Raw genomic sequence first — 54592 nt, 5'->3', positions numbered from 1 at the left:
GAACCTTCAGGCGCGGTAGTCAGCGCTGAGTTGGTGCGCCCTCAGCCGGTGTGAGCGTCCGCACGGCCGCGATCACAGCCGTGTGCGTCTTGTCCGACCCCAGAACGTGGAAGTGTCCGAACGTGGGGATCTCGACGTTCGTCGCCCCCTCGAGCGCACTGCCGTCCGGGATGTGCGGATCGAACGGCGCGAAGATCGACACGATGCGGCCGTTCACCGAGCGCTCGCGCCCCAGTGAGACGATGGTCTGATCGTCGGGCAGAAACGCCCGGATGCTGGGGATCACGAACATCCGAGCCAGGGGCGACCCGCCGAAGGGCGTCGCGATAGCGACCATGCCGAGAAGTCCGAGTGGGGGTCCCCCTGCGGGAGCGGATGCTTCAGCCGCAGCCTTCGCCGGGTCTCCGCCGGTGGCGGCTTCGGCCGCGGCAGCAGTAGCTGCGCCAGAAGCGACGAGAAGGTGTTTGCCGATGAGGCCGCCCTTGCTGTGCGCGACGATCATGCGACCGGCCTCCGGTGCCGGGCGGGACGCGAGAGTGCGGCCCAAACGCTCGGCCGTCGCCGAGACGCTCCGGCGGTTGGTGCCCAGCCCATGCACGATGCTCACCCGATAGCCGACGCGCGCGAGCGCGTCGCCCAGCGGGCGCAAGAAGGTCCAGTGTTCGTAGACGCCGGGGAGCAGCACGATCTCGGGCAGGTCGGTCGAACCGCGACGCCAGCGCGCGGGCACGGGTTTGGTGCGCCCCACAGGCCACGGCGGGGCGAAGACGGCGAGCTGGCGCTTCGCGGCGTAGAAGTAGTCCGCAGCCCACCACTGAAGTCGCTGAATGAGTCCGAATCGGCGCGGCCGGGGCGCAGCATCCGCCATCATCGCGGGCTGAGTCACGTCACCGTGAGCGCGTCGGTGGAGGTCATGAGCCGAGTATCGCAGGATGGTGCGCCGTTGGGCGAAAACCTAGAGAGGGTCGATGCCTTCCAGCCCTTCGATGTCACCGATCGGCGCCGCCGTGAGCAGGGGCTCGATTTCGAGCGTTCGGTCGATGATCTCGCGCAGCAGCCCACCGGCCGTGGTGGCGCTTTGTAGAGCGAACCTATCGAACTCGCCGAGCGGGGCAATCTCGGCGAGCTGCCACATGGCCTCGTGGTGGTCATCCGACAGTTCGACATCGGCATCCCACCGCGTCGTCCCGTACTCCGTCGCCCGCGCGAGCACACGCCGGACGATGCGTTCTGCCTCGGTGCGCAGGGGCAGCAGATCGTCGTTCCACTCGAGTCCTTCGAGTCGGGTGATTGACGCCTGCGGGTACGGGTCGTCGTCGTCCCATTCATCGACAGTGAAGCGGTCGCCGCCGACCGTGACGATCTGCAGGTCTTCCGCGCCCGCCGTGACTTCGACCAGTCGCGCCATCGTGCCTCGGGCGCTGCGCTGATCGCCGCCGCCGGCCTCGCGTCCGCGTTCGATCAGCACGACACCGAACTGCGGGTCATCCTCTTCGAGCAGTCGGCCGATCATCGTCAGGTACCGCGGCTCGAAGATGCGCAACAGCAGGGGTGTATGCGGAAACAGCACGGCGCTCAGCGGGAACATCGGGACGGTGTCCATGCCGCCAGTCAATCAGGCCGTCGACCGGTATGGGCCGTTCGGGCGGCACTTGTGGCCGCCTGGCCTGCTGTCAGGCGACAACCACTTCGCCCGAACCGTCATTCGGGCAAGATCGCGGGTTGGGCCGAGGCATCCAACGTCCCGCGCACGCCGACGATGATCGATTCGACCACCGAGGCCGCGAGTGCGTCGATGACGGGCTCGGGCTGCCACCGCACCGGACCATTCACGGCGATGTCAGAGAATCCGTGCACCGTCGACCAACACGCGAACTCGGCGAGCGGCCTGCGCGCGGGGTCGAGTGCACCGGTCTCGACCATTTCGTCGAGCACCTTCATCAGCAGCTCGAAGGGCGCGACGATGTCGCCGTCCAGGGTGACGACTCCATCGGTGGCCTGCGTGTCCTGGGTGAAGAAGGCCGTCGCGAACCAGCCGGGTTCGGCGCGCGCGAAGGCAATGTAGGCAAGTCCTACGCGGCGAAGCTTTTCGATGGATGCCGCGCCCGAGTCGAGTTCGGAGGGTGTGGCTGCGACCCGCTCGGCGATAGCTGTGGCGAGAGCGAGTTGGGCCTGAGCAGCGACGGCATGCACCAAGCCGTCACGGCCCTCGAAGTGGCGGTAGGCGGCGTTCGGCGATACGCCGACGGCGCGGGTGACCTCGCGCAGGCTGACCGCTGCGGGTCCGCCCGAACGGGCCTGCGCGAGACCCTCGCCGATGAGGGCTTGTCGGAGGTCGCCGTGATGATAGGTGCGCGGGGACGAGGTCATTGCGTCATTACCATTGCCTCACACTGACCGAGTGTGTACGGTGTGAACATTGATGTTCACGGTGTCTACATCTACCGTAGTGGCTGAGTCCGCATAAGCCCGCAGTACCCGCTGACACCGCACGAATCGTTCGAAGGACTTCCATGAGCCAGCCGCCGCACCCGGCGACCGCCGACGCACCGCGCCACGCACCCGGCCCGAGCACTGTGCGTGCGTTCTACCAGGTGCTCGTCAATACGGCTGTTGCGAACGTGACGTCGAGCTATCTGTGGTGGGGACTGACCTTCTGGGCGTACCTCGAGACCCGTTCGGTGATGGCCACTGCCATCATCGGCGGTTCGTACATGCTGTTGGTCGCCCTCCTCGGTGTCGTCTTCGGCGTGATCGTCGATCGCACGAAGAAGAAGGCCGTGATGGTGCTCTCGAGCAGCGTCACACTGATCGCCTACCTCCTCGCGGGAGCGCTCTACCTCTCGTTCCCCGAGGATGTGCTGGTCGACTGGGGTGGGCCCTGGTTCTGGGTGTTCGCCGGTGTGATTCTCATCGGCGGCGTCGTCGAGAACATGCGCAATATCGCTCTATCGACCACGGTCACCCTGCTCGTGCCCGCAGATCGTCGCGACAAGGCAAACGGTCTGGTGGGTGCTGTGCACGGCATCGCCTTCATGGTGACCAGCGTGTTCTCGGGGCTGTCGATCGGCTTGCTCGGGATGGGGTGGACGGTGGTCATCGCGATCGCCGCGACCGCGGTCGCCCTGGTGCATCTGCTGTTCGTTCCGATCCCCGAGCCCGAGATCGCCCACCTCGAGGGAGGTGCGCCCCAGGCAGGGTTCCGAGGCGTGATTCCGGCAGTTGTGATCGTGCCCGGACTGCTCGCGCTCATTCTCTTCTCGACGTTCAACAACCTCGTCGGCGGCGTTTTCATGGCGCTGATGGACCCCTACGGTCTCACCCTGTTCTCGGTCGAGATGTGGGGAATCATCCTGGGCATCACCAGCTTCGGCTTCATCATCGGGGGTGCCCTCGTGGCGAAGTTCGGACTGGGCAAGAATCCGGTGCGGACCATGCTGCTGGTGAACATCGGCGTCGCGGTGCTCGGAATGACCTTCGCCCTCCGCGAATGGTGGTGGCTCTACGCCCTCGGCATTTTGGTGTTCATGTGTCTCATGCCGATCGCCGAAGCGGCCGAGCAGACGATCGTGCAACGCGTCGTACCGTTCGAGAAGCAGGGGCGAGTGTTCGGGTTCGCCGCGAGCATTGAATCAGTGGCAGCACCCCTCTCGGCCTTCATCATCGGACCCCTCGCGCAGTTCTGGCTCATCCCGTTCATGAACGGGGCCGAAGGTCAGGAGTCGCTCGGCTGGTTGCTCGGACCCGGCGAGGCGCGCGGAATCGCTCTGGCATTCGGTGTCGCGAGCCTGATCCTCCTGGTGGTCGTCCTGCTCGCCTTCATCTCGCGGCCGTATCGCCAGTTGTCGGCGGCGTACGCGACTGCCGCACCCTCGGTGAACGCGGCGGCAGAGAGTTCCCCAGATGTGGATGCTGCGACCCACGTGGCATCCCTCACCGACCAGATCAGCGATGCGGGCGAAAGCTTGCGCGCTACCGTCCGCTAGTCGCGCCGAGCGCACACGAAGGAGAAGACAATGACCGAAACCACTGCACTGCCTCCGGTCGTCAGCGTCGAGGAGTGGCGCCGCGAGCTCGACGCGCTTCGAATTCGCGAGAAGGCAGCGACTCGCGAGCTCGATGGTGTCGCCGCGCAGCGTCGTAGATTGCCGATGGTCGAGATGCCCGAATACACGTTGCAGGGCGCCGATGGCCCCGCCCGGCTGGTCGACCTGTTCGGTGACAAATCTCAGCTCGTCGTCTACAGCCACATGTGGTTCGAGGGCAAAGAGTGGCAGTGCCCCGGCTGCACGGGGTGGACGTCGCAGTTCACGCGGCTGGAGTTTCTCGACGAGTACGACGCACGGTTCGTGGTCGTGACCCAGGGCCCGATCGCCGAGGCGCTCGCTTACAAAGAGAAGGTCGGCAACAAGATGGAGTGGTACTCCACCGCGGGAAGCGACTTCGGTGCACACATGGGTGCACCGCCGAACGCGGGGTTCGCGGTGAACGTCTTCCTGCGCGATGGCGACACCGTGTACCGCACCTGGCACACCGACGGGCGCGGGACCGAACAGATCGGGTTTCACCACGGCCTTGTCGACATCCTTCCGTACGGCCGGCAGGAGGAGTGGCAGGATGTGCCCGACGGCTGGCCGCAGCACGGGACGTACGACGGCGGAACGAGTTCGCAAGAGATCGCCGCCGCCTACGGACCCGGCGGGTTCGCCCATACGCACTGAAGCGAGAGGCTCCCACGATGCCCGCACTCTTGACCTACGGCATGCTCGTCTCTATCGACGGCTTCATCGCCGGCGAACCCGGCGGGCGTGAACTCCCCGTCCCGGGCGCCGAGTTGCACCGACACTTCAACGATCGGCAGCGGAGCGCGGCTCTGTCGATCTATGGGCGGCGAATGTGGGAGGTGATGACCTACTGGGCTGAGCCTGATCCTGACCGGGACGAGGTGGGGGAGGACTTTGCCCAGGCGTGGGTCGACACGCCCAAGGTGGTGATCTCCACGACCCTGCGCGAGGCGCCGCAAGGTGCGCGACTCATCGGTTCTGATGTCTTCGACACCGTGCGGCGACTCAAAGCCGACACGGACGGCGAAATCGACGTGAGTGGCGCGGAACTTGCCGCCTCGCTCGGTGCCGCGGGGCTCGTCGACGAGTACCACCTGTACGTGCAGCCGGTCGTGCTCGGCGCCGGAACACCGTACTTCGGGAAGGGGTTCGCGCCCGAACTCACCCTGATCGGGTCAGAGCAACTGCCCGACGGTGTCGTGCTTACGCGCTACGCGCCGGTGCCAGCCCGGGGGTGAGCGCTTCTCGCTCGTCGAAGACGAAGCAGTCGCCCTCCCAGTGATCGCCGCCGACCTCTTCGAAGTACTTCAGGATTCCGCCCTCGAGCTGAAGCACGTTCGGATGTCCGGCTTCCTGCAGGTAGAGCGCGGCCTTCTCACACCGGATCCCGCCGGTGCAGAAGCTCACGACCGTCGCACCCTCGAGCTCTGCGGTGTGGGTGGATGCGGCATCCGGAAACTCGCCGAACCGCGTGATTCCCCACGAAACCGCGCCCTCGAATGTGCCGTACTCGACCTCGAACTGGTTGCGCGTATCGAGCATGACCACCGGGCGGCCGGTATCGTCAGCGCCCTGATCGAGCCAGCGCTTGAGGGTGGATGCGTCGACCGCCGCCGCGCGACCCTCGACGGGCCGGATCACGGGGTGGTCCATGCGGATGATCTCGCGCTTGAGCTTGACCAGCATCCGACCGAAGGGCTGCGTGTCGGACCAGCTCTCTTTCGGCTGCAGCGCGGCGAAGCGGTCGTCGGAACGGAGTTCGTCGACGAATGCGCGCACATCCACGGGCTCGCCGGCGAGGAAGAGATTGATTCCTTCTTCGGCGAGGAGGATCGTGCCCTTGAGCCCACGGGCATTCGCGGCACCGCGGAGGGTCGCCCGCAGAGTCACCGTGTCGGTGAGCGGTGTGAAGAGGTAAGCCGAGATATTGAGCACGCGATCCATCGCGCGTCAGTTTAGCCGCGACGGCTGAAGAAGCAATTGGTGAAGTATATACATGATGTTGTAGCATCATAAATATGGAACTGACCGTGCTCGACCGCCTTCTGCAGATCGGCGATCTGTTTGCGCGCGACATGGACCGCGCGTTCGCCGGCACCCCGCTCACGCCCGCACGCGTGCGCCTGCTGTGGGTCGTGCACCACGGCGGTCCGGTGACGCAACACGCCCTGGCCGACGCGCTGGAGGTCAGTCCGCGCAATGTCACCGGTCTCGTCGACGCTCTCGAAGAGGGCGGCTATGTCGAACGCACGCCCCATCCGACCGACCGGCGCGCGACGATCGTGCGGTTGACCGAGACGGCCGAGGCGCAGATGGCCGAGATGCAGCGCGATCACGCAGAAATCACAGAGACACTTCTGAACGCCGTAGACCCGCACGACCGTGCTGCGTTCGCCCGCGGGGTGGACGCGGTCGCGCTGAAGCTCGAAGCGATGGTGGAAGAGGCATCCGCATCATGACCACGACGCTCACCGAACGGCCGGGCGTGCTGCGGCGCGCCGGGTCTTTCGCCGTGCGCGCGTTGCGCCTCGAGCTGGGAATCTACGCCGCGATCGGCCGCGCAATCGCCCGGCGCAAGGCCATTCCCCGGGGGGCCGTGGGCCTGCCCTACCACCAGCCCGTCATGACGATTCTGATCATCTTCATCGTGCTGTCTGCGATCGAGATTCCGATCGTCGACCTGATCGTGCATCAGTGGCCGGCGGTGCGGATCGCGTTCCTCGTCCTGGGCATCTGGGGCGTCACCTGGATGATCGGGCTGCTGTGTGCCTTTCTCATGCGACCGCACACCGTCGGGCCGGACGGTGTGCAGGTGCGCGAAGGGATCGAGATCGACATTCCGCTGGCGTGGGACGACGTGCTCTCGATCGAGCGCTCGCCGCGGGTCGACGAACCGAAGTCGCCCCGGTTCGAGGGCGAGGGCGACGAGCGAACGCTGGTACTGCGGATGCAGGACGAGACCAACATCCTGATCACGCTCGAGCGGCCGACCGCCGTGCGTCTGCCAGGCCTTGCGCCGAAGGGCGGCACGCAGATCGTGAGCGCCGTCAGGCTGTGGACCGACGACCCGACCGGCTACCTCGACGCCGTACGCACGCACATGCCCTGATCGTCCAGTGCGCAGCACCTACGATCCGCCCTCGAGCAGGTTCTGCCACCCCTCGGTATCGGCATGCTCGAAGATCAGATTGGTCTCGGTGTGGGCGACGGCAGGGTGGCCGGTGAGGTACGTGAGAACGAACTCGCGCAGCTCATTCGAGTCGCGTGCGAGCACGTGCAGGAGAAAGTCATCTGCTCCTGCCATGTGAAAGATGCTCAGCACCCCCGGAAACTTCGCGGCCGCGCGGCGGAACGCCTCGATCTCGGTGCGGGCGTGCTTGGCCAGGCGGATCGCGATGAGCGCTTGCACGGTCGCGCCGAGCAGATCGGGGTCGAGTTCCACCCGGTAGCCGCGGATCACGCCGTGCTGCTGCATCCGCCGCAGTCGCAACGAGACGGTCGACTCTGCGATCCCCAGAGTGCTCGCGAGCGCCGCGCCGGATGCCCGGGCGTTTGCGGTGAGTGCCCGGAGGAGGGCTCGGTCGGTTTTGTCGAGCGCGATGGTCTGCGCCATGGCGGGTGCTCCTCGGTTCGAATTCGCAGGAAGTGCGATCAAAGTCAGAGTATCGCGACTTATCTGCAGGATCGATTGAGGATGCCGCGACAATCTGTTGTTCTTTTGCTATGACTTTTGAGCACCACCACTTCGACACCCGCGCCGTGCACGGCGGTATGGACGGCCTCCGCGAGGTCGGCGGACACGTTCCTCCGATCGACTTCTCGACCACGAACGCCCTCCCCGACGTCGAGGTCGGTGGGTTGTCGTACGAGGAACTCGCCACGGGACACGACCTGGCCCCCGGCCGCAGCGCGGTGTACCAGCGCCTCTGGCAGCCCGGTGTAGCCCGGTTCGAAGAGGCGCTTGCGGGGCTCGAGGGCACCGAGGGTGCTGTCGCCTTCGCGAGCGGGATGGCCGCGCTCACGGCGTGCCTGATCGCGACCGTCTCGGTCGGCAAGCCCCACATCGTCGCGGTTCGGCCGCTCTACGGCGGCACCGACCACGTGCTGGCGAGCGGACTGCTCGGAACCGAGGTCACGTGGGCGACCGCAGCGACCCTGGGTGCCAGCATCCGTCCTGAAACCGGATTGGTGATCGTCGAGACCCCCGCTAATCCCACACTGGAGTTGCTCGACCTCGATGAGATCGTCGCTGCGGCCGGGGGAGTGCCTGTGCTCGTCGACAACACGTTCGCGACTCCCGTGCTGCAGCAGCCAGCGCGCCACGGGGCGACGCTCGTGCTGCACAGCGCCACGAAGTACCTCGGCGGGCACGGCGATGTCATGGGCGGTGTCGTGGCGGGTCCCGTCGAATGGATCGAGCGCCTGCGCCAAGTGAGGGCACTCACGGGCGGCCTTCTGCACCCGATGGGGGCGTATCTCCTCCACCGTGGTTTGCGCACTCTCGCGGTCCGCGTGCGGGCACAGCAGGCCACTGCGCAATTGCTCGCCGAGCGGATCAGCGCGCACCACGCGGTCGCGCGGGTGTTCTTTCCTGGCTTGCCGGGGCAAGACCCGAAGGGTCTCATCGGTCGGCAGATGGCGGGACCCGGCGCGATCATCGCGCTCGACCTCGCGGGCGGCTATGACGCTGCAGCGCGCTTCACCGAGTCGTGCGAGCTCGTCACCCACGCCGTCTCACTGGGCGGGGTGGACTCTCTCGTGCAGCATCCGGCCTCGCTCACGCACCGTCCGGTCGCGGGAGACGCGAAGCCCGGTGCGGGAATCGTGCGCATCTCTGTCGGGCTCGAGCACATCGACGACCTCACGGCGGATATCCTCGCAGCGCTCGATGCAGCCGAGAAGGTCACGCCGGCGGCGGAGCTGACAGACGCTGATCAGGGAATGCTCGCGGCCCGGTAACGGACATCGTCTTTCGTCCGTGCGGGTGCGCGTCAAAGTTCCCGGGACGGATCGTGTGCGACGCGCCTCAGCGCCCCGTCAGGTCGATCCGTACCGGAGCTTTGACCAACCGGCGGCGGGACGGGCGCCCACGATCGGCCAGCGCGCCGCGGATCGCGCCAAGATAGACACATGATCTTCATCCCCAATGTCACCCTCAATGACGGCAGCTGGTTTCCTGAGCTCGGTCTCGGCACGTACAACCTGCGCGGCGAGGAGGGGATCGAGGCGATCGTCACCGCGATCGACAGCGGATACCGGCTGCTCGATACGGCGGTCAACTATACGAACGAGCGCGAGGTCGGCGAGGCCGTGCGCCGCAGCGGAGCCGATCGGGGCGGGCTCATCGTCACCTCGAAGATCCCCGGCAGGCACCACGGTGCGGCCGAAGCGATCGCGAGCATCGAGGTCTCGCTCGAGACGCTCGGTCTCGACTACCTCGACCTGCAGCTCATCCACTGGCCGAACCCCAGCGTGGGCAAGTGGGTCGACACCTGGAAGGGCATGATCGACGCGCGTGAGCGTGGACTCGTGCGCTCGATCGGCGTATCGAACTTCACCGAAGCCATGCTGACCACACTCATCGACGAAACCGGAGTCACCCCCGTGGTGAACCAGGTCGAGCTGCACCCGTACTTCCCGCAGGGCGCACTCCGCGAGTTCCACGCGGCGCACGAGATCCGTACCGAAAGCTGGAGCCCGCTGGCTCGCCGGACCGATCTGCTCGCCGAGTCCGTCATCACCGAGACCGCGACTGCGCACAACGTCACGCCCACCCAGGTCGTCCTGCGCTGGCACGTGCAGCTCGGATCCACCCCCATACCGAAATCGGCTACGCCCGACCGTCAGCGCGAGAATGCCGATGTCTTCGAGTTCGAGCTCACCAGCGACGAGGTCGCGGCGATCTCGGGCCTCGAACGGGGTCGCCTGTGGGACGGAGACCCTGACACTCACGAAGAGATGTAGCTAGCGTGGAGGGATGCCGACACCCTTCGACTCGCTCCCCGATTACCTCGCCCTCCCTCGCATCGAGGGGCTCGCACTCTCGCCCGACGGGCGCCGCGTCGTCCTGACCGTCGCCACGCTCAAGAAGGATGGGACGGGGTTCGATCGCTCGCTGTGGGCGGTGCCCGCGGACGGGTCAGATGGCTCTGGGGGTGCGACGCGCCTCACGCGTTCAGCGAAGGGCGAATCGGCGCCCGCGTTCACGGCTGCGGGTGACGTCCTCTTCGTCTCTGCGCGACCAGACTCCGACGCCGAGACCGAGGAAGAGGCCGGCCAACTCTGGATCCTGCCGGCGACGGGCGGTGACGCGCGCGCGGTCACGCGGCTCGCGGGTGGTGTCTCACAGATCGCGGCGGTGGCCGAGGCATCCGCTCGTCTTGTCATCACTGCTGATCTGCTGCCGTCCGCCACGACGCTCGAGGACGAGGCGCATCTGCGCGCAGCGCGCACGAAGAAGAAGGTTTCGGCGATTCTGCACGAGTCGTACCCCGTGCGGTACTGGGATCATGACCTCGGCCCCGCTGAGCCGCACCTCCTTTCGCTCGACCTCGATGCGCTACGCGACACTGTCGGGGCAGTCCGCGACGAGTCTGCGGCCGACGAAGCGTCCGAGAAGGACGCCCCGATGCCCTACCCGAGCTCGCTGCCGCGGCCGGCGGACCTCACGCCCCAGCCCGGACGCTCGGCCGACGCGGCAGGGGTTGCGATTACGCCCGACGGCACGACCGTCGTGGCCGCGATGCGCGTGCCCGAGGGGACGGACGCCCGCTATCGCCTGGTGGCGATCGACGTCGACACCGGCGAGCACACCGTGCTGCACGACGAGCCGCGCGTTGACTTCGAGATGCCCGCGATCAGTCACGACGGAACGCTCGTCGCGTACCTGCGCACGGTGGAGCGCACGCCCGAGGGCCCTTCGGAAGAGGAGTTCTGGATCAGCGCGCTCGACGGGTCGGGCGCGCACCGGATAGCGGCGGAGTGGGATCGGTGGCCCTCGAGCATCTCGTTCGACGCCGACGACACCGCCCTCATCGTGACCGCCGACCAGGACGGGCGTGGCCCGATCTTCCGCATCCCGCACGACGGGGGTGCCGTGGAGCAGATCACGACCGACGACTTCACCTACACCGACGTGCGCGTCGACCGTAAGACGGGCGATCTCGTCGCTCTCCGCTCGTCGTGGATGGCGCCCTCGCACCCCGTGCGGATCGCGCGCGACGGCCTGATCACCGCGCTCGCCGCCCCCGTGTCGCTGCCCGAGGTGCCCGCGACGATGATCGACGTCGACGCAACCGCCGAAGATGGCGCGCGCGTGCGGGGTTGGCTGCTGCTTCCGGAGGGAGCGACGGCGGATGCTCCAGCCCCGCTGCTTCTGTGGATCCATGGTGGTCCTCTCAACAGCTGGAACGCGTGGAGCTGGCGGTGGAACCCGCAGCTTGCCGTCGCCCGCGGCTATGCCGTGCTGCTGCCCGACCCCGCACTCTCGACGGGCTACGGACTGGACTTCATCGCGCGCGGCTGGAACGCGTGGGGCGCAGCGCCCTACACCGACCTCCTGTCGATCACTGACGCGGTCGTCGCCCGCCCCGACATCGACGAGACACGCACGGCCGCAATGGGCGGCTCATTCGGCGGATACATGGCGAACTGGGTCGCGGGTCACACCGATCGCTTCCGTGCGATCGTGACGCACGCAAGCCTGTGGGCGCTCGACCAGTTCGGCCCGACGACAGACTTCTCGCCGTACTGGCAGTCGATCTTCACGCCCGAGGCGATGATCGAGCACTCGCCGAACCGCTTCGTCGCAGACATCCGTACCCCGATGCTCGTCATCCACGGCGACCGGGACTATCGCGTTCCGATCGGAGAAGGCCTGCGGCTGTGGTCAGAACTCAACGCGCAGTTCGCCGGCGCGGACGGCAGCCTGGCCCACCGGTACTTGTACTTCCCGGACGAGAACCACTGGATCCTCAAGCCTCAGCATGCGATCGTCTGGTACGAAACGGTGTTCGCGTTCCTCGCCCAGCACGTGCTCGACCAGGAGTGGGTGCGTCCAGACGACCTCGGGTGACTATGCGAGGCTCGCGAGCCACTCCGTGAAGGTCTGTCTGCCGCGATGGGCGTCGGAGTGGGGTAAGAGCGCCCCGGAGCGTTGCGCACGGCCCATCGAGCCGGGCAGTGAGACGGCCGGAATCCACCCGCGGTGGCCTTTGGCTCGCGCATATGCGCGGACCATCTCGACGAGACTCTCTTCCTGCGGGCCGGCGAGATCGACCGCGCGACCCGTGGGCGCCGCAACGGCGACGGCGACCATGTGCTCGGCGACCTCGCGGGCTGCGATGGGCTGAGTCCGCGCGCGAGGTGCAAGATGGACGGGCCCCGCCTTGGCCTGGTCGAACATCATCGCCGCGAACTCGTGAAACTGGGTGGAACGCTGAATCGTCCAGGGCACGTCGGCCGCTTCGACGAGTCCTTCCTGAGCAAGCTTGCCGGCGTAGTAGCCGTCGGGCGCAGCGTCCGCCCCCACAATCGACAACGCAACGTGGTGGTGGACTCCCGCTTTGCGCTCGGCGGCCAGAAGGTTGTGCGTCACCGCCGTGAAGAACGCCACCGACTCGTCGGTCTTGAGGGTGGAACGGTTCGACACGTCGATGACGCTGTCAACACCGTCCAGCCACTCCGGCAGTCCGGAACCGGTCACGAGATCGATGCCATTGCTGCGGGTGAGGGGGATCGCTTCGTGGCCGCGATCGCGTGCGACGTTCATGATGTGGCGACCGACGACTCCGGTCCCACCGGCAACGGCGATTCTCATGATGGCCGCGATCTAAACCTGGGCCCCGTCGTCGTCACGGTTTTCGAGACCGACGTTGCTGCCCCGCCACGACTCGTACGCGATGAGCCAGCCGATCGAGACTGCGGCGGCGATCACGATGCCGAGCCACACATTGCCCCAGATCATGCCGAAGATGATGCCGACCGTGAACATGAGGGCGGTGCCGAATGCCCACCCGGTGTGCCCGCGCTGCCATCCGGGTTTTCGCTGTGCCATGGGGTCAGCTTAACAGCGCGCTCAACGCTCGCGATGGTCTTCGGGGCTCAGCCGAGGTCCGCGCCGCGGCTCGCGCAGACCGGTCGTTTCGATCAGCCGGATCACGCGTTGCCGTTGCCCAGCCCACGGTTCGAGCAATTCGAGCATGCCGTCGTCATCGACGCGATGCCCGGTGAGCGCGTAGCCGACCTCGTGGGCGAGATGGTAGTCGCCGACGCTGACGGCATCCGGGTCGCCGAAGGCTCGGATGCGCGCTTCTGCGCTGGTCCAGAGGCCTACTCCGCGAAGCGCGGTGAAGACGCGGTCGCGCTCCGCTCCGGTCTGCGCTGCCGCCGCCGCCTGGACGACCGTGTCTCCGCGGCGTGCCGCGTCGACGATGGTGCGCGCTTGGGGTGGCTCCAGGCCAGCTCGGTGCCACGACCACGACGGAATATGCCGCCACTGATCGATCATGGGCGGGGCGAACATCGGTCTTGGAGTGGGCCCAGGCACCCGCTCGCCGTGTTCGGTCACGACGCGACGCCAGGCGCCGAACGCCTGGAGGCCGGTCACCTTCTGCTCGAAGATCGCGCTCACGAGAGCGTCGAAGACGAGGTCGGTGCGGCCGATTCGCAGGTCGGGGTGGCGGTGGTGCGCGTCCGCGATGAGGGGATGCTGTGACGCGTCGAACTCGCCACGGTCATCGTGCGCTCCGCACAGCGCAGGGAGCTGCCGCAGGGCCCACTCCGCACCCGGCCCCCAGGCCGCAGCGCGCACGGCGCCGCCGATCCGCTGGCGCAGCGCCAGTGTCGCGACTCCTTTGGGCGTGCGGCTCGCGCGCCAGATCACCGCGCCAGCCGTGGTCATCGTCGGGTCACCCGGTCCGCGACGTTGGTAGAGCACCGCCCGCCGGAGATCGACCGGCGCGTCCGGGCGATACTCGATCTCGATCGGGCGTTCCCGACCGTGTCGACGGTCGCGGTCGTCGCCAGACGTGGGGGCCGCAGCATCCGTCACGACCGCCCTCGGCTCTGCCGTGACCGTGACTTCATGCGCTCACCCTACGCGGCACCGCCGACGTGAGACGCGCCGCACCGCACTCAGAAGCGGTCGGGCGAAGGTGTGCCGTGGCCGTAGCGGATCGACACGTCGGCGTGACGGTCGAAGCGATAACCGATACCGCGCACGGTGCGCACGATGTCTTCGTAGCGACCGAGTTTGGCCCGTAGGCGACGGACGTGCACGTCGATGGTGCGTTCTCCCGGTGCCTCATCGTCGGTCGCACCCTGCCACAGCGACGAGACGAGCTCGGTGCGCTCGATCGTGCGGCCCTCGCGAAGGACGAGATACTGCAGCAGCTCGAATTCTTTGAAGGTGAGGGCGGCGGACTCGCTGTCGATCAGCACGCGCTTGCGCGAGATATCGACCACGACACCACCGGGAGCTCGGTCTTCGTCGAGGGCTTCGTCTTGCTTCGTGCGGGCGATCGCCGACGGCTCGTGAAGCGCGAGGCGCACGACGTCGACGTCGCGTCCCCCCGAACCGACAGGGGCGAGGGCGACAGTGGCGTAGGTCTCTGCGGTGGGCGCGAGCTCGGCGAGCGTGCGGCGGAGGGCCTCGACGAGGACGCCGAGTGAGACACCGGATGCCTCGACCTTCGTCTCGTCGATACCGACGTAGAGCGCGAATCCGCGCGGTGCGGTGCCGGCGGGGAGGTTGCGCTCAGCGGCGGCGGGAGCGGCGGGTGCCGGCTGTGGCACGGTCGCGACCGGAGCGGTGACGGCGCGCAGGTGACGGGCGGGAGCGGTGGGGCGTTCGAGCAGGGCGGTGTTCGACATGATGTGTTCCTTGCGGGAGTGAACCCGGGCGATTCGCCTGGAGCGGGTTCGAGGAGTGCTGCGGGGCGGCCCGTGTGGGGCCTGTTCGAGGCATCCGTCGTGCAGTTCCGCACGTGGGTACCTGGGACTTTGCGCGCTGAGATTCAGAAGCAGCTGCGGTGTCCGGCTGGTCGCTGGATTAGCGGCACATTCGACAACACATGACGACGCGGCCGGCCATCATGGTGCCGGCAGCTCCGTTCGCCTCCCGGGCGGACAGTGAGCGTGCGTGATCAGTCATGTGGCCGATTATGACGGACTGCGTCGCAATGCGTCAAATCGCGAAGGATGCAGCCACCTCACGATGACGAAATGTGACACATTGCTCACCGCGCGGGCACGAGGCCGATATATCGCGTCGTCGCATCGCACAGGCAGGAGTGGCACGATGAACTTCGTGACTGATCAGCGAACTGTGCACGGTTCCCCCGACTACCGCGACGCAGGTTTGGTGTTCCCCCCGGGGTTCACGTTCGGATCTGCCACCGCGTCCTACCAGGTCGAGGGTGCCGCAGGCGAAGACGGCCGTACACCTTCCATCTGGGACACCTTCTCGAAGACCCCGGGCAAGGTGTGGAACGGCGACACCGGTGACGTCGCGTGCGATCACTACCACCGGCTCGAGTCCGACCTTGACCTCATGCAGGATCTCGGGCTCGGGGCATACCGCTTCTCGATAGCGTGGCCGCGGATTCAGCCGCTCGCCGGCGGGGGAGTCAACCAGGCCGGTGTCGACTTCTACTCGCGCCTGGTCGACGGACTGCTCGAGCGTGACATCAAGCCCGTCGCGACCCTCTACCACTGGGACCTTCCGCAGTACCTCGAAGATGCGGGCGGATGGCCCGCCCGCGAAACGGCGGATGCGTTCGAGCAGTACGCCTCGATCATGGGAACCGCGCTCGGCGACCGCGTGCACACTTGGACGACACTCAACGAGCCGTGGTGCTCGGCCTATCTCGGTTACGGCCAGGGCGGTCACGCTCCCGGACGGACCGAGCCCGCAGCGGCGCTCGCCGCCGTGCACCACCTCAACGTCGGCCATGGCCGCGCCGTGCAGGCGCTGCGGGCAACCTCGACGGGCTCGCCGGAGTACTCCGTAACACTCAACTTCCACGTGCTGCGGGGCGTGGGGGAGCGCTCCGACGAAGCAATGCGCCGTATCGACGCGCTCGCCAACCGCGCCTTCACCGGCCCCCTGCTGAAGGGTGAGTACCCTGCGGACCTGCTCGACGACACAGCATCCGTCACCGACTGGTCGTTCGTCCACGACGGCGACCTCGAGGCCATTCACCAGCCGATCGATGTGCTGGGCGTCAACTACTACTCGACGGCAACCGTGCGACTGTGGGACGGTGTGTCGCCGAAGCAGATGAATGACGGACACAAGGGCACGAGCGGCGGCACGGCGTGGCCGGGTAGCGATCAGCTCGTCGAGTTCGTCGAGCAGCCCGGGCCGTACACGTCGATGGGATGGAACATCGCGCCGGAAGGGCTGGAAGAGTTACTGGTGTCGCTCTCCGCGCAGTTTCCCACGCAGCCGCTCATGGTCACCGAGAACGGGGCGGCCTTCGACGACGTCGTCGCGGCGGACGGGTCGGTGCCCGACCCCGAGCGGCTCGACTACCTCCGTCGGCACTTCACGGCTGCGCATCGCGCGCTCGAGAGCGGCGTGGATCTGCGCGGCTACTTCGTGTGGTCGCTGCTTGACAATTTCGAGTGGGGATACGGCTACGCGAAGCGGTTCGGGATCGTCCGCGTCGACTTCGACACCCTGGAGCGCACGGTGAAAGACAGCGGCCAGTGGTACCGCGAACTCGCACGCACGGGCGTGACTGGGGCCTGAGCGGTGGCTCAATCATCGCGCGCTGGGCGTTCGCCGACACTTCGCTGGATGTACGTCGGGTGAGCGAGCGGAGGCGTAGCCTGTGCCGGTGACTTCGTTTCGCTTCACTCATGAACGGGATGCTTCGCGCTACACGCTGTATCGCGGTGACGACCTGGTCAGCGTTCTCGACTACCGCGACGACGGGCGTTCGGTCGCAATGACGCGTGCGTACACGGTGCCCACTTTTCGTGGCCACGGGTACGCCGGTGAACTGGTCGATCGTGCCGTCGCCGAATTGGAGAGTAGCGGCGACCGCGCGGTGAGCCCGGTCTGCTGGTACGTCGCAGACTGGTTCAGTGACCACCCCGAGCGGTCGGGCATCCTCAAGTCGCGCCGGACGGCCTAAGGGAGTGGACGTCGAGGAGGTCTTCACCGGGGTTGCCCTGGTGTTCGAGGGCATCGGCGCCCTGGCCATGATCGTCGGGTTCCTCATCGCCATCGTGCTGGGGTGGCGTTCGCTTCGCCGTGGCGAGGGCGGCAGCGCCGCCTTTCAGGTGCTGCGAACGACCCTCGGGTCTGCCATCCTGCTCGGTTTGGAGGTGCTGGTCGCGGCGGATCTGATTCGCACGATCACATCGAAGCCTTCCATGGAGGATGCGGCGATCCTCGGCATCATCGTGCTCATTCGGACTGTGCTGTCCATGTCGATCCAGGTCGAGATCGAAGGGGTGTTGCCGTGGCGTCGGGCGATGCTCACCAGTGGTGGTCAATTGCTCGGCGAGGCGGTGGCGCGGGACCGCGCAGCCGCGAGCAGGCAACAGAGCGGGTCGGCGTAGCTGCAGCGTCAGCCTTCGGCGGCGAACTCGCGGATCAGGATTGCTGCGGGCGAGGCATCCCGAATCATCGTTTCGTGACCATGCCCGGCGACCTCGGCCATGCGTGCATCCGGAATCCCGTCGACGATCTGGCGACACCACGCACGCGGCGCGACGATGTCGTCCTCGCCCCGCAAAACGAGCGTCGGAACAGTGACCTGGGCGAAGACGTCCTCGGGATGATGAGCGAGCATCGCACGAAACTTTCCGCGCAGGTGGGGACCTGCTCGGATGTACTCGCGGGCACCCACGGCGATGACCTTGGGGCTTTCGAACGCGAGGTCACGGACGAGCCTGCCGAACTGGCCCGAGGCACTGCGCGCGGCCGGGTCGTTCGAAGGCCCCATGAGAACCAACCGGTCGATGGTGGCGGGATGCCTCACGGCCACCTCGATCGCGATCTGCGCCCCCATCGAGTGACCGACCAGAACGACAGGCGCATCGACGTACTCGCGGAGAAATGCCGCGACGAGATCGGCGGTGCGTTCCATCGTGAGGATGCGCGGTGGTTCGGGTGCCTCGCCGTAGCCCGGGAGGTCGATCGCGATGACTTCGGCTGCTCGGTCGAGGTCTTCGGTGAGGTCGCCGAAGACACTGCGTCCCATTCCGATGCCGTGAACAAGGACGTAAACGGGATGTCCCGACCCCCGCCGTTCGACGACGATCGTCGAGCCGGCATGGGTGAATTCACGGGTGGAGACCACGGTTACAGCGTAGGCGGAGGGCTGATCGCCGGCGGGGCGGCACGCCTGGAAGTCGATGTCGGTGCCCCCGCATACCGTGTTCGTATGCGCATCCTGCACACCTCCGACTGGCATATCGGCCGGTCCTTCCACGGGCACTCCACGCTCGAGGCGCTGCGCGGTGTGCTCGAAACCCTGACTGCGCAGGTTCGTGACCACGAGGTCGATGTCGTCATCGTCGCGGGCGACGTCTTCGATTCGGCTGCCCCCGCCGCAGCCTGCTACACCCTGCTGTCCGACACTCTTCGGGCAATCTCCGACACCGGTGCTCAGATCATCGTCACCAGCGGCAACCACGACTCGGCCGCACGGCTCGGTTTTCAGTCCGCGCTCCTCCGCGACGGCATCCACGTGGTGACCGACCCGCTCACGATCGGCACACCGATCACGATCGCCGACGGCGCCGGACCCGTTCACTTCTACGGGATTCCCTACCTCGAACCCGCTCTTGTGCGCCACGTGTGGGAGGGCATCGATCTGCGCACCCAGTCGCAGGCCGTCGAGCATGCGATGCGGCTCGTGAACGCCGATCTCACGGCGCGAGGCGGGCGGTCCGTGACCATCTCGCACTGCTTCGCGGCCGGTGTCGAGGCGACTCCCGGCGTCGAACGCGACATCCAACAGGGCGGCCTTGACGTGGTCTCGCTGTCGACGTTCGACGGACCCGACTACATCGCGCTCGGTCACATCCACGGGCGGCAACAACTCTCTGACCGCGTGCGCTACGCGGGAGCGCCGATGCACTACAGCTTCGGTGAAGCCGACAAGCCCCGCGGCTCGTGGCTCATCGACCTCGGTGCCGAAGGGCTGTCGAGCGTTCGGTGGCTCGACCTGCCGGTGCCGCGTCGGCTGGTACGGCTCAGCGCAACGCTCGATGAGTTGCTCACCGACGAGCGCTTCACCGAGTACGAAGACGCGTGGGTGAGTGCTCAATACACGGATGCTTCGTTCCAGCGCGATCCCATGCGCCGACTGCTCGAGCGCTTCCCGTTCTGCGCCACGGTGGCTCACGCGCCGACTCTCGTGCGCGACAGCGACGGTCTCACATACGCGACGCGCGTGCGCAACGCCAAGAGCGACCCCGAGTTGATCGATGCCTTCCTCACGCACGTCCGCAACGGTGTCTCCGCCACCGCGGCAGAGGCCGCGATCATCGCCGAGGTCGTGGCGGCGCACACAGCTTCCGTGCCGGATCGCGCGGACGGTTCTGTGCTCCCTGCGTCCGCCGAGGCATCCGCATGAAGCTGCATCGACTCGAGCTCGCGGGGTTCGGGCCGTTCCGCGATCGCCAAAGCGTCGACTTCGATGCCTTCGACTCGGATGGGCTGTTCCTGATCACCGGTCGCACCGGTGCCGGCAAGTCGAGCATTCTGGACGGCGTCTGCTACAGCCTGTACGGAACCGCTCCCCGGTACGACGGCGGCGACCGAGGTCTGCGCAGCGACCACGCCGCCGCCGACCAGCCGACGGAAGTGCAGCTCGAGTTCAGCGCGGCCGGCAAGCGGTGGCGTGTCACGCGCACGCCCGAGTATGACCGGCCCAAGGCGCGCGGCGAGGGCACGACGACCCAGAAGTCATCGGTGCTCATCGAAGAGCAGGTCGAGGGCGGATGGATCGGCCGAGCGACCAAGTATCGCGAAGCCGCTGACTTGCTCGACGAAATCGTCGGGCTGAATCGCGACCAGTTTCAGCAGGTCATCCTCCTCGCCCAGAACCGGTTCGCCGAGTTTCTGCTCGCGCGAAACGACGACCGCCAGGCTCTCTTGCGCACGCTGTTCGGTTCGCGCCGCTACGAAGAGTACGAGCGCGCATTCGACGAGCGTCGGCGCGTGGCGCTCGGTGCGGTCGAGGCTGATTCCGCGATGTTGCAGGCCCAGCTCTCTCAGGCCGAATCGCTCGTCGCCGAGCACGAACTGCACGGCATGACCGATGACGCGGATGTGCCGCCGACTACTGTGGCCGAGCGGCTCGAAGCGCTCGACCGCGCGGTCCCGCGCGCGCGCTACCGCGCCGCTGAGTCGGCACGCGTGCGCGACGAACTCCAGGGTGCGCATGATGACGCGCTCACCGTGTTCGGCGCGCTCACCACGCAACGGGCCCGGCAAGAAGAACGCCTGACCTCTCGTGCGGCACTGGCGAAACTCACCGATCGCGAGGACTCCATCGCGCTCGACCGCGCGCGACTCGACCGGGCGCGGCTCGCTGAGGCGCTACGCACTGCGATCGATGCCGCCGCCCGAGCAACACACACCCGTGACGGTTCGGTCGCGACGCTCAGCGGCGCCCGTGACGCGTGGGTCGCGTCGGGGGAGCAGGATGCCTCGGCGGCCGACTTGCGTGCTCTCATCGATGTACTCTCGGGCGACATCGCTGTCTGGTCGCAGTCAGCCGATGTCGAGCGTTCGCTGCCGTCGCTGACCGCAGCCCTCGCCCGCGCTGACGCTCGAGTCGCTGAGCGCGAGAGCGCCAGCGCGCAACTGGCCACCGAGGCGGCGGCGCGCGCGGAGCGGATCGGCCTGCTCGAGCCGGCGATCGTGGCCGCAATCGAGAAGGCTCCCGACCTCGAATCCTCGCGCGTCCAGCGCGCAGCGGCCGAGAGCCGAGCCGAGGCCGGGCGCGAGGCTGAGCGATTGGGCGCGCTGGCCCACGCGGCAGACGCAGCCCACCTTGCGGCTGCACAAGATCTCGACGCAGCGACCACGGCAGTGCGGGTGCTTCTGCAGCGCCGCCTCGACGGGTACGCGGGTGAGCTCGCGACAACTCTGGTCGACGGCGAAGCGTGCCAGGTGTGCGGTTCGATCGATCATCCGCACCCTGCGCCCCCGGCCGCTGAGCCCGTGACGGAGGACGTCGTGGCGACGGCAGAAGCTGCCGTCCAGCGCGCGCACGACCGGGCCTCGGCAGCATCCGATGCGGCTCACCGGGCCCGGGCCGCGCACCACGGGGCGTCTGCGCGAGCCGGTGGCGACACGCTCGAGACCCTCGTCGCCGCGTCCGCGGCCGCCGAGGCGCACCTCGCGAGGGCGATTGCCGCGGCAGACGAGCTCGCATCCCTCCGGTCCGAGCTGCGCGAAATGCGTGCGCTCGATGAGTCGTCCGCCTCCGTCCGCGAACGCGCCGTAGAAGACCTCACCGCGGCCAAAGAAGAACGCGCGGCCCGCAGCCAAGCGCTTGCCGCGGCGCAGGCCGCGGTCGACTCAGCCCGCTCGAGCTTCGTCACTGTCACCGAGCGCATTGCTGAGGCCGAGTCGCGCCGCGCCCGCGCGCGTGCGCTGGCAGATGCGATCGAAAACACCGCACGGCTCTCGTCAACAGCCGCCGAGGCAGTAGCGCACCGCGACGAGCGTCTTGCGGGATCCGTCTTCGACAGCGTCGAGGACGCGGTGGCGAGCTTGATCGATCCCGCCGCTCACAACGCGCTCGCCGGAGAGATCCAGGGCTTCGACGTCGCGCTGGCATCCGAACGTCAGCGATTGTTGGCACTCGAAACCGAACTTGCGGGGGTTCCCGACGAACCGGTCGATCTTGCCGAAGCATCCGCTACCGCCGTCATCGCCCGCGACGCATGGCACGGGGCAGTGCGCACGGCAGAGCGAGACGCGCAAGTGTCGGCGCGGGTGGCGGATGCCTTGGCCCGCGCGGCGACCGCCCACGCGGCCTCGGCAGAGCGCACGGCCGAGTTCGAGCTGATCGCCGGTCTCGCCGGCGCCGTATCGGGGCGCAACGAGACCCGCATGGATCTCGAGACCTTCGTACTCGCCGCAGAACTCGAAGAAATCGTCGAGGCCGCCAACCTCCGTCTCGATGCCATGTCGTCGGGTCGCTACCGGTTGCAGCACAGCGACGCGGTGGGGCGGCGTCGCACCGCCTCAGGCCTGGGCATCACGGTTCTGGACGCCTACACGGGTCAGCCGCGTCCCCCGCAATCCCTCTCTGGAGGTGAGACGTTCCTTGCCTCGCTGGCCCTCGCGTTGGGTCTTGCCGAGGTCGTGACGGCGCGCACCGGCGGAGTCCGACTCGATACCCTCTTCATCGACGAAGGCTTCGGGTCGCTCGACGAAGACACCCTTACACTCGCGATGCACACCCTCGACGAACTCCGCCAGGGCGGGCGGACGGTGGGGCTCATCAGCCACGTCGCAGCGATGAAAGAGCAGCTTCCCGCTCAGCTCATCGTCGATGCCACTCCGCAGGGTCCGAGCGTCATTCGGCAGAGCTCCGTGGCAGCGGCCGCCCGAGTCATTGTCACGGAACAGTCACGGGTGTAGCCTCTGCGCCAAGAGGTCGACTCCTGGGGGAGTAGGCCAGCGAGAACCGGCGTATCCGACGCGACACTTCGTGCCGTGCGGCCGTTTTCGTCGACAGAGGGGTCATCCACATGGGCATGAATCGCCGCGGACGCCGAGCGGTCGCGATTTTTACTGCTGCGGTCGTTCTGACCGGGTCACTCTTCACCGCTTCGTCGGCCTCGGCCGCCCCGCCGCTCCCCGTGAAGATGGCGGCCCTGGGTGATTCGATCTCGCAGGCCGCGATGACGTGCTCGAGCCTGTTGAGTTGTCCCCCGAACGGGTGGTCGACCGGTACCACCGCATCGGTGAACTCCCACTTCACGCGACTGCGCACAGCTGGGGCGACGAGTCTCGTTGCGTACAACAACGCGGTCTCGGGGGCGCTGTCCGGCGGATTGAACGCACAGGCGGCAAAGGCTGTAAATCAGGGAGCGCAGTACGTCACGGTTCAGATCGGTGCGAACGATGCCTGCACGCGGACGGTGGCCACGATGACCCCGACGGCGACCTTCAAAGCAAACGTCGCGGCGGCGCTCACAACACTTTCCGCCAGTGCGGCCGCGCCCGAGATCTTCTTGTCGAGCATCCCGAATATCAAGCTCATGTACGACATCAACAAGTCCAGTACCAGCGCGCGTCTCGCCTGGGGCCTGCTTCGAATCTGTCAGTCGATGCTGGCAAACCCGACCAGCACCAAGGCCGCTGACGTTCAGCGACGCGATGCCGTCCAGGCCCGCGTCACCGAATACAACACCGCGCTCGCCGAGGTGTGCGCGGCGACAGCGAAGTGCAAGTGGGATGGTGGGGCTGTCGCGAACTACGCGTTCGTAAAGGCCGATATCTCCACACGCGACTACTTCCACCCCTCAGCGACAGGACAGGCCGTTTTGTCATCGATCACGTGGAACGCATCGCAGTGGGCGTCGTAGGGCAGCGTCGAGACTGAGATCGAAAGCGCCCGCCCAGCCGCACGGAATCCGTATCGTTGCCGATCGCCTTAGGCTGGAGCGGTGAACAAGAGCACTCTGTGGACCGTCATCGGTGTGATCGCCGCCGTCATCATCGCCTGGGTGCTTGTCGATGTGCTGTTCAGCGTGCTGTGGTTCATCGGCAAGCTGATCATCGTCGCTATCGTCGCGGCGATCGTCTTCTTCGTCTTGCGGAGCATGTTCTCGCGCATGGAGTAGCGGCCGAGACTCCGTACTCGGCTCGGACGATCTCGCGCAGCTGCGCGCTGCACCGCTCGATCGTTAACGTGGGGACTAGCCTGAGGGGGATGCCTCAGACGTCCGCTCACCCCGCCACCAGTGCCATTCCGATCTCGGCTGCCGCGCGCTGGCGGGCCTTCTGGGTGTGCGTTGCCGTCGCCGCGATCACGATCATGGACCTCACCAAGGTCAACGTCGCTCTGCCGTCGATCGGGGAGGCCTTCGATGCGGGATCGACCGAACTTCAGCTCATCGTTTCGGGCTTCATCCTGACCTTCGGACTCGTGCTCGTACCCATGGGTCGCCTCGGTGACCAGCGTTCGCGTCGCATGCTGTTCGTGGTCGGGCTTTCGCTTTACACAGCGACCAGCATCCTGTGCGCAGTGGCACCCACCGCTGAAGTGCTCCTCATCGGGCGACTTCTGCAGGGAGTCGCCGCCGGTATTCAGATGCCGCAGGTGTTGGGGATGGCGCAGGAACTTTTCCAGGGCAAAGAGCGCGGACGCGCGTTCGGTTTGTTCGGTGCGACGATCGGCATCGCCACCGCGTTCGGTCCGACGCTCGGGGGGTTGCTCATCGCCATCGGCGGCCCCACCGACGGGTGGCGGCTCATCTTCTGGATCAACGTCCCGCTGTGCCTGATTGCGATTGCGCTGGTGCTCTGGCTCCTGCCCGACACCCGCACCCGTTCGCAGCGGAAGGTGCAACTGGACCCCGTCGGACTGCTGTTGTTCGCAGCATCCGTCGTCGCCCTCATGTGGCCGTTCCTCTTCACGACCGGCGCTCCGACCGACAACCCCGCGCGGTGGTGGCTGCTGATCGCGTTCGCGCTGTTCGTCGCCGGGTTCATCGCCTGGGAGCGGCGATACGCCGCACAGGGGAGAAGCCCGCTCATTCCGCTGAAGCTCTTCCGCATCGCGTCGTACCGCAACGGCACGCTGTTGCAGACGGCCTACTTCACTGCCGCGCCCGCCCTCTTTCTCATGACGACGCTGTACCTGCAGACGGGTCTTGGGCTCGAGCCTGTCTTCGCCGGGATGATCTCCATCGGCTTCGCCCTCGCGAGTGCGGTGACCTCGTGGATCGGCGGCAACCTTGTCGGCAAGTTCGGGCGGATCGTGGTCGTGTGGGGATTGATCGGGATGCTGGTGTGCGTGGGTGGTCTCGTTCTCTGCGCGCTGTTCGTGCCCGCCGCGTGGACCCCGTACGCGATGGCTGCCGTGATGGTGGTGGGCGGCGCGGGTGGAGGCCTCGTGATCGCACCCAACCAAACGCTGACGCTTGCTGATGTCCCCGTCAAGCAGGGCGGAGTGGCGGGCTCGGTCGGCCAACTCGGTCAACGAATCGGTGCCGCTGTCGGTACCGCCGTCGCGCTCTCGCTCTTCTATGCGACGATCTACCGCGAGACCGGTACTGCGACGGATGAGGTCATCTATCACGATGCCTACGCGTTCGGCATGCTGTCCGTGGGGATCTTCCTCGCGCTGGCGTTGATCGTCGCCGTCGTCGATCTCACCGCACGCAAGCGCGGCACAGAGGTCTAGCCGAACAGCTCAGCGAGGCTGACGCGCTGACCCGCGTCGCGCAGAGCGGTCTGCGCAGCGAACCACCCGGGCATGCCGGTCACTCCCGGACCCGGGGGAGTCGACGCCGAGGCGAGATAGACACCCGTGATCGGGGTGCGCCACGGCGATCTCGACACGACAGGTCGACGGATGGCCTGTGTCACCGAGAACGCGCCACCCAAAATGTCGCCACCGATGTCGCTGGGGTTGTAAGCGGCGCGTTCGTGCGCCGACATGGCCTGAGACCCGAGCACGCGTGAACGGAAGCCGGGCGCGAAACGCTCGACCTGCCGCGTGACGAGATCGGTGGGGTCGATCGTCGAGCCTGCGGGAACGTGAATGTACGCCCACAGCACACCGTGCCCGGCGGGCGCCCGCGAGGTGTCGAGAACCGACGGCTGTACCGCCAGCACGTACGGGTGGTCGCTCACGCGCCCATCGGCGACCGCGTTCTCGCTCGCCCGGACCTCTTCGGCTGTTCCGCCGAGGTGCACGGTCGGCGCTGCCGTCACGTCGGGGTTCTCCCACGGAATCGGGCCGTCCAGCGCGAAGTCCACCTTGGCGGCGCCCGAGCCGTACCGATAGCGGTTCACCGCTCGGGCGTAGCGCCCCGGAATCTCGGGATGTGTGCGGACGAGCCGCGGCGAGGTGTCGAGCATCAGCAGATCGCCAGCATCCGGATCCCCGAAATCGAACCCGTCCAGCGATCTCACATGCACACCCGTCTCGATCGTGCCGCCGTGCGCCTGAATGTCGTCCGCCATCGCGTCGGCGATCGCCTGCGCGCCGCCGTGCGGAAACGACCATCCGTCACCGGCGTGCGCATGCGCAGCGAGGAAGAGTCCCGAGGCCGCCGCGCCTAGTGAGGGCAATCGGGTACCGGAGTGCGCGAACACTCCGGCCAGCAACGCGCGTCCGGCTTCGGTGCGCAGAGCCGTCTCGCCGAGCGCAGCACCGGTGAGCAGGGTGCGCACACCGAAGTGTGCTGTCGCGAGCGGATGCCGCGGCATCCGGATCAGCTGATTGCCCGTGAAATCCACCACACCTTCGAGGCGTTTCGAGAGCGCGCCGACGAGGCGGCGCCACCCGTCGCCATCCGTGCCGAGCTCAGCGACCGTCAGTTCGAGATCTCGCCACGCGATCGCCGCGCGGCCGCCATCGAGGGGATGCGCGAAGGCGGCCTCTGGCACGTGCCACTGGAGGCGGTTGCGTAGTCCGAACGCGCGGAAGAACGGTGACGACAACGCCGCGGGGTGCACGGCCGAGCACACGTCGTACCGGAATCCAGGAAGCGGGCCGTCGGCGGTCCGCACGCCCCCGCCGATGGTTCCGGATGCCTCGACCACCCGCACTTCGTACCCCGCGCGGGCGAGCGCCACCGCGGCGGCGAGCCCGTTCGGGCCGCTGCCGACGACGGTCGCGCGCCTGGCCATACCCCCCAGTCTGCCGTGTCGGTGCTGCGGCCGGTCAGGTGAGGCGATAGCCGACGCCGCGCACGGTTTCGATGCGGTCGTGTCCGAGTTTTTGGCGGAGGTAGCCGACATACACGTCGGCGACGTTTGACCCGGGATCGAAGTCGTACCCCCACACGCGACTGAGCAACTGTTCGCGGCTCAGTACCTGCCCAGCGTTGCGCACCAGTTCCTCGGCCAGCGCGAACTCCCGTGCAGAGAGCTCGACCTCGACACCGGCGATGTGTGCGCGCCGGGTGCGCACATCGAGCGCGAGGTCGCGGTGCGCAAGCTGGGACGGTGTCTGCCCTGTGTCGCGGCGCATGCGCAGCCGGATGCGTGCCACGAGTTCATCGAAGCGGAACGGCTTGCCGAGATAGTCGTCTGCCCCGCCTTCGAGCCCGGCGATGGTGTCGTGCAGTTCGATGCGCGCGGTAAGCATGATCACCGGCATTGTCGACCCCGACCCCCGCAGGCTCTCGAGCACGCCGAAGCCGTCGAGGCCGGGCAGGTTCACGTCGAGCACGAGCAGGTCGAACTCTCCCGTGAGAGCCAGATCGAGCGCGTCCGGCCCGGTGGTCGCCACGCGTGTGGCGTATCCCGCGGCTCGCAGGCCCTTGTCGATGAACCCCGAGATGCGTGCCTCGTCATCGGCGATGAGTATCGATGCCATCTCAGCTCCTCTTCTCGGTGACGACTTCGGGCGTTGGCAACGGGGGTCGCGGCGGAATCACGAGCTCGCCACGTGCGGTCGCTTTCTTTTGCACGATCGGGATCGAGATCACAAACTGTGCCCCGCCACCATCGGCGTCCTGCGCACGCACGGTGCCGCCGTGCGCGCGGACAATGAGTTGAACGATGTTGAGGCCCAGTCCGCTCCCCGTCCGGCCCGCAGCATCCGTCCCTCGTCGAAAGCGATCGAAGACGCGCACCTTCGCTTCATCCGAGACGCCGTGTCCGAAGTCGCGGACGACAAGTTCAAGATGGTCTCCGACGACGCCGCTGGAGAGCACCATCTTCCCGCCGCCGTGGGTGACGGCGTTCTGCGCGAGCTGCAGCACGGCCTGCGTCATGCGCGCAGGGTCGAGTGACGTCACGATTTCAGCGACGTCGCCGGCCGTAGCATCCGCCCCCTCGATGCCCTGCACCTTGCGAAGAATCTGTCGCACCAGATCAGCCGCGTCGACGGGCACGGCGCGGATCGGCGCGGGACCGTGCAGAGCCGCGGCGGCCGCGAGTTCCTGCACCAGGTTGCCCATGCGCTCGAGCTCGTCTACGGCGAGATCGCGAGTGTCACGTACATCGCGCGGGTCTTCGGCGTCTACGACCTCGAGGTAGCCGCGCACGATGGTGATGGGTGTTTTCAGCTCGTGCCCGACATCGCTGAGCAGCTGACGCTGCGAGTCCAGTGCGTGGTCGAGACGATCCAGCATCGCGTTCATCGTCTGCGCCAGATCGGAGACGTCATCATGGCCTTGGATGGGTAGCCGCTCCGAAAGGGACTGCGCTGACACGCGTTCCGCGGTCTCACGCATCTGGCGCAACGGTCGCAGCAGACGCGTGGTCACGAGTGCTGCGGCACCAGCGATCACCGCCACCGTGACGGCGGTCGCGATTGCCCACACGCGGACTGCGCTGTTGATCTCGGCGAGCTCGGCTTCGATGTCGTACGCGATGACGAAGGTCGAGGTCGACTCGGTGTCGGTGTCGAGGTGGATCGGAACGGCGAGGTAGCGCCAGGTCACGCCATCGCCCGCATACGTGCCGATCACCGGATCGGAGGTCGTCACAGTATCGACGATGTGCGGTACGAATCCGGGTGCCTCTTGCAGATCGACATCCAGCGGAACGCCCGGGACGAGCCGCGCGGCGCCGTCGGTGAGCCCGATCACTCCGGTGTTGTCATCGGGTGCCGCGCGCTGCACGACCGCTGAGAGCGCAGCGACCGATGCCGCCCAGGTCCCGGTGTCGGGTGACCCCGCTTCGACCAGAAACCGGGCCGAATCGAGGTTCGCGCGAAGCAGATCATCCACTTGATTCAAGATCCGTTGACGCTCTTCGAGGTAGACCACGATTCCGACGGCGAGCATGCCGAGAGCCGAGACGATGGTGATGACGGCGATGAGCCGGGTGCGCACCGAGAACCGCGGAAGTGCTCGCCGCTTCTTCTGGCCCCCGCCGACGTCCGTCACATCATTCAGTATGGTCGGCCCCCGGCGGTACGAGACGAAGCCTAAGAGAGCTCTCACGTCGCCGAGGCGCCCAGCGTGATGTGATCGGATGGTGCACTCTGAACCTCCCGAACGGGCGCTCTTGCTCGATGCCCTGAGCCTCGCTGCTGACATAGAGGTGACCCTCGTGAGCCGAGAGCCACTCGGTGCGGGGGCGGTCGCCGGCTTCGACGTGAGAGCAGTAGGCGAGCCCGCCACCTACTTCATCGACACTTCGGAGCGCCGCGTGGATCGGGAGACCGGACTCCTGCAGGGCAGTCCGGACGCGCCCGAAGTTCGGGTGTGGCTGCATCCCTCCGATCCCCACCTACCGGCTCTGGCGCCGGTGGCTTTCGCCCATGCCGCAGCATCACTCCTCGCGCGTCTCGGGATCGAAGACATCGGTACGCCCGAGATCGTGGCATACCGGCCCGGTCGGCGCGCGGTGCTTCGCGTCGACGCGAGAGATGCCCCGGTATGGATCAAGGTGGTACCACCTTCGCGACTGGCGCGAATTGTGGACGTTCACAGGCATCTGGTTTCTGCGGGGCTCCCGATTCCCGCGCTTCTGGGGTGGTCCGAAACGGGACTGCTGGTGATCGGGAACGCTGCGGGAGTACCGGCCGCGGAGGCGCCGTGGACGCCCGACGGGTTCGTCTCTGAGGTTGACGACCTGCGCGCACGCCTCGCACGGTTGACCCTCAACCACAGCGCTCGGACGCATCTTGAACGTCGGCTCGACTGGTATGCGGAACGGCTGGCGGCAGTGCTGCCCGCTGATGCCGCCGCCGTGGCTGCGGCGGTCGCGAATCGGGCACGCGCCGTGAACAGCCCGGAGCCGGCGGAATCGGTCCACGGCGACCTGCACTTCGGGCAACTCTTTCTTGACGACCGACACCAGATCGTCGGTGTGATCGACGTCGACACCGCGGGCACAGGTGTGCGGAGTGCGGACTCTGGAGCATTCATCGCACACGCCGTGGCCAGCGCACTCTTGACAGCAGCACCACGGGATGTGCGGGTGTGGCAACTGGCGCGGGTAGCGTTCGAGCGGTGGGACGTTTCGGAGGGACCGTCCGTCCGCTCCCGCGCCGCCACTCACTTGCTGGGGCACACCCTGGGTGCATGGGAAGCTACACACCACGACCGAGCGCTCGCGCTCCTGGCGATGGCGGATGCGGTCTCCCACGGGGACGCGGCGGCGTTGGATGCCTCGACGCCTGGTCCGTCACTCTAAGAGCGATCTCATCTGCTCCTTTGATGCCGCTTACCGCAGACTCGCAGACTGATATTGCTCGGTTCGGGTCCGAACCCCCGCCGGGCGGAAGGAGAGATCATGGAAAAGAAGAAGTGGGTCACTTTCGGAGTGGCCGGAGCCGTCGGACTCACGATCGTGGGCGGCGCCGCTGCAGCCACGGCCGCGAACATGAATCTGCAGGGCAACGACGGATCCGTCGTTCCGGGCGGGCCCGTCGTCGGAACCAACAACGGCGTGCTCGATCGCGGAGGTGTGCAGATGCGCGTCACCGACACCTCTGCCTCGGTCGTCTCGGCTCCGACGTCGACTTCGGCCTCTGGTATCTCGATCGCGTCACCGGTAACCCCAGCGTCGCCTACGTCCTCGCTGTCAGTGGTGAGTGCCTCCACGCCGGTCGCTCCTCCGGCTCCCGCTCCTCCGGCTCCCGCGCCGGCACCCGACTCGCCGGCAAGCGCGGCCTCGATCGGGTCGGTCGCATCGGCGGGGTCGTACTAGAGCCCAGCCGCCGCCGAGGACAGCGTTCCCCACATCGGGAGCGCCGTCTTTGGCGTGTGGCGACTTCCGGTCCCCGCGTCCAGCGACCAAGATGAGAGAGAGGCCGCGAGCGCGGCAGAGCGGGGGAGCGCATGGAATCGGTCTTGCTGGATACGCCATCGGGCATCACGGCTCGACTGGGGTGGGATCCCCGCACGTCGGAGCACGATCGCAAGCGCGCACTCGCTCGCGAGCTCGTCGCCGCCCAACTCGGGGTGGAAGCCAAAACTGTTCGTCTTGAGAGGGAGTCGCCGGGTGTGTTCGGTTTTCACACTCAGCTCATCGCCGAGGTCGATGGACAAGAGGTCCCCTTGGCAATTCGCAACGTGAGCTTCCGCGGGGCGACCGTGGTCGCCGTTGCCGATCCTGCGCTTCCCGTCGGCCTCGATCTGCGTGACGCACATCCGGACGATTCGACCCTGCGAGAGATGCGCCGCCACTCCCACCTCCTGGATGAAGACGATGTGTCCAAGCTCGTGGCTCACTGGACGCGGGTGCAGGCAGTCCGTGATGCCGATGGCCGTGGTGCACGCATCGCCGGCGAGCACGTGCGGCTGGACACCGGCCTGAAAAAGGGGTGGATTCCCGATCGCCGTGTGTACTACCAGCTAGCCGACCTCTCGCGCGACAGCTGGGTGATCACGATGGCGTACGGGGCGCTCCCCGCCTGAGCAGGTGCGCGTTCACTCGGGCGGCAGCGCCGCGTCGAGTTCGGCCAGCCATACCGCGGCGTTGCCGTCGCTCGGCGCTCTCCAGTCGCCACGCGGAGAGAGCGACCCGATCGGCGAGACCTTCGGCCCGTTGGGGATCGCGGAGCGCTTGAACTGCGCGAACCCGAAGAAGCGCTTGAGGAAGACCCGCAACCACTTCGTGATCGTCGGCAGGTCATAGGAGTAGTGATCGGCGTCGGGGAACCCCGGCGGCCAGGCGCCGGCATCCTTGTCGCCCCAGGCATGCGCGGCGAGGAATGCGATCTTCGACGGGCGCGTGCCGTGTCGCAGAATCTCGGCCAGCGCGAAGTCGTGCAGCGCGTAGGGTCCGATCGTGTCTTCGGTTGACTGCACCTTGCCGTCTTGGCCGGCAGGTACCAGTTCGGGCGAGATCTCGGTGTCGAGCACCGACTGCAGGACTGCGGCGGTGGAAGCATCCACCTGACCGTCCGAAATCACCCATCGGATGACGTGCTGAATCAGCGTCTTCGGGACCCCGGTGTTCACGGCGTAGTGGCTCATCTGGTCGCCGACGCCGTACGTTGCCCACCCGAGGGCGAGTTCTGACAGGTCGGACGTGCCGATCACGAGGCCGTTGTTCCGGTTCGCGAGCCGGAAAAGGAAGTCGGTCCGGATGCCGGCCTGCACGTTCTCGAATGTGACGTCGTAGACCGGTTCGCCACCGGCGAAGGGGTGCTCGATTCCCTTCAGAATCTCTGTCGCTGCCGGCCGAATGTCGATCGTCTCGATCGAGGCGCCGATGGCTTCGGCCAATGCGATGGCGTTGGACTTCGTGTGGTCGCTGGTCGCGAATCCGGGCATCGTGTAAGCGAGGATGTCGCTCCGGGGATTGCCCATACGGTCCATTGCGCGGGCGATCACGAGCAAAGCGTGGGTCGAGTCGAGCCCACCACTCACGCCGATCACGGGCTTCGGCCCCCCGATCGCCGAGAGGCGTTGCACGAGCCCAGAGACCTGGATGTTGAAGGCCTCGTAGCAGTCCTGGGCCAAGCGAGCCGGGTCGTCGGGAACGAACGGGAAACGGTCGATCACGCGCTTCAGCCCGACATCCGTCGCCGGCGGGTCGACCTGAAAGTACACGGTGCGATAGTCCCGCGCGTGTGTGCGACGGTTGTCATCGAAGGTGCCCTGGCGCAGTCGATCTTGGCGCAGGCGGTCGAGATCGACGTCGGCGACCGAACGGCGCGCGCCATCGGGGAAGCGCTCTGTTTCGGCGAGAAGCGCCCCGCCCTCGTAGATCATGGTCTGCCCGTCCCACGACAGATCGTTGGTCGACTCACCCGTGCCCGCAGCGGCATAGGCGTATGCGGCGAGGCAGCGGAGCGATTGCGACTGCACGAGCGCGTGTCGATCTTCGGCGCGAGCGATCGTGATCGGCGAGCCGCTGAGGTTGAGCAACACGGTCGCACCCGCGAGTGCGGCGAGCGACGATGGGGGAACAGGCACCCAAACGTCTTCGCAGACCTCGACATTGACCACGAGCCCCGGAATGTCGAGCGCTTCGAACAGCAGGTCCGTGCCGAACGGCGCCTCGAGTTCGCCGATGCGGATGTCTCCGCCGCGCTGGTCGTCACCCGGGGCGTACCAGCGGCGCTCATAGAACTCGCGATAAGTCGGCAGGTACGACTTCGGAACCGCGCCGAGCAGCTCTCCGCGATGGATCACGACCGCGCAGTTGTAGAGGCGGTTGCGGTGCCGCAGCGGCGCGCCCACGACCAGCATCGGGAAGAGATCGACGGATGCCTCGACCAGCAGCGCGATGGACGCCTCGACGGCGTCGAGCACGGCAACCTGCATCACGAGGTCATCGATCGCGTATCCCGTCAGACACAGCTCGGGGAACACCGCGACCGCGACCGCCTCGGCAGCGCACTCGCGCGCGGTCGCCAGCACCGCCTCGGCATTGGCGGCGGGATCGGCGATGACCACGGGTATAGTGCAGGCCGCAACCCGCGCGAAACCGTGGCGGTAGGCGCTCTCGAACGGTAGCTCGGTGCTCACGCCCCCAGTCTGGCAGGTGCGGGCGGCGGGCGCGCGGTGGGGCGTCGGTGGTCGCGGCTAGGGTCGTGGAGGAGAAGGGCAGGGCATGCGATACATCGAGGCAGGTGGCGACCGGCTGGGGCGAATCGTCTGGAGCGCGAGCGACCTCAAATCCGCTGCCGAGTGCGAGTTCGCCTGGGTGCGAGGAATCGATGCTCGCTTGGGTCGCATCGCGGCGGTCGAAGAGCCTGAAGACCTTACGCTTCAGCGAGCCGGTCGCCTCGGCACCCAGCACGAACTGCGCGTGCTCGATGACTACATCGCACAGTTCGGCGAGCGGGTGGTGGTCATCCCCGAGGCGCGATCTTCCGATGCAGAAGCTCTCGCCGCTGCGGTCGCCCTCACGAACGCTGCCCTCGTCTCGGACGCTGCGGTGATCTACCAAGCGGCCTTCGCGACGGACGAGTTCGTCGGCTTCGCGGACTTCCTCGTGCGCGACCCGTCGACCGGCCCGACATCGGGCGCCTGGGTGGTGCAAGACACGAAGCTTGCTCGGCACGCGCGGGTGACCGCGCTTATGCAACTCTCGGCATATGTCGATCAGCTCGACCGTCTCGGGGTGCCTCGCGCCGACCACGTCGAGCTGCTGCTCGGCGACGGGTCGACCAGCGTCCACCGCGTCGACGACCTTCAGCCGGTTTTCGGTCTGCGCCGAGAGCGGCTCGCGGCGCTCATCGCTGATCGGCGGCTCGACCTCGCTGCCGGGGGCGACGCGATCGCGTGGGGAGACGACCGGGGCGAACTCGGGGTCATCGCCTGTGGCCGTTGCGCTACGTGCGACGGCGAGGTCGTTGCCTCGCGCGATCTGTTGCTCGTCGCGGGTATGCGGCCCACGCAGCGTCAGCGCCTGCGAGTTTCCGGCATCCTCACCATCGACGATCTGGTGCGTGCCGAAGCCGCGCCCGCGCGCATGAGTCCCGATACGTTCCGCATGCTGCGGACGCAGGCGCGCCTGCAGGTGAACAGCCCCGCGGGAGGGGTGGTCGAGGCGCCGAAGACCGACGACGCTCCTGCGATCCCGACGTTCGAGGTCGTCGCCCCGAAGGCGCTGGGCGCGTTGCCGCGCCCCGACCTCGGCGACCTGTTCTTCGACTTCGAGGGCGATCCGCTGTACACCGAAGAGGCCCCGGAGGGCACGGTCACCGCCAAGGCGTGGGGCTTGGACTACCTCTTCGGCTGGGTAGATGACCGTGAGCAATACACGGCGCTGTGGGCGCACAGCTTCGCCGAAGAGAAGCGGGCGCTCGAGACCTTCCTCGACTTGGTGAACCTTCGCCGCGCCGAACACCCCGGCATGCATATCTACCACTACGCACCCTACGAGCCCTCGCACCTTCTCGCCATGGCGGCGCGCTACGGCGTGCGCGAGTCCGACGTCGACCGGCTGCTCCGTGACGGCATCTTCGTCGACCTGTACCCGATCGTCCGGCGCGCGCTGCGAGTCGGGTCGCGGTCGTACTCGATCAAGAAGCTCGAACCGCTCTACATGGGCGCAGAGGTACGCACCAGCGACGTGCAGAAGGGCGACGACTCGATCGTTCAGTACGTCCAGGCGCGCGCGTTGCAGGACGATGGGGCGGATGCCCCGGCCCGGCAGATCTTCGATGACCTGGCCGACTACAACCGCTATGACTGCGTCTCGACGCGCCGCCTGCGCAACTGGTTGGTCGATCGCGCCCGCGACGCGGGTCTGCGACCGGCGACCGAGCCGGAGCCGGGTGAAACGGCGTACGAGCCGTCCGCGCGGTCGGTGACGCTGGGTGCGTTGGCGAGCAACCACCCGCACGACTCGGTGGATGCGATTTCGCTGCGCATGGGCGCTGCGGCGATCGACTACTACCCGCGCGAGGCGAAGTCGTTCTGGGCATCGCATTTCCTCCGCCTGCGCGAGCCGGTGTCGCTGTGGGCCGAGTCCCGCGATGTGGTGGCGCTCGACGCCGAGCGGTGTCGCATGCTCGAGGATTGGCATCGCCCCGAGGGGCGCCGGGTCGACGTGCGGGTGATCGAGCTGCGCGGCGAACTCGCCCCCGGAACGCGGCTGAGCGAGGGCGGCGAGCCGTTCGCCATCTATGAGCTTCCGGCTCCCTTCCCGGTCGAGGCCTCTCCGCGATGGATCCACGCTGACCGGCGGGTGAAGGTGCTCGAGGTTCTCGATGACGGCGCCATCGTCGAAGAGACGGCGGTCGACGGGTTCACGTGGCACGAGCTACCCGTGGCGCTGACACCGGCCGCACCGCCGCGTGCGCTGAATCAGCAGGTCGCGATCGATGCCTGGGCCGATTCGCTGATCGACGCGTTTCCGAACCTGCCCGAAGATCCGGCAACCGACATCCTCGCTCGTCGGGCGCCACGCATGCTGACCGGCACGCTTCCCGTCTCTGTCGGTGACGACGTCGACACGATCGTGCGCGCTGTGCGCGACCTCGACCGCAGCTACTTGGCTGTGCAGGGTCCTCCGGGGACAGGCAAGACCTACGTCGGCTCTCACGTGATCGCCCGACTGGTGCGAGACCACGGGTACAAAGTCGGCGTCGTCGCTCAGTCCCACGCCGTCATCGAGAACATGCTCGACCGAATCGTGGCAGCCGGGGTCCCGAGCGCCCAGGTTGCGAAGGCGCCGAAGGACGCGACAGCCGACGGCCTCTCGTTCACCGTGATCGCGAAGAACGGGGTGCCCGAGTTCACGGCCGGGCACGCAGCATCCGGCTATGTCATCGGCGGCACCGCGTGGGACTTCGCCCACGAGACCCGCGTTCCGCGAGGGAGCCTCGATCTTCTCGTCATCGACGAAGCAGGCCAGTTCTCGCTCGCGTCGACCGTCGCCGTCTCGCTGGCGGCGTCGCGCCTGCTGCTGCTCGGTGACCCGCAGCAACTGCCGCAGGTGAGCCAGGGCACTCACCCCGAGCCCGTCGACACTTCGGCGCTCGGCTGGGTCATGGACGGCCTCGATGTGATCGACCCCGCGCACGGCTACTTTCTCGCCCGCACCTGGCGCATGCGCTCTGAGGTGGCACAGCCGGTGTCGGTGCTGTCGTACCAGGGCGAACTCGCGGCGCATCCGGCAACGGACGACCGGGTTCTCGAAGGCATCGAGCCGGGACTTCGCCCCGTGGCGATCCGCCACCACGGCAACGCCACGCAATCCGTCGAAGAAGCCGCTGCCGTTGTCGAGATCGTGCGAGATCTGCTCGAACGGCCGTGGCGCAGCATCCGCATCGACGATGCCGGTGCGACCATTCCCACCGCCCCGCGGCCGCTCGGCCAGCGGGACATAATCGTCGTCACCCCGTACAACGCGCAGCAGGTGCTGATCGAGCAAGCGCTAGAGGATGCCGGGTACCCTGACGTTCCGGTCGGTACAGTCGACAAGTTCCAGGGTCAAGAAGCGGCGGTGGCGATCGTGTCGCTTGCAGCATCGGCGGGGCGCGATGCCCCGCGCGGGCTCGAGTTCTTGTTGCTGCGCAATCGCCTCAACGTGGCGATCTCGCGTGCGATGCACACGGCCTACCTCGTCTACTCGCCCGGCCTGCTCGATGATCTGCCGTACACGCCCGAGGGTGTCGCCCGACTCAGTGGCTTCGCGCGACTGGTGGGACGAGGGTAGCGGCGAGCCGATCATGCGCCGAGCGTAGACTCGCCGCACGCCCGCACAGCTGGAGGTAGCCATGGCCGACGACGCTCCTCGTCAGTTCGAAATCGATCTGCCACCCGACATCATTCCCGGGTCGTACGCCGACTTCGCCAACGTCTGGCACACTCCGACGGTGTTTGTCATGGACTTTCTGACGCTTGCTCAACCGCCTCGCGACGAGGTTGATCCTGCCTCGGGCGAGCGTCGCACGATTGTGCCCGCACGAGTGGTGAGCCGCATCAGAATCCCTCCCGAGCAGGTGTTCGAATTGGCGAAAGCGCTCACCCAGCAGTTGGAGTTCTGGGAGCAAGAGACCGGTCGGCGTTCGCCGGCGGGACCGTTGCTCGAAGACTGAACGCGCGGGCACGTATCACCGCCCGCACTCCGTCCTCTGTCACCGAGGAAGGAGTGCACCCCATGAGCACGACCGAAAGCGAAGCAGATACGACATCGCTCGCCCCCGCCACAGAGCAGATCGCACCCGCATCGGGCCGAGGAATGGGGTTCTGGATCGTCCGGTACCTGCCGGCTGAGATCGCGGGCACCGCCGCGATGATTCTGGCGGGCCTCGGAGTCACGTTCTGGACAGACAACCCCGCGATCATCGCGCTCGCCGCCCTCATCGGCGAGATCATCGGTTTCTACGTCGTGCTGATCCTCGTGATCTACTTCGAGCAGTCTCGAGTCGTCGGAGGTCACCGCCGCGCCTTCGCCCGCACCATGGTCCTCCTGATCGCCGAGTTCGGCGCCGCGGAACTGCTCGACACCCTGCTGATCCGCCCCGCCGCGCTGCTCCTCGGGGTCTGGCTCGTGAAAGACCCCGTGTGGGGACTTCTCGCCGGCAAGGTCGTCGCCGACGTGATCTTCTACGCCATCGCCGCCGGCGCGTTCACCATCACCGACAAGACCGGTCTTCGCGACCGCGGCGTCCAGGAGGACGTCGCATGAACGCCATCGCTGCACTCCGAGAGAGTCGCCGCCGTGAGATCTCGGCACTCATGTCCCGCGAGTCCACCCGCGCTGCTCTCGCCGTGCACGGGAGCCCGCTCCTCGTGCTCGATCCCGACCGTGTGCTGCGCCAGTACCGGCGCCTGCTCAACGCCTTGCCGTTCATCCGGTTCCACTACGCGGTCAAGGCACTCTCACATGACACGGTGATCGCCGCGCTCGCAGATGCCGGGTGCTCCTTCGACGTCGCGACCGGCGAGGAACTCGCGCTCGTGCAGCGCCATGGCGTCTGCGCGCAGCGGGTGATTCACACGCATCCGATCAAGAAGGCCTCCGAGATCGTCGAGGCCATCGAGGCCGGGGTGCGGACTTTCGTGGTCGACAACGAGGTGGAGTTGGACAAGTTCACGGATGCCGCGGCCGGCGTCCGCGTGCTCCTCCGGCTCAGCTACCCGAGCCCGCACGCGAAGAGCGATCTGTCGAGCAAGTTCGGTGTCGGCCCGTTCGAGGCGGAGCGTCTCGTCCGCCACGCGCTCGGCAGAGGCATCCACGTCGCAGGTTTCAGTTTTCACGTCGGCAGCCAGCTCGATGACCCCGACCGCTTCGCCCGCGCCATCAGTGACACCATCGCGCTCATCGACGATCTGGAGGCACGACTCGGGGTGCGGTTCGGTGTGCTCGACATCGGCGGGGGCTTCCCCGTACCCTACGACCAGCCCGTCGCGTCCATCGAAGAGGTCGCTGCCCGGATTCGGCCGGTGCTCGAGCCCCACGCCAGTCGCTTCGACGTCATCGCCGAGCCCGGTCGCATCCTGGTCGGCGATTGCATGACGCTCATCAGCAGTGTGGTCGGCATCGCCGAGCGCGGTGACGGGCGCTGGTATTACCTCGATGACGGACTCTACGGGTCGTACTCGAACGTGCTGACCGAGGACGTGCACCCGATGATCTTCGCCGAGCGTGAACTGCACGGCGAGGGTCCCTCGCACCGCTGGGCCACGCTCGCCGGACCGACGTGTGACTCGACCGACGTCATTGCGCGAGAACAGCTGCTTCCCGACCTCGTTGTCGGCGATCTGCTGATCAGTCCCGCGATGGGGGCGTACACCACGGTTACGGCAACGCGCTTCAACGGTCGCCCGTTCACGCCGATCGCTGTCATCGAGGCAGAGCCGATCGGCGCTACGCCCTCTTCCGTACGGGTGCCAGACGTCGCTCGTGAGCCCGCGATCGTCTGACCGTGCCCGAGGTTCAGACCGTGCCGTAGAGCCGGTCTCCGGCGTCGCCGAGTCCGGGGACGATGTAGCCCTTCTCGTTGAGCTTCTCGTCGAGTGCGCCCAGAACCAGGGTCACGTCGCGGTCGCCGACCTGCTTCTCGATGGCCGCCACGCCTTCGGGCGCGCCGAGAATGCAGATCGCCGTGACATCCTGCGCGCCGCGTGCGAAGAGGAACTCGATGGCGGCACCGAGGGAACCCCCGGTGGCGAGCATCGGGTCGAGCACGAAGCACTGGCGGTCGCTGAGGTCGTCGGGAAGGCGCTCGGCGTAGGTTGTCGGCTCGAGGGTCTCTTCGTTGCGCGCCATGCCGAGGAATCCGACCTCGGCGGTCGGGAGCAGCTTCACCATTCCTTCGAGCATGCCGAGTCCGGCTCGCAGGATCGGAACGACGAGCGGACGCGGCTCGCTGATCTTGACGCCGGTCGTCGACGTCACCGGGGTCTGGATCTCGATGTCCTCGACGCGGACCGAGCGAGTTGCCTCGTAGGCCAGCAGTGTGACCAGTTCTTCGGTGAGTTGGCGGAATACCGGCGACGGCGTGCGCTCGTCGCGCAGAACTGTGAGTTTGTGGGTGATGAGGGGATGATCGGCGACGTGCAAGCGCATAGGGACAGGCTAGTGCGTGGCCCCTCAAATCGGTGCCGCGTAGTCTCTTCCTGTGCCGCAGAATCCCCCCCACCCCGCAGACGTCGATGCCATGCGTCGGGCGCTGTCGTTAGCGGTTGCCGCGGGTCGCGCGGGCGATGTTCCGGTCGGGGCGGTGGTGACGGATGCCTCGGGCGCCGTCATCGGCGAAGGTCAGAACCTGCGCGAGGTCACACACGACCCGACCGCCCACGCCGAGGTGGTCGCGCTGCGGCAGGCCGCCTCCGCGGTCGGCGCGTGGAACCTCGAGGGCTGCACTCTTGTCGTCACCCTGGAACCGTGCGTGATGTGCGCCGGGGCCGTGCTGCAGTCGCGCATTTCGCGCGTGGTGTTCGGGGCGTGGGATGACAAGGCCGGCGCTGCCGGATCGATCTACGACGTTCTGCGAGATCGGCGCCTGCCCTACCGGGCAGAGGTGGTCGCAGGTGTGCTCGAGGACGAAGCATCCGCCCTCTTGAAAGACTTCTTCGACGCGCGTCGGTGACTCAGTCGACTGAGAGGATGACGAACTCTTCCGTCGGTGGCTTCGGGTCAGTGCCTGGCCGATAGATGTCGGGCTCGATGTAGATCACGCGCGCGGCGGGCACAGCCTCGCGAATGCGGGCCTCGACCACGTCGATGTCGGTGGCCGCGTCGGCAAGCGTCTTGTCGCTGGCCATCGTGATCTTCGCGGCCACGAGCAGTTCGTCGGGGCCGAGGTAGAGGGTCTTGATGTGGATGAGTCGCTCGACGCCCGGTGTATCTGCGATCGCCGACACGATGCGATCGTGATCGGCGTCGGTTGCGCCCTCGCCGACGAGCAGGCTCTTCGTTTCGACGCCGAGCGTGATCGCGACGAGGATCAGCAGGGTGCCGATCATGAGGGTTCCGATGGCGTCGAAGAGCGAGTTGCCCGTGATCGCGGTCAGACCCACGCCGAAGAGGGCGAAGACGAGACCCGTGAGAGCAGCCACGTCTTCGAGCAGGACGACCGGAAGTTCGGGGGCCTTGGCGTGCCGCACGAACGACACCCAGGACTGTCCCTTTTCGCGGACGTGGTTGCTCTCCTGCACCGCCGTGCGGAGAGAGAATGATTCCAGACCGATGGCGATCACGAGCACCACGATCGGCACCCAGACGTTCGTGAGTTCGTGCGGATGCGTGAGCTTGTCGATGCCCTCATAGATCGAGAACACGCCGCCGACCGAGAACAGGATGATCGCGACAACGAACGCGTAGACGTAGCGCTCGCGGCCGTGTCCGAACGGGTGCTCTCTGTCGGCCGCCTTTTTGGCCTTTCGTCCGCCGAGGAGCAGCAGGAGCTGATTTCCGGAATCGGCGACCGAGTGGATCGCTTCGGCGAGCATCGAGGCCGACCCCGAGATGAGCCACGCGGCGAACTTCGCGACCGCGATGCCCACATTCGCCAGGAACGCGGCGATGATCGCCCTGTTGCCGCCTGATGCACTCATGGCGGACAGTCTAGGGGGCCAAGTTTTCGGGGGCTGACCCGGGTGCGACCCGGGGGACAGCCCCCTGCCCGCAAAGGCAGGCGCGGCCATACCGTGACAGCTATGACCCACACCCACGCTCTCGTCGTCGCGCCGCCGAGCGCAGTCAGTTCGCCACGCTCCCGTGTCGGCAGACGAATCGGGTGGACGTTCGTTCTCTTGTCGGCGCTCGCGATCGTGGCATTCTCGGCTGCTCCGTACTTCACCGCATCGCTGGGCGACCTCGCAGCCGACGACGTCGGCCTTGCGTCGACCTATGCCAGCGCGCCGCCGTTCGTACAGGGTGCGCTCTACGTGCACATCGTCGGGGGTGCTGTTGCGCTCGTCGTGGGGCCGCTGCAGTCTTGGCGCGGGCTTCGTGCTCGTGTTCCCCGCGTTCACCGACTGCTCGGTCGGACATACCTGATCTCGGTCGCGGTGGCCTCAGTCGGCGGCCTCATGATTGCTCCGTCGAGCCCGGCGGGGTTCGTGGGCTTCTTCGGCTTCTCGACACTGGCCGTGCTCTGGCTGATCACCGGGTGGCGGGCGTACCGCAGCATCCGGCGCGGAGATGTGCCCAGCCACAACGCGTGGATGATCCGCAACTACGCACTGACCTTCGCAGGCGTCACCCTGCGCATCTGGCTGCCCCTGCTCTTGCTCGGGCCGCTCGTGCTGGGGCTGCCGTGGGAGTTCGACGCGGCGTTCGCCAACGCGTACGCCGCCGTACCGTTCCTGTGCTGGCTGCCGAACCTGCTTGTCGCTGAGTGGTTGATTCGGCGGCGCGGCCTTCCGTCGTATCGGACGCAGTCATCGCCCGTGGGTCTCGCGCCTGGCGTCAGTCGGCGGAGCGGAGAATGATCGCCTCGGTCGGAGGCGCGGGGTCAGCCGGCGCGCCGACGTACCCGATGCGCTCGAGGAGCGCTTGCCGGAATTGCGCCGGACGCTCCAGGTGCGCCGAGTGGCCGACACCCTCGAGTGCGACCTCGGTGACGTCACCGCCGGCCGCGGTGTACGAACCCAGGACATCGCGAGTTTGCGTGACCATGAGTTGAGCCGGAGCGATCTCTTCGCCCGGCCATCCCGGGATGATGCCGAGCTGACCGAGGTAGTTGAGGTCATAGAACGAGGCATCCGACACGATCGCGTCTGCGGTGCCGTGAATCCAGAGGATCGGGGGTTTATCGGCGAGGTCGACGATCGCGGACGTGTTGAAGTAGCGAGGAGTCATGGTGTTGAGCACACCGTTCGGCCCGGCAGCGAAGCCCGGCCAGTTCTCACTCGGCACGCCGTCGCCGGGGTAGTTGCCCGACGCCGTCGAGGTTGTCAGCATCGAGGCGACCCAGATGTCTTCGTGGTCTGTTGTGTAGTCCGCCGCGACATACCCCGAGCGGAAAACGCTGCGGGGTGAAGTGGGAGCCTCGTCGGTGGTGTCGCCCGTCGTGAGTCGCTCGACGAAGTCGGGGTTCGCGCCACCGGCACCGGTCCCTGCATCGTCGTCGGTGACGCGTGTGCCGTCACGGCGAGTTCCACCGAATCCATAGGGCGAGACCGGCGACTGCAGAGTAAGGCTCAGAGTGGGGTGGTCGAGCGCGTACTGCATGACGACGCCGCCTCCCATCGACCAGCCCACCATGTGCGCGGAGACGATTCCGAGCGCGTCGAGCGTTGCGTGAACATCGTCGCTGAAGTCGCGGACGCCGCGAGTGGCATCGACGGGGGCGTGCTCGGTGCCGCCGAAGCCCCTCAGGTCGATGGCGATGACTCTCAGTTCGCGCGGAAGGTCCTGCATGATCTCTTGCCAGAACAGGCTGGACGAGACGTTTCCGTGGATCAGGACGACCGTGTGCTCAGGAGCCGTGGCGGGGTCATCGCCGGCTCGCTCGAGGATGTTGACGTTGAGGTCTGGCGTCTCGATGATGCGCGATGTGATGCCGTCGAACAAGGTCATGCAAAGCCTCCGCGTGATGCATCGGGGCCTGTTTGGCCCCGCCTGATTCGACTATAGTCTGCGGCCTCCGGCCGCATGAATTGCCGTTCAGGTTAGGTTCCAGGCTCGGCTCAGAGTGGCATCTGGCCCGTGTAGAACCCGAAGGTCGCGTCGGCGGCGCGAGTCGCAGCATCCGCATCCGCTCCGAAGGCGAGGTGTGCGGAACGCCAGGCATCCGCCGCGCTCCTGTAGAACTCCTGGCCCTCGGGTGTGAAAGCCCAGGCTTCGACGTGTTCGGGATTGACCTCTGGGTTGCTCGCGAGGTGAAGAGCGAGCCCGAGCATCCCGCCGTCCCAACCGACGCCGGTCGCGCCCGGTCCGAATTGCTCCCAGAAGCCGGCGGGGATGTCGGATTCACGGGAGGTGTGCTCGAGTTCGACGCGCGTGCTCTCGGCGCCCTCGGCCGTCACGCGCACGACGAGCCACGTCACTCCGCCGCCGTACTCCCACGTCACGCGATAGTGCGCCTGTCCGTCGGCCGGTGGGGAACACTCGAGCACCTCACCGCCAGCGTTGCCTTCGAGCTGGTAGCGGCCGCCGAGGCGCAGATCACCGGTGATCGGGGTGAACCAGCGCGGGATTCTCTCAATGCTGGTCACCGCATCCCACACATCGTTGATCGGGATCGGGTATTGCTGTGACAGTGTCTGGACGAACGCACGATCGCCCTCGAGATCGGTCGCGCGCACTCCGCGCGACACCGCCGCCACCTGGGCGTTCACATCCACCATGTCAGTTCTCCTTGTCCGGCATCTCGTCGTCGGATGCCTCGGTCGAGGCATCCGTTGCGTCTGTGGTGTCTGGGATGAGTCTGCGGGCGCGTCGGCCCCGTGCGAGCTCGGTGCCCAGTGCGTCGAGGTGAGGTTGCCAGTATCGCCGGAACTGATCGAACCAGGCGTCGGCCATCTCGAGTGACTCCGTGTGAAGGGCATAGATTCGTCGTGCGCCCTCGGGTCGGACGGTCGCGAACCCTGATTCCCGCAGAACGCGGAGGTGTTGCGAGACCGCAGGCTGCGAGATGCCGAACTCGCGCTGAACGATCTCGCCCAACTCGCCCGCGCTTGTCTCGCCGTCGGCGAGCAACTCGAGGAGCCTCCGCCGGACCGGATCTCCGAGAATGTCAAGAGCGTGCATTCATCCATAATTGCGTCACTACTTATATAAGTCAAGACTTCTCGCACGCGCTTGTTCGTCGGCGTTCGTAGGATGGCCCCATGCCTGAGGCCACTTCGCTCCCTCCCACCCTTCCGCCCATTGCGATTCTCGGCGCAGGGTCAATGGGTGGCGCCATCCTTCACGGGCTTGTGAGATCGGGCCTTGCCGGGGGAGGAGTCACGGTCACCAACCGCACGGCGACGAAAGCCGCTGACCTGGCGGCACTCGACGGTGTGACGAGCATCGCGCTCGAAAACCAGGAGAGCGGAAACACGGATGCCGCAGCCGCAGCCGACATCGTGCTCGTCGGGGTGAAACCGGTGATGGTGCCCGACCTGCTCCGCGAGATCGCGGGCGCGCTGCGACCCGGCACGGTCGTCGTGAGCCTCGCGGCCGGAGTGACGATCGCGACGTTCGAGCAGATTCTCGGCCCCGGCATCCCCGTCCTGCGGTCGATGCCGAACACGCCCGCTGTCGTGGGCAAGGCTGTGACCGGCCTCGCCGCGGGCGCGACGGCGACAGACGAAGACACGGCCGTGGTGCGTCGACTCTTCGAAACCTGCGGCGCCGTCGTCGAGGTTCCCGAGAGCCAGATCGACGCACTCTCGACCATTTCGGGTTCCGGGCCTGCGTACGTCTTCCTGCTCGTCGAAGAGCTCACCAAAGCCGCGATAGGCAAAGGCTTCGACCAGGCCGAGGCGCGGCTCATGGCCGAGCAGACCTTCATCGGTGCTGCAGCGCTGCTCGAGGCATCCGGTGAGAATCCCGCCGAACTGCGCAGGCGCGTGACCAGCCCCAAGGGCACGACCGAGCGTGCGATCGCGGTGCTGCAAGACGCGCACCTCGACGTACTTTTCGCTACGGCGACGGATGCTGCGCTCGCCCGCGCTCGGGAACTGGCGACCGGCGCATAGCCACTTCGCACGGGGGGCTTGCGCTCCGGCGAAACAGGCGTAATGTGCTCTCTCGTGCCTACACGCGACGCCGCGAGCACGCGGGTTCGTCGCGTGCTCCGCTTGCACCCCGCCCAGGCCGTTGTCGTTGGTTTCAGCGGTGCGGTCTTCCTCGGTACAACCCTTTTGGCGTTGCCGATCTCGTCGGTCCAAGGCGAGGCAACCGACTTCTACGACGCACTCTTCACGGCGACGTCGGCCGTGTGCGTCACGGGCTTGACTTCGGTTGACACCGCGACGCATTGGAGCGGGTTCGGCCTCGCCGTGATCCTTCTGCTGATCCAGATCGGCGGACTCGGGATCATGGTCTTCGCCACGCTGATCGGTCTCGTCCTCGTTCGGCGGCTCAGCGTCCGCTCACGGCTCAATGCGGCAGCCGAGACCGACGCCGTCGGCGCCGACGATGTGCGCACGGCGATCCGAGGCATCCTGACTCTCTCGCTCCTCATCGAGGGCGTCACGTTCGTGCTGCTCTTTGTGCGGTTCATCCTCGGCTACGAGTACGACCTCGGTAAGGCGGCCTGGCACGCTCTGTTCCACTCCGTGTCGTCGTTCAACAACGCCGGGTTCGCGCTCTACAGCGACAACCTGATCGGCTTCGCTGCCGACCCGTTCATCTGCCTGCCGCTCTGCGCCGCGATCATCCTCGGGGGGCTGGGGTTCCCGGTGCTGATGCAGCTGCGCCGGGAGTGGGGTCGTCCGCTGCGGTGGAGTATGAATACGCGCCTGGTGCTCGCCGGCTCCGTCGTCTTGCTACTCGGCGGCGCGGTGTACATCACCGTGATCGAGTGGTCGAACCCTCAAACTCTTGGTGCGTACGACCCTGCATCGCGGATCCTGATCGGGTTCTTCCACTCGGTGCAAACTCGCACAGCCGGGTTCAACTCGGTGGATATCGGTCTCATGTACGACGAGACGTGGGTTGGGATGGACGTACTCATGTTCATCGGTGGCGGCCCCGCGGGTACTGCCGGTGGCATCAAGGTCACGACCTTCGCCGTGCTCCTGTTCATTCTGATCACCGAGTTGCGCGGCGAGGGCGCGGTCAACATCTTCGGCAAGCGCCTGTCGCGTGCCGTGCACCGTCAGGCGATCGCCGTCGTGCTGATGGCGCTCGCCGCGATCATGACCGCGACGATCGCCTTGATGTTCATCACAGGTCACAACCTCGACCGGACGCTCTTCGAAGCGGTGTCGGCGTTCGGCACCGTGGGGCTGTCGACCGGCATCACCTACGAACTGCCACCCGCTGCGGAAGTCGTGCTGGTGATCCTCATGTTCCTCGGCCGCATCGGCCCCCTCACCCTCGGCTCGGCGCTGGCGCTGCGCCAACGGCGCATCCTGTACGAATACCCGAAAGAGAGGCCTGCCATTGGCTAAGTTCGCGTTCTTCGCCGACAACTCCCGGCGCATCGCTGAAGCAGACTCGGTCGTCGTCATCGGTCTCGGCAGATTCGGCGCTTCGCTCGCCGAAGAGCTCATGGCCTCAGGCACCGAGGTACTCGGCATCGATGTCGACGAAGAGACCGTGCAGTCGTTCAACAGCGTGCTCACCCAAGTGGTGCGGGCTGATTCCACCAAAGAGGAAGCGCTTCGCCAGTTGGCCGTCGACCAGTTCGATCGCGTCGTTGTGGCCATCGGCGACGACGTGCAAGCCTCGATCCTGACCGCCTCGGTACTGCTCCAGCTGAAAGTGCCGGTCATCTGGGCCAAGGCAGTCAACGAACAGCACGGGCGCATCCTCGAACAGCTCGGCGTGCACCACGTGATCTTCCCCGAGAAGGAAATGGGCAGGCGTGTCGCGCACCTGGTGCGTGGCGCGGCGATGGATTACCTCGAGGTCGAGAAGGGGTACGCGCTGGCGAAGATCGCTCCGCCCGAGCTGATCCGCGGCACACCCCTGGGACAGACGTCGATCCGCAAGACATACGGCATCACGGTGACGGCCTTCAAGACACTGCAGGAGCAGTGGCGAAACGCCGACAACCAGACCGTCGTCAACGAAGGCGACACGATTCTGATCGTCGGGCCCACGAAGCAAGTGGAGGCCTTCGCGCAGTTGCGCTGAAGCTCGTTACCTCTCTAGAGCCGCAAACCGCTCGATGTCGCTGTTCGTGCCCGACACGATGATGAGGTCGTGGTTGGTGACGACCGTGTTGGCCTCGGCGTAGCGGAACGGCTTGCCGGGGCTTTTCACCCCGACGACGGTGACGTTGTACTTCGTGCGGACGCCGGACTCATTGAGCCCCACACCGCGGATGAACTTCGGCGGGTACATCTTCGCGATCGCGAAGTCGTCGTCGAAGCGGATGAAGTCCAGCATCCGCCCGCTGACGAGGTGCGCGACACGTTCACCGGCCTCACGTTCGGGGTAGATCACGTGATTTGCGCCGACGCGCGAAAGGATCTTGCCGTGCGACTGCGAGACCGCCTTCGCCCAGATCTGCGGAACCTTGAGGTCGACGAGGTTCGCCGTGATGAGGACGGATGCCTCGATCGATGATCCGACCGCGACCACGGCGACCTGAAAGTCCTGCGCGCCGATCTGCTTGAGCGCGTCGATGTTGCGGGCATCGGCCTGCACGGTGTGTGTGACGCGCTCCGACCACTTCTGGACGAGTTCGAGGCTCTCGTCGATGGCGAGAACCTCGCGCTCCAGCCGGTCGAGTTCGCCCGAGCACGCCGCGCCGAACCGGCCCAGTCCGATCACGAGAACGGGGGCGTCGCTTCTGATTCGCTCAGCCAACGATGGGCCTTTCTACGGGCAGCGAGTAGAGCTGCGAACTGGTTGTCGCCGCCACCGCCGCGGCGAGTGTCACTGTACCAATGCGACCCATGAAGATCGTCAACGCCATCACATAGACCGCGGGATCATCCAGCTCCGCGGTGAGTCCGGTCGACAGACCGACCGTGCCGAACGCCGAGATGACGTCGAAGAGCACATCGGCGATCGGTTCTTGGCTGATCTGGGCAATGATGATCGTCGAGAGGGCCACGATCGTCGCCCCCCACGCCACGACCGAGAGGGCGACACGCTGCACGTCACTCGGAATCCGGCGCCCGAATGCCTGAACCGCCGGACGACCCTTTGCCTCAGAGAAGACGGCGAGCGCGAGGACGGCGAGGGTCGTCACCTTGATGCCGCCTGCCGTGGAGGCAGACCCGCCGCCGACGAACATCAGCATGCTGCCCACCACGAGCGACGAGCCGTAGAGCTCACCGACGTCGACGACCGAGAACCCGCCCGAACGCGTCATCGCCGAGAGGAAGAACGCTTGGAAAGTGGTGTCCCAGGCGTTCATCGAGCCGAAGGTCTTGGGGTTGTTGAATTCGAGAGCGAGGAATGCGGCCGCGCCGGCGACGAACAGGGCCGTCGTGGTGATGAGTGTCAGCTTGGCGTGCAATGACCACCGGCGGACGTGCCACACGTGCTTCCAGAGGGTGTAGATCACTGGGAAACCGATGCTTCCCAAGAACACCGCGATCATGAGGATCGTCAGCAGGATGTAGTCATCGGCGAACGGCTCCAGCCCTCCGGGGTTCGGCGTGAACCCGGTGTTGGTGAAGGCCATCGCCGCGTAGAAGGGCGACTGCCACAACGCGTCGAGCGGTGCGACTCCGGCCACCAGCATCGCCGGAAAGAGGGCGATCGCCACCAGCAGTTCGATCAGGAGCGTCGACAGGGCAACAGTCCGCAGAAGCTGGCCGACTTCGCCGAGTCGAACCGTCTGGCCCTCATTGACCGGTCCGCCGTGCGAGCGCAGCGGGTTGCTGTCACTCGCCGCGATGAGCTTCGCACGCAGTCCCAGGCGCTTTGAGATCACGAGCCCGAGGATCGACGCAAGGGTCAGTACTCCCATTCCGCCGATGTTGACGCCGATGAAGATGATCGTCTTGCCCAGTGGGGAGAACGTCGAGGCGATATCGACCGTGGTGAGCCCTGTCACGCAGATCGTCGAGACGGCAGTGAAGAGAGCATCGGCCAGCGGCAGCCGCCTTCCCGCGTTTGTCGCCGCGGGAAGCGACAGCAGCGCGGTGAACAAAAGGATCAGCGAGACGAACACGAGCACCGCAAAGCGGGCGGGGGAGGAGGTCGTGGCATTGCGCACACGGTCGAAGATCGACTTCAGCGTCCGCGGAACGCTCCGCGCGAACGACCCAGCTGGGCCAGTCGCCATGCGTCGCCCCCTTCGCTTACGGACCTCAGTCATGGTACTCCGGCGGAGGCACGACTAATCTGATCCCATGGCGGACATCTTCGACGTGATTGCGGACGGCACTCGCCGCGACATCCTGCGGCTGCTTCTGGACCGTGCCGCCACGGCGGAACGCGGAACGAGCGTGTCGCACATCGTGCATCAGCTGGGCATTTCACAACCGACGGTGTCGAAGCACCTCAAGGTTCTGCGGGATGCGCACCTGGTCTCGGTGCGCGAAGAGGGTCAGCACCGGTACTACAGCCTCTCTTCAGAACCGCTCGACGAGGTCGACGATTGGCTGATTCCCTTCATCGATGAGCGGATGGATGCTGAGCTCGCAGCCTCCGGTGGTGCGTCAGCGCTGACCGATTCGGCGGCGCACGCAGCCGACGTGGTAGGCCGGGCCGCGGCATCCGCCAAGCACGCCCTCGAGAGCGCGCTCAAGAAGCTTCCCGGGCGCTGAGGCTCAGCGGCGTCCTGCTTTTCGTTGGAACAGCCACGCACCCCAGAGCACCGACACGGCGAGGATGCCGAGGCACCAGCTGACCGCCCACCACGGTTGCGCGCCGAGGGGCAGCTCGAAAAGCAGACCGCGGATCGTCTCGATGATCGGGGTGATGGGCTGGTGCTCAGCGATCCCCTGTAGCCAGACGGGCATCGTCTCGACCGGCACGAAGGCGCTCGAGAGGTAGGGCAAGAACAGGATGATGAAGCCGTAGCCGCTCGCTGCCTCGGGGCTTCCTGCAGCCAGGCCGATCGCGGCGAAGAGGTAGGTGATCGTCAGGATGTACAGCGCGATCAGTCCTCCCGCAGCCACCCACCCCCAGAACGGCGCCGTCGGGCGAAAGCCCACGAGTACCGCGACGGCAATCACCACGCCGGTGGCGAGCAGGTTGCGCAGCAGACTCGCGATCACGTGGCCGGTCAGCACGGCTCCGCTGCGCAACGGCATCGTGCGGAAGCGATCGATGATTCCGGTTTGCAGATCGCGCGCGACATACACCGCAGTGGATGCCGCGCCGAAGCCCGCGCACAGGAGGATGATTCCCGGCACGACATAGTCGACGTAGCCGCCGGTCGGATCGATGGCGCCGCCGAAGACGAAAGTGAACAGCAGCATCAGCAAGACCGGGAGCATGATCGCCATGAGCAGCGACTCTCCGTCGCGCAGCGAGTGAAGGAGGCTGCGCTGGACGAATACCGACTCGGCGGTCAGACCGGTGATGCGAGGGCGGATGCCGGGGGCGGCGGTGAGGGCGGAAAGAGTGGTCATTGCTGCTCCTGCGGGTTTGTGAGGTCGGTGCGGGATGTCGACCCGGTGAGCGAGAGAAAGACGTCATCCAAGCTTGGCCGGCGGAGAGTCACCGTTCCGTCGGCTCCCGTCGCGTCCAGCGCGTCGAGCGCTCGCCGGAGCCCGGCTACCGTCCCGTCGGTCGGAAGTTCTCTCACCAATTCGCCGCCAGCACCGCGCAGCTCGACGGTCTCGCTGCCGAGGCTCGACTTGAGCTCTTCGGGGGTTCCAGCCGATACGACGCGCCCGCCATCGAGCACCGCGATCTGATCGGCCAGGAGGTCGGCTTCTTCGAGGTACTGCGTCGTGAGCAGCACGGTGGTGCCGGCATCTGCCAGCCCTCGAATGACGCCCCACACTTCACGCCGGCTGCGGGTGTCGAGCCCTGTGGTGGGCTCATCGAGAAAAAGCACCGCAGGGGTGACGACGAAACTGAGCGCAAGATCGAGGCGGCGCCGCATTCCGCCGGAGTATGTGCCCGCCCGTTTGCGGGCGGCGGTGGTGAGGTCGAACCGCTCGAGCAGTTCAGCGGAGCGGCGCCGCGCGAGAACCGGGCTCAACCCGGACAGCCGTGCGAGCATCGTGAGGTTCTCGGCACCGGTGAGCATGTCGTCCACCGCAGCCGACTGGCCAGTGAGACTGATTCGGCGCTTCACCTGGTCGGAGTCGGTGACGACGTCGAACCCGGCAACCGTGGCGTGGCCTGTGTCGGGTCGGGTGAGTGTGGTGAGGATGTTGATCGTGGTGGTCTTGCCGGCACCGTTGGGGCCGAGCAGGGCGAAGACTTCTCCTGGTGAAACCGAGAAGTCCAGGCCCGACAGCACCTGCTGCCGGCCGAAGGACTTGCCGAGACCCACCGCCTCGATGACATGGTTCATGGTCATTCCTTACTGTGTACGTAAAAAACTGTTTATGACCATAACATACTGTTTACGGTGTAAACAGTCCTAGGATGGGGACAGACGAGAGGTAGGCCGATGACCGACGATGCAGACCTCGAACTGCCGCGCGGCATCGCCCTGGCATGGGGCGTAGCGGCAGACCCGCAACGCGGACCCAAACGCGAGATGAGCGTCGAGAAGATCGTCGACGCAGCCGTCGAGTTGGCTGATGCCGAGGGTCTCGGTGCCGTCTCGATGGCAGCCGTCGCCGCCCGCCTGGGGTACACCCCGATGTCGTTGTATCGCTACGTCAGCGCGAAAGACGACCTCCTCCTGCTCATGCAGGAAGAAGCCACGGGCCTGCCGCCCGCACCCGAGGGGCAAACGACGGGATGGCGAGAACGGCTTCGCGACGGCTTCACCGCGATGGTCGGTTCGTATCTGCGGCATCCCTGGATGCTCGACATCCCGATCACGGGATCCCCGATCACTCCGAACAGTTCTGCATGGATCGAATCGAGCCTCGTCGCCCTGGCCGACACGCCGCTCACTCAGGAGGAACGCATCGCCGTGACGCTCCTCGTCACCGGCCAGGCTCGCTGGTACGGCACTGTGCTCGCCGGCTATGCGTCGCAGGCTCGCACGACGGGCATGTCGCCCGAGCAGATCACGGAGCGCGAGGGCGCGCTCTTTGACGCGTTGATCAGCGCGGACGGGTACCCCGCGCTGCGCGCAGCGGTCGATGCGGGCGCGTTCGTCTCGGACGCTGACCCCTTTCAGTTCGGGATCGAGCGGATTCTCGATGGAGTGGCCGCGTACCTTGACGCCCTCACCGCCGGTGGAGAGCGCCCAGATCGACCGTCGTGGATCACGCTCGAAGATGCAGACGTCGCTGGAGACAAAAAGGTGCGCGACGCCCAGAAGGCTGTGCGCGATGCCGACAAGGCCCTGCGCGACGCCACAAAGGTCGAGCGCGCGGCCGTTCGCGACGCGCGCGAACGGCTGGCGAGGCATCCGTCCGCATGATCCGTCTCGATCCCAGCAGTCACACGGGTTTACACGCGTCGCACGCACCCCATAGAGTGTCTTCAGCACGACTCGGGGAAGGGGAGATCATGGCTGAGCTGCCTGATGTGCGCTTCCTGACGGTTGCCGAGGTCGCAGACCTCATGCGGGTGTCAAAAATGACTGTCTACCGGCTCGTTCACTCGGGCGAACTGCCCGCCGTGCGCTTCGGCCGCAGCTATCGCGTACCCGAATCGGCGGTCACCGAGGCCCTGCATCGGCCTATCGCCGACGTCGGCTAGACTGATCCGAGGCATTTTTTCGTACTGCCCGTTCCCGGGCGCAGGTTTGTCTGCGTCCAGACCACTACGTAGTGAGGTTTTCCGTGGGTTCTGTCATCAAGAAGCGCCGCAAGCGCATGGCGAAGAAGAAGCACCGCAAGTTGCTTCGTAAGACTCGCCACCAGCGCCGCAACAAGAAGTAGCGCGGCAAGAGTAGTAAGAGTTCTACCGACACCAAGCGCCTGTCCTGTGGACGGGCGCTTCGTGTTAGCCGCACACCGCGATCACCCAGGAGGCACCCGTGCGCACGATCGATGTTCACGAACTTCACCGCGGCACCGACCGCCCGCTCATCGACGTGCGCGAGGTCGATGAGTTCGCTGCCGGCCGCGTGCCCGGTGCAATCAACTTGCCGATGTCGACCATCGGCGAGCACCTCGACGAGCTCCCCGAGGGTCCGCTCGACGTGATCTGCAAAGTCGGCGGACGCTCAGCCCGTGTCGTTCAGGCGCTCGAGTCACGCGGGTACGACGTCACCAATGTCGACGGCGGCACCGACGAATGGATCGCCGCGGGCTACCCCGTCGAGGTCTGAGATGGCCACGATCACCCTGATCGGCAAGGACGGTTGCCATCTGTGCGACGTTGCGCGCGAGGTGATCGAGGCCGTAGTCGCTGATTTGCCGGATGCTGTGGCCGACGCCGTAGAGCTCACCGAGCTGTCGATCCAGGACGATCCTGCGCTGTTCGAGCTGTGGTGGGAGAAGATCCCCGTGGTGCTTGTGGACGACGACGTGCTCGGGCATTGGCGTATCTCGCCCCACCGCTTGCGCGAGGCCATTCTGGCCGCTGATCGGCAGGCATGAGAAAGGCCTCGCCCTTCGGCGAGGCCTCTGTCGGTGAAGACTACTTCTCGACTTCGATGATTTCGGCGCCGGGCGCGTTCGTCTTGATCGACTCGATGCCGTTCAAGGCCCCGGACTTCGATGAGTACCCCTGACTGGACGCGATCACCTGACCGTTGCCCGCCAAAAGGTTGAAGCGATAGTCGCCGCCCTTGTCTACCCAGAGTTCGAACTTTCCTGCCACCAGGACCCCCTTCGGCCACTCCGACGAGGCGTCGTTGCCTGCGCGGGACGACCAGAGGCCGTCACCGGTCACG

Annotated in this window: 59 protein-coding genes (1 of these 59 only partly in view); 35 read left to right on the top strand and 24 right to left on the bottom strand. The window is 66.6% G+C overall.

From position 1 onward, the window contains the following. A protein-coding gene (locus LG299_RS07575) for a long-chain-fatty-acid--CoA ligase (RefSeq protein WP_404434474.1) crosses the window boundary here: on the top strand, positions 1–19 show its final stretch. The gene continues 1685 nt to the left of window position 1, outside the view; 19 of the gene's 1704 nt are visible here — the last part of the coding sequence; its start codon lies beyond the left edge, outside the window; it ends in the stop codon at positions 17–19. Here the strand turns inward: LG299_RS07575 and LG299_RS07570 are convergent, their stop codons facing one another. The 3 genes from LG299_RS07570 to LG299_RS07560 all read right to left on the bottom strand — a co-directional run bounded on the left by LG299_RS07570 (position 20) and on the right by LG299_RS07560 (position 2370). Further along, positions 20–886, bottom strand: a complete 867-nt coding sequence (locus tag LG299_RS07570; protein WP_404434473.1) for an esterase/lipase family protein — start codon at positions 884–886, stop codon at positions 20–22. Between the two features lie 69 nt (positions 887–955). Beyond that, a complete protein-coding gene (locus LG299_RS07565) occupies positions 956–1603 on the bottom strand; it encodes an LON peptidase substrate-binding domain-containing protein (protein ID WP_404434472.1) in 648 nt (215 codons plus the stop codon). 98 nt (positions 1604–1701) lie between these two features. Then, the gene (locus LG299_RS07560) at positions 1702–2370 is read right to left on the bottom strand and encodes a TetR/AcrR family transcriptional regulator (protein WP_404434470.1); all 669 of its coding nucleotides are present in this window, start codon (positions 2368–2370) and stop codon (positions 1702–1704) included. 143 nt (positions 2371–2513) lie between these two features. On the opposite strand from LG299_RS07560, the gene LG299_RS07555 reads away from it, so the two are divergent. Genes LG299_RS07555 through LG299_RS07545 form a run of 3 tightly spaced genes read left to right on the top strand, consistent with a single transcriptional unit; the run spans position 2514 to position 5302 of the window. Beyond that, positions 2514–3986, top strand: coding sequence for an MFS transporter (locus LG299_RS07555; protein WP_404434469.1), 1473 nt, complete (start codon positions 2514–2516; stop codon positions 3984–3986). A 30-nt stretch (positions 3987–4016) separates the two neighbouring features. Next, the gene (locus tag LG299_RS07550; RefSeq protein WP_404434468.1) at positions 4017–4721 is read left to right on the top strand and encodes a DUF899 family protein; all 705 of its coding nucleotides are present in this window, start codon (positions 4017–4019) and stop codon (positions 4719–4721) included. Between the two features lie 17 nt (positions 4722–4738). After that, positions 4739–5302, top strand: coding sequence for a dihydrofolate reductase family protein (locus LG299_RS07545; protein ID WP_404434467.1), 564 nt, complete (start codon positions 4739–4741; stop codon positions 5300–5302). Here LG299_RS07545 and LG299_RS07540 read toward each other — a convergent pair. Then, a complete protein-coding gene (locus tag LG299_RS07540) occupies positions 5268–6008 on the bottom strand; it encodes a sulfurtransferase (protein ID WP_404434466.1) in 741 nt (246 codons plus the stop codon). The genes LG299_RS07545 and LG299_RS07540 overlap by 35 nt on opposite strands. 74 nt (positions 6009–6082) lie before the next feature. Here LG299_RS07540 and LG299_RS07535 point away from each other — a divergent pair, with 74 nt between their 5' ends. Together LG299_RS07535 and LG299_RS07530 are read left to right on the top strand one after the other, a co-directional pair. Continuing rightward, positions 6083–6523 carry a MarR family winged helix-turn-helix transcriptional regulator gene (locus LG299_RS07535; RefSeq protein WP_404434465.1) on the top strand — a complete coding sequence of 147 codons (441 nt, stop codon included), beginning with the start codon at positions 6083–6085 and terminating at the stop codon, positions 6521–6523. After that, positions 6520–7173, top strand: a complete 654-nt coding sequence (locus tag LG299_RS07530; protein ID WP_404434464.1) for a hypothetical protein — start codon at positions 6520–6522, stop codon at positions 7171–7173. The genes LG299_RS07535 and LG299_RS07530 overlap by 4 nt, the downstream gene beginning before the upstream one ends. Before the next feature lie 18 nt (positions 7174–7191). Here LG299_RS07530 and LG299_RS07525 read toward each other — a convergent pair whose 3' ends face one another. After that, a complete protein-coding gene (locus LG299_RS07525) occupies positions 7192–7677 on the bottom strand; it encodes an Lrp/AsnC family transcriptional regulator (protein WP_404434463.1) in 486 nt (161 codons plus the stop codon). A gap of 110 nt (positions 7678–7787) precedes the next feature. Between LG299_RS07525 and LG299_RS07520 the strand changes: the two genes are divergently transcribed. The 3 genes from LG299_RS07520 to LG299_RS07510 all read left to right on the top strand — a co-directional run bounded on the left by LG299_RS07520 (position 7788) and on the right by LG299_RS07510 (position 12138). Beyond that, the gene (locus LG299_RS07520) at positions 7788–9023 is read left to right on the top strand and encodes a trans-sulfuration enzyme family protein (protein WP_404434462.1); all 1236 of its coding nucleotides are present in this window, start codon (positions 7788–7790) and stop codon (positions 9021–9023) included. A gap of 171 nt (positions 9024–9194) precedes the next feature. Beyond that, positions 9195–10028 (top strand): aldo/keto reductase, encoded by an 834-nt coding sequence (locus LG299_RS07515; protein WP_404434461.1) that lies wholly within the window; start codon positions 9195–9197, stop codon positions 10026–10028. A 13-nt stretch (positions 10029–10041) separates the two neighbouring features. After that, positions 10042–12138, top strand: coding sequence for a S9 family peptidase (locus LG299_RS07510; protein WP_404434459.1), 2097 nt, complete (start codon positions 10042–10044; stop codon positions 12136–12138). Here LG299_RS07510 and LG299_RS07505 read toward each other — a convergent pair whose 3' ends face one another. The 4 genes from LG299_RS07505 to LG299_RS07490 all read right to left on the bottom strand — a co-directional run bounded on the left by LG299_RS07505 (position 12139) and on the right by LG299_RS07490 (position 14936). Then, complete coding sequence (locus tag LG299_RS07505; RefSeq protein ID WP_404434457.1) at positions 12139–12882, bottom strand: SDR family oxidoreductase; 744 nt, start codon at positions 12880–12882, stop codon at positions 12139–12141. It lies immediately after the preceding gene. 12 nt (positions 12883–12894) lie between these two features. Next, positions 12895–13119: a hypothetical protein gene (locus LG299_RS07500; protein ID WP_404434456.1), complete on the bottom strand. Its 225-nt coding sequence runs from the start codon at positions 13117–13119 to the stop codon at positions 12895–12897. A gap of 21 nt (positions 13120–13140) precedes the next feature. Then, positions 13141–14115 carry a DNA-3-methyladenine glycosylase family protein gene (locus LG299_RS07495; protein ID WP_404434455.1) on the bottom strand — a complete coding sequence of 325 codons (975 nt, stop codon included), beginning with the start codon at positions 14113–14115 and terminating at the stop codon, positions 13141–13143. Between the two features lie 83 nt (positions 14116–14198). Continuing rightward, the gene (locus LG299_RS07490) at positions 14199–14936 is read right to left on the bottom strand and encodes a winged helix-turn-helix domain-containing protein (RefSeq protein WP_404434454.1); all 738 of its coding nucleotides are present in this window, start codon (positions 14934–14936) and stop codon (positions 14199–14201) included. 427 nt (positions 14937–15363) lie between these two features. On the opposite strand from LG299_RS07490, the gene LG299_RS07485 reads away from it, so the two are divergent. The 3 genes from LG299_RS07485 to LG299_RS07475 all read left to right on the top strand — a co-directional run bounded on the left by LG299_RS07485 (position 15364) and on the right by LG299_RS07475 (position 17636). Beyond that, positions 15364–16818 (top strand): GH1 family beta-glucosidase, encoded by a 1455-nt coding sequence (locus LG299_RS07485; protein WP_404434453.1) that lies wholly within the window; start codon positions 15364–15366, stop codon positions 16816–16818. Positions 16819–16906: 88 nt separating this feature from the next. Further along, positions 16907–17206, top strand: coding sequence for a GNAT family N-acetyltransferase (locus LG299_RS07480; protein WP_404434451.1), 300 nt, complete (start codon positions 16907–16909; stop codon positions 17204–17206). Next, complete coding sequence (locus LG299_RS07475) at positions 17157–17636, top strand: DUF1622 domain-containing protein (protein ID WP_404434450.1); 480 nt, start codon at positions 17157–17159, stop codon at positions 17634–17636. The genes LG299_RS07480 and LG299_RS07475 overlap by 50 nt, the downstream gene beginning before the upstream one ends. Positions 17637–17644: 8 nt before the next feature. On the opposite strand, the gene LG299_RS07470 is transcribed toward LG299_RS07475, so the two are convergent. Next, positions 17645–18379 carry an alpha/beta fold hydrolase gene (locus LG299_RS07470; protein ID WP_404434448.1) on the bottom strand — a complete coding sequence of 245 codons (735 nt, stop codon included), beginning with the start codon at positions 18377–18379 and terminating at the stop codon, positions 17645–17647. Positions 18380–18463: 84 nt separating this feature from the next. Here LG299_RS07470 and LG299_RS07465 point away from each other — a divergent pair, with 84 nt between their 5' ends. The 5 genes from LG299_RS07465 to LG299_RS07445 all read left to right on the top strand — a co-directional run bounded on the left by LG299_RS07465 (position 18464) and on the right by LG299_RS07445 (position 25459). Continuing rightward, a complete protein-coding gene (locus LG299_RS07465) occupies positions 18464–19660 on the top strand; it encodes an exonuclease SbcCD subunit D (RefSeq protein WP_404434840.1) in 1197 nt (398 codons plus the stop codon). After that, entirely contained in the window at positions 19657–22686 is a 3030-nt protein-coding gene (locus LG299_RS07460; protein WP_404434446.1) for an AAA family ATPase, read from the top strand. The genes LG299_RS07465 and LG299_RS07460 overlap by 4 nt, the downstream gene beginning before the upstream one ends. 110 nt (positions 22687–22796) lie before the next feature. Then, complete coding sequence (locus tag LG299_RS07455; RefSeq protein ID WP_404434445.1) at positions 22797–23636, top strand: SGNH/GDSL hydrolase family protein; 840 nt, start codon at positions 22797–22799, stop codon at positions 23634–23636. An 81-nt stretch (positions 23637–23717) separates the two neighbouring features. Continuing rightward, positions 23718–23894 (top strand): hypothetical protein, encoded by a 177-nt coding sequence (locus LG299_RS07450; protein ID WP_404434443.1) that lies wholly within the window; start codon positions 23718–23720, stop codon positions 23892–23894. A gap of 89 nt (positions 23895–23983) precedes the next feature. Further along, positions 23984–25459 (top strand): MFS transporter, encoded by a 1476-nt coding sequence (locus LG299_RS07445; protein WP_404434442.1) that lies wholly within the window; start codon positions 23984–23986, stop codon positions 25457–25459. Here LG299_RS07445 and LG299_RS07440 read toward each other — a convergent pair. Genes LG299_RS07440 through LG299_RS07430 form a run of 3 tightly spaced genes read right to left on the bottom strand, consistent with a single transcriptional unit; the run spans position 25456 to position 29123 of the window. Next, the gene (locus LG299_RS07440; protein WP_404434440.1) at positions 25456–26913 is read right to left on the bottom strand and encodes a phytoene desaturase family protein; all 1458 of its coding nucleotides are present in this window, start codon (positions 26911–26913) and stop codon (positions 25456–25458) included. The genes LG299_RS07445 and LG299_RS07440 overlap by 4 nt on opposite strands. A gap of 34 nt (positions 26914–26947) precedes the next feature. After that, a complete protein-coding gene (locus tag LG299_RS07435; RefSeq protein ID WP_404434439.1) occupies positions 26948–27604 on the bottom strand; it encodes a response regulator transcription factor in 657 nt (218 codons plus the stop codon). Position 27605: 1 nt separating this feature from the next. Next, positions 27606–29123: an ATP-binding protein gene (locus tag LG299_RS07430; RefSeq protein WP_404434438.1), complete on the bottom strand. Its 1518-nt coding sequence runs from the start codon at positions 29121–29123 to the stop codon at positions 27606–27608. An 88-nt stretch (positions 29124–29211) separates the two neighbouring features. Between LG299_RS07430 and LG299_RS07425 the strand changes: the two genes are divergently transcribed. From LG299_RS07425 to LG299_RS07415, 3 genes are all read left to right on the top strand, one after another. Beyond that, complete coding sequence (locus tag LG299_RS07425; protein ID WP_404434436.1) at positions 29212–30378, top strand: phosphotransferase; 1167 nt, start codon at positions 29212–29214, stop codon at positions 30376–30378. Positions 30379–30477: 99 nt separating this feature from the next. Beyond that, on the top strand, positions 30478–30894 hold the full coding sequence (locus LG299_RS07420; RefSeq protein WP_404434435.1) for a hypothetical protein: 417 nt from the start codon (positions 30478–30480) through the stop codon (positions 30892–30894). A gap of 143 nt (positions 30895–31037) precedes the next feature. After that, a complete protein-coding gene (locus LG299_RS07415) occupies positions 31038–31604 on the top strand; it encodes a hypothetical protein (RefSeq protein ID WP_404434434.1) in 567 nt (188 codons plus the stop codon). A gap of 12 nt (positions 31605–31616) precedes the next feature. Here LG299_RS07415 and LG299_RS07410 read toward each other — a convergent pair whose 3' ends face one another. Continuing rightward, complete coding sequence (locus tag LG299_RS07410; RefSeq protein ID WP_404434433.1) at positions 31617–33665, bottom strand: NAD(+) synthase; 2049 nt, start codon at positions 33663–33665, stop codon at positions 31617–31619. An 85-nt stretch (positions 33666–33750) separates the two neighbouring features. Here LG299_RS07410 and LG299_RS07405 point away from each other — a divergent pair, with 85 nt between their 5' ends. From LG299_RS07405 to LG299_RS07390, 4 genes are all read left to right on the top strand, one after another. Continuing rightward, a complete protein-coding gene (locus LG299_RS07405; RefSeq protein WP_404434432.1) occupies positions 33751–37308 on the top strand; it encodes a TM0106 family RecB-like putative nuclease in 3558 nt (1185 codons plus the stop codon). Positions 37309–37369: 61 nt separating this feature from the next. Continuing rightward, positions 37370–37690, top strand: coding sequence for a DUF3467 domain-containing protein (locus tag LG299_RS07400; RefSeq protein ID WP_404434430.1), 321 nt, complete (start codon positions 37370–37372; stop codon positions 37688–37690). A 62-nt stretch (positions 37691–37752) separates the two neighbouring features. Continuing rightward, positions 37753–38283: a hypothetical protein gene (locus tag LG299_RS07395; protein WP_404434429.1), complete on the top strand. Its 531-nt coding sequence runs from the start codon at positions 37753–37755 to the stop codon at positions 38281–38283. Then, positions 38280–39521, top strand: a complete 1242-nt coding sequence (locus tag LG299_RS07390) for a type III PLP-dependent enzyme (RefSeq protein WP_404434428.1) — start codon at positions 38280–38282, stop codon at positions 39519–39521. Before LG299_RS07395 ends, LG299_RS07390 begins: the two co-directional genes overlap by 4 nt. A gap of 13 nt (positions 39522–39534) precedes the next feature. Here the strand turns inward: LG299_RS07390 and upp are convergent, their stop codons facing one another. Then, on the bottom strand, positions 39535–40167 hold the full coding sequence (gene upp, locus LG299_RS07385; protein WP_404434427.1) for a uracil phosphoribosyltransferase: 633 nt from the start codon (positions 40165–40167) through the stop codon (positions 39535–39537). 91 nt (positions 40168–40258) lie between these two features. Between upp and tadA the strand changes: the two genes are divergently transcribed. Beyond that, positions 40259–40690 carry a tRNA adenosine(34) deaminase TadA gene (gene tadA / locus LG299_RS07380; protein WP_404434839.1) on the top strand — a complete coding sequence of 144 codons (432 nt, stop codon included), beginning with the start codon at positions 40259–40261 and terminating at the stop codon, positions 40688–40690. 1 nt (position 40691) lies between these two features. On the opposite strand, the gene LG299_RS07375 is transcribed toward tadA, so the two are convergent. Next, positions 40692–41657 (bottom strand): cation diffusion facilitator family transporter, encoded by a 966-nt coding sequence (locus tag LG299_RS07375; RefSeq protein WP_404434426.1) that lies wholly within the window; start codon positions 41655–41657, stop codon positions 40692–40694. A gap of 102 nt (positions 41658–41759) precedes the next feature. Between LG299_RS07375 and LG299_RS07370 the strand changes: the two genes are divergently transcribed. Further along, positions 41760–42536: a DUF2306 domain-containing protein gene (locus LG299_RS07370; RefSeq protein WP_404434424.1), complete on the top strand. Its 777-nt coding sequence runs from the start codon at positions 41760–41762 to the stop codon at positions 42534–42536. Here LG299_RS07370 and LG299_RS07365 read toward each other — a convergent pair. From LG299_RS07365 to LG299_RS07355, 3 genes are all read right to left on the bottom strand, one after another. Next, on the bottom strand, positions 42514–43626 hold the full coding sequence (locus LG299_RS07365) for an alpha/beta fold hydrolase (RefSeq protein WP_404434423.1): 1113 nt from the start codon (positions 43624–43626) through the stop codon (positions 42514–42516). The two genes, LG299_RS07370 and LG299_RS07365, sit on opposite strands and share 23 nt — an antisense overlap. Before the next feature lie 110 nt (positions 43627–43736). Further along, the gene (locus LG299_RS07360; RefSeq protein ID WP_404434421.1) at positions 43737–44396 is read right to left on the bottom strand and encodes an SRPBCC domain-containing protein; all 660 of its coding nucleotides are present in this window, start codon (positions 44394–44396) and stop codon (positions 43737–43739) included. Between the two features lies 1 nt (position 44397). After that, positions 44398–44799, bottom strand: a complete 402-nt coding sequence (locus LG299_RS07355) for an ArsR/SmtB family transcription factor (protein WP_404434419.1) — start codon at positions 44797–44799, stop codon at positions 44398–44400. A gap of 80 nt (positions 44800–44879) precedes the next feature. On the opposite strand from LG299_RS07355, the gene proC reads away from it, so the two are divergent. From proC to LG299_RS07340, 3 genes are read left to right on the top strand one after another with little or no spacing between them, the layout of a single operon-like run. Next, positions 44880–45734, top strand: a complete 855-nt coding sequence (gene proC / locus LG299_RS07350) for a pyrroline-5-carboxylate reductase (protein WP_404434418.1) — start codon at positions 44880–44882, stop codon at positions 45732–45734. Positions 45735–45776: 42 nt separating this feature from the next. Continuing rightward, a complete protein-coding gene (locus tag LG299_RS07345) occupies positions 45777–47153 on the top strand; it encodes a TrkH family potassium uptake protein (protein WP_404434416.1) in 1377 nt (458 codons plus the stop codon). Continuing rightward, on the top strand, positions 47146–47841 hold the full coding sequence (locus LG299_RS07340; protein WP_404434414.1) for a potassium channel family protein: 696 nt from the start codon (positions 47146–47148) through the stop codon (positions 47839–47841). Before LG299_RS07345 ends, LG299_RS07340 begins: the two co-directional genes overlap by 8 nt. A 6-nt stretch (positions 47842–47847) precedes the next feature. On the opposite strand, the gene LG299_RS07335 is transcribed toward LG299_RS07340, so the two are convergent. Further along, complete coding sequence (locus LG299_RS07335; protein ID WP_404434412.1) at positions 47848–48519, bottom strand: potassium channel family protein; 672 nt, start codon at positions 48517–48519, stop codon at positions 47848–47850. Further along, complete coding sequence (locus LG299_RS07330) at positions 48512–49951, bottom strand: TrkH family potassium uptake protein (RefSeq protein WP_404434410.1); 1440 nt, start codon at positions 49949–49951, stop codon at positions 48512–48514. The genes LG299_RS07335 and LG299_RS07330 overlap by 8 nt, the downstream gene beginning before the upstream one ends. Positions 49952–50018: 67 nt before the next feature. Between LG299_RS07330 and LG299_RS07325 the strand changes: the two genes are divergently transcribed. Next, positions 50019–50435 carry an ArsR/SmtB family transcription factor gene (locus tag LG299_RS07325; protein WP_404434408.1) on the top strand — a complete coding sequence of 139 codons (417 nt, stop codon included), beginning with the start codon at positions 50019–50021 and terminating at the stop codon, positions 50433–50435. A gap of 3 nt (positions 50436–50438) precedes the next feature. Here the strand turns inward: LG299_RS07325 and LG299_RS07320 are convergent, their stop codons facing one another. Both LG299_RS07320 and LG299_RS07315 read right to left on the bottom strand, forming a co-directional pair. Continuing rightward, positions 50439–51245 carry an ABC transporter permease gene (locus tag LG299_RS07320; RefSeq protein WP_404434407.1) on the bottom strand — a complete coding sequence of 269 codons (807 nt, stop codon included), beginning with the start codon at positions 51243–51245 and terminating at the stop codon, positions 50439–50441. After that, entirely contained in the window at positions 51242–52141 is a 900-nt protein-coding gene (locus LG299_RS07315) for an ATP-binding cassette domain-containing protein (protein ID WP_404434838.1), read from the bottom strand. Before LG299_RS07315 ends, LG299_RS07320 begins: the two co-directional genes overlap by 4 nt. Positions 52142–52240: 99 nt before the next feature. On the opposite strand from LG299_RS07315, the gene LG299_RS07310 reads away from it, so the two are divergent. The 5 genes from LG299_RS07310 (at position 52241) to LG299_RS07290 (ending at position 54296) form a co-directional block, all read left to right on the top strand. Beyond that, positions 52241–53170 carry a TetR/AcrR family transcriptional regulator gene (locus LG299_RS07310; RefSeq protein WP_404434406.1) on the top strand — a complete coding sequence of 310 codons (930 nt, stop codon included), beginning with the start codon at positions 52241–52243 and terminating at the stop codon, positions 53168–53170. Positions 53171–53259: 89 nt separating this feature from the next. Beyond that, positions 53260–53451, top strand: a complete 192-nt coding sequence (locus LG299_RS07305) for a helix-turn-helix domain-containing protein (RefSeq protein WP_404434405.1) — start codon at positions 53260–53262, stop codon at positions 53449–53451. A gap of 83 nt (positions 53452–53534) precedes the next feature. Continuing rightward, positions 53535–53633 carry a 30S ribosomal protein bS22 gene (locus LG299_RS07300; RefSeq protein ID WP_003792170.1) on the top strand — a complete coding sequence of 33 codons (99 nt, stop codon included), beginning with the start codon at positions 53535–53537 and terminating at the stop codon, positions 53631–53633. A gap of 98 nt (positions 53634–53731) precedes the next feature. Further along, positions 53732–54025: a rhodanese-like domain-containing protein gene (locus LG299_RS07295; RefSeq protein ID WP_404434404.1), complete on the top strand. Its 294-nt coding sequence runs from the start codon at positions 53732–53734 to the stop codon at positions 54023–54025. Between the two features lies 1 nt (position 54026). Continuing rightward, entirely contained in the window at positions 54027–54296 is a 270-nt protein-coding gene (locus tag LG299_RS07290) for a glutaredoxin family protein (RefSeq protein WP_404434403.1), read from the top strand. A 40-nt stretch (positions 54297–54336) separates the two neighbouring features. Here the strand turns inward: LG299_RS07290 and LG299_RS07285 are convergent, their stop codons facing one another. Beyond that, positions 54337–54519 carry a YegP family protein gene (locus LG299_RS07285; RefSeq protein WP_404434402.1) on the bottom strand — a complete coding sequence of 61 codons (183 nt, stop codon included), beginning with the start codon at positions 54517–54519 and terminating at the stop codon, positions 54337–54339. Positions 54520–54592 lie beyond the last annotated feature (73 nt).

This window comes from Microbacterium lacus, from assembly GCF_044794305.1.
Lineage (GTDB): Bacteria > Actinomycetota > Actinomycetes > Actinomycetales > Microbacteriaceae > Microbacterium > Microbacterium lacus_B.
This window is presented reverse-complemented; position numbering and strand designations above follow the sequence as displayed.

What these genes read in the sequence shown, in the direction of transcription:
- LG299_RS07305 (WP_404434405.1), top strand. Translation starts at nt 53,260, where the DNA reads ATGGCTGAGCTGCCTGATGTGCGCTTCCTGACGGTTGCCGAGGTCGCA.
- LG299_RS07405 (WP_404434432.1), top strand. Translation starts at nt 33,751, where the DNA reads ATGCGATACATCGAGGCAGGTGGCGACCGGCTGGGGCGAATCGTCTGG.
- LG299_RS07535 (WP_404434465.1), top strand. Translation starts at nt 6,083, where the DNA reads ATGGAACTGACCGTGCTCGACCGCCTTCTGCAGATCGGCGATCTGTTT.
- LG299_RS07400 (WP_404434430.1), top strand. Translation starts at nt 37,370, where the DNA reads ATGGCCGACGACGCTCCTCGTCAGTTCGAAATCGATCTGCCACCCGAC.
- tadA (WP_404434839.1), top strand. Translation starts at nt 40,259, where the DNA reads ATGCGTCGGGCGCTGTCGTTAGCGGTTGCCGCGGGTCGCGCGGGCGAT.
- LG299_RS07455 (WP_404434445.1), top strand. Translation starts at nt 22,797, where the DNA reads ATGGGCATGAATCGCCGCGGACGCCGAGCGGTCGCGATTTTTACTGCT.
- proC (WP_404434418.1), top strand. Translation starts at nt 44,880, where the DNA reads ATGCCTGAGGCCACTTCGCTCCCTCCCACCCTTCCGCCCATTGCGATT.
- LG299_RS07345 (WP_404434416.1), top strand. Translation starts at nt 45,777, where the DNA reads ATGTGCTCTCTCGTGCCTACACGCGACGCCGCGAGCACGCGGGTTCGT.
- LG299_RS07390 (WP_404434428.1), top strand. Translation starts at nt 38,280, where the DNA reads ATGAACGCCATCGCTGCACTCCGAGAGAGTCGCCGCCGTGAGATCTCG.
- LG299_RS07545 (WP_404434467.1), top strand. Translation starts at nt 4,739, where the DNA reads ATGCCCGCACTCTTGACCTACGGCATGCTCGTCTCTATCGACGGCTTC.
- LG299_RS07420 (WP_404434435.1), top strand. Translation starts at nt 30,478, where the DNA reads ATGGAAAAGAAGAAGTGGGTCACTTTCGGAGTGGCCGGAGCCGTCGGA.
- LG299_RS07325 (WP_404434408.1), top strand. Translation starts at nt 50,019, where the DNA reads ATGGCGGACATCTTCGACGTGATTGCGGACGGCACTCGCCGCGACATC.
- LG299_RS07360 (WP_404434421.1), bottom strand. Translation starts at nt 44,396, where the DNA reads ATGGTGGATGTGAACGCCCAGGTGGCGGCGGTGTCGCGCGGAGTGCGC.
- LG299_RS07520 (WP_404434462.1), top strand. Translation starts at nt 7,788, where the DNA reads ATGACTTTTGAGCACCACCACTTCGACACCCGCGCCGTGCACGGCGGT.
- LG299_RS07425 (WP_404434436.1), top strand. Translation starts at nt 29,212, where the DNA reads ATGGTGCACTCTGAACCTCCCGAACGGGCGCTCTTGCTCGATGCCCTG.
- LG299_RS07370 (WP_404434424.1), top strand. Translation starts at nt 41,760, where the DNA reads ATGACCCACACCCACGCTCTCGTCGTCGCGCCGCCGAGCGCAGTCAGT.
- upp (WP_404434427.1), bottom strand. Translation starts at nt 40,167, where the DNA reads ATGCGCTTGCACGTCGCCGATCATCCCCTCATCACCCACAAACTCACA.
- LG299_RS07310 (WP_404434406.1), top strand. Translation starts at nt 52,241, where the DNA reads ATGACCGACGATGCAGACCTCGAACTGCCGCGCGGCATCGCCCTGGCA.
- LG299_RS07530 (WP_404434464.1), top strand. Translation starts at nt 6,520, where the DNA reads ATGACCACGACGCTCACCGAACGGCCGGGCGTGCTGCGGCGCGCCGGG.
- LG299_RS07525 (WP_404434463.1), bottom strand. Translation starts at nt 7,677, where the DNA reads ATGGCGCAGACCATCGCGCTCGACAAAACCGACCGAGCCCTCCTCCGG.
- LG299_RS07375 (WP_404434426.1), bottom strand. Translation starts at nt 41,657, where the DNA reads ATGAGTGCATCAGGCGGCAACAGGGCGATCATCGCCGCGTTCCTGGCG.
- LG299_RS07490 (WP_404434454.1), bottom strand. Translation starts at nt 14,936, where the DNA reads ATGTCGAACACCGCCCTGCTCGAACGCCCCACCGCTCCCGCCCGTCAC.
- LG299_RS07395 (WP_404434429.1), top strand. Translation starts at nt 37,753, where the DNA reads ATGAGCACGACCGAAAGCGAAGCAGATACGACATCGCTCGCCCCCGCC.
- LG299_RS07555 (WP_404434469.1), top strand. Translation starts at nt 2,514, where the DNA reads ATGAGCCAGCCGCCGCACCCGGCGACCGCCGACGCACCGCGCCACGCA.
- LG299_RS07330 (WP_404434410.1), bottom strand. Translation starts at nt 49,951, where the DNA reads ATGGCGACTGGCCCAGCTGGGTCGTTCGCGCGGAGCGTTCCGCGGACG.
- LG299_RS07550 (WP_404434468.1), top strand. Translation starts at nt 4,017, where the DNA reads ATGACCGAAACCACTGCACTGCCTCCGGTCGTCAGCGTCGAGGAGTGG.
- LG299_RS07560 (WP_404434470.1), bottom strand. Translation starts at nt 2,370, where the DNA reads ATGACCTCGTCCCCGCGCACCTATCATCACGGCGACCTCCGACAAGCC.
- LG299_RS07485 (WP_404434453.1), top strand. Translation starts at nt 15,364, where the DNA reads ATGAACTTCGTGACTGATCAGCGAACTGTGCACGGTTCCCCCGACTAC.
- LG299_RS07445 (WP_404434442.1), top strand. Translation starts at nt 23,984, where the DNA reads ATGCCTCAGACGTCCGCTCACCCCGCCACCAGTGCCATTCCGATCTCG.
- LG299_RS07540 (WP_404434466.1), bottom strand. Translation starts at nt 6,008, where the DNA reads ATGGATCGCGTGCTCAATATCTCGGCTTACCTCTTCACACCGCTCACC.
- LG299_RS07500 (WP_404434456.1), bottom strand. Translation starts at nt 13,119, where the DNA reads ATGGCACAGCGAAAACCCGGATGGCAGCGCGGGCACACCGGGTGGGCA.
- LG299_RS07515 (WP_404434461.1), top strand. Translation starts at nt 9,195, where the DNA reads ATGATCTTCATCCCCAATGTCACCCTCAATGACGGCAGCTGGTTTCCT.
- LG299_RS07355 (WP_404434419.1), bottom strand. Translation starts at nt 44,799, where the DNA reads ATGCACGCTCTTGACATTCTCGGAGATCCGGTCCGGCGGAGGCTCCTC.
- LG299_RS07320 (WP_404434407.1), bottom strand. Translation starts at nt 51,245, where the DNA reads ATGACCACTCTTTCCGCCCTCACCGCCGCCCCCGGCATCCGCCCTCGC.
- LG299_RS07505 (WP_404434457.1), bottom strand. Translation starts at nt 12,882, where the DNA reads ATGAGAATCGCCGTTGCCGGTGGGACCGGAGTCGTCGGTCGCCACATC.
- LG299_RS07460 (WP_404434446.1), top strand. Translation starts at nt 19,657, where the DNA reads ATGAAGCTGCATCGACTCGAGCTCGCGGGGTTCGGGCCGTTCCGCGAT.
- LG299_RS07565 (WP_404434472.1), bottom strand. Translation starts at nt 1,603, where the DNA reads ATGGACACCGTCCCGATGTTCCCGCTGAGCGCCGTGCTGTTTCCGCAT.
- LG299_RS07365 (WP_404434423.1), bottom strand. Translation starts at nt 43,626, where the DNA reads ATGACCTTGTTCGACGGCATCACATCGCGCATCATCGAGACGCCAGAC.
- LG299_RS07465 (WP_404434840.1), top strand. Translation starts at nt 18,464, where the DNA reads ATGCGCATCCTGCACACCTCCGACTGGCATATCGGCCGGTCCTTCCAC.
- LG299_RS07315 (WP_404434838.1), bottom strand. Translation starts at nt 52,141, where the DNA reads ATGAACCATGTCATCGAGGCGGTGGGTCTCGGCAAGTCCTTCGGCCGG.
- LG299_RS07435 (WP_404434439.1), bottom strand. Translation starts at nt 27,604, where the DNA reads ATGGCATCGATACTCATCGCCGATGACGAGGCACGCATCTCGGGGTTC.
- LG299_RS07290 (WP_404434403.1), top strand. Translation starts at nt 54,027, where the DNA reads ATGGCCACGATCACCCTGATCGGCAAGGACGGTTGCCATCTGTGCGAC.
- LG299_RS07510 (WP_404434459.1), top strand. Translation starts at nt 10,042, where the DNA reads ATGCCGACACCCTTCGACTCGCTCCCCGATTACCTCGCCCTCCCTCGC.
- LG299_RS07440 (WP_404434440.1), bottom strand. Translation starts at nt 26,913, where the DNA reads ATGGCCAGGCGCGCGACCGTCGTCGGCAGCGGCCCGAACGGGCTCGCC.